The organism is Conyzicola nivalis (assembly GCF_040548875.1).
GTDB classification, from domain to species: Bacteria; Actinomycetota; Actinomycetes; order Actinomycetales; family Microbacteriaceae; genus Conyzicola; species Conyzicola nivalis_A.
Genome location: NZ_JBEPSJ010000003.1, coordinates 1 through 57,671 on the forward strand (window position 1 = coordinate 1; position 57,671 = coordinate 57,671).

General features: G+C 68.0%; 49 protein-coding genes (1 of these 49 running past the window's edge). 12 read left to right on the plus strand and 37 right to left on the minus strand.

The annotated features are described in order from the left end of the window. Positions 1-132: 132 nt before the first annotated feature. Positions 133-1,446, minus strand: a complete 1,314-nt coding sequence (locus tag ABIE21_RS12510) for an ABC transporter substrate-binding protein (RefSeq protein ID WP_354025170.1) — start codon at positions 1,444-1,446, stop codon at positions 133-135. A gap of 604 nt (positions 1,447-2,050) precedes the next feature. Beyond that, on the minus strand, positions 2,051-3,238 hold the full coding sequence (locus ABIE21_RS12515) for an ROK family transcriptional regulator (RefSeq protein WP_354025171.1): 1,188 nt from the start codon (positions 3,236-3,238) through the stop codon (positions 2,051-2,053). 123 nt (positions 3,239-3,361) lie between these two features. On the opposite strand from ABIE21_RS12515, the gene xylA reads away from it, so the two are divergent. Continuing rightward, on the plus strand, positions 3,362-4,552 hold the full coding sequence (gene xylA / locus ABIE21_RS12520) for a xylose isomerase (RefSeq protein WP_354025172.1): 1,191 nt from the start codon (positions 3,362-3,364) through the stop codon (positions 4,550-4,552). A gap of 111 nt (positions 4,553-4,663) precedes the next feature. After that, a complete protein-coding gene (gene xylB, locus ABIE21_RS12525) occupies positions 4,664-6,100 on the plus strand; it encodes a xylulokinase (protein WP_354025173.1) in 1,437 nt (478 codons plus the stop codon). A gap of 219 nt (positions 6,101-6,319) precedes the next feature. Here xylB and ABIE21_RS12530 read toward each other — a convergent pair whose 3' ends face one another. Next, entirely contained in the window at positions 6,320-7,345 is a 1,026-nt protein-coding gene (locus tag ABIE21_RS12530; protein ID WP_354025174.1) for a LacI family DNA-binding transcriptional regulator, read from the minus strand. Positions 7,346-7,468: 123 nt separating this feature from the next. Between ABIE21_RS12530 and ABIE21_RS12535 the strand changes: the two genes are divergently transcribed. Genes ABIE21_RS12535 through ABIE21_RS12550 form a run of 4 tightly spaced genes read left to right on the plus strand, consistent with a single transcriptional unit; the run spans position 7,469 to position 12,917 of the window. Continuing rightward, a complete protein-coding gene (locus ABIE21_RS12535) occupies positions 7,469-8,749 on the plus strand; it encodes an ABC transporter substrate-binding protein (protein WP_354025175.1) in 1,281 nt (426 codons plus the stop codon). 2 nt (positions 8,750-8,751) lie between these two features. Continuing rightward, complete coding sequence (locus ABIE21_RS12540) at positions 8,752-9,732, plus strand: carbohydrate ABC transporter permease (protein ID WP_354025176.1); 981 nt, start codon at positions 8,752-8,754, stop codon at positions 9,730-9,732. Beyond that, complete coding sequence (locus ABIE21_RS12545) at positions 9,733-10,602, plus strand: carbohydrate ABC transporter permease (protein WP_354025177.1); 870 nt, start codon at positions 9,733-9,735, stop codon at positions 10,600-10,602. Beyond that, complete coding sequence (locus tag ABIE21_RS12550; RefSeq protein WP_354025178.1) at positions 10,599-12,917, plus strand: beta-glucosidase family protein; 2,319 nt, start codon at positions 10,599-10,601, stop codon at positions 12,915-12,917. Before ABIE21_RS12545 ends, ABIE21_RS12550 begins: the two co-directional genes overlap by 4 nt. Positions 12,918-12,996: 79 nt before the next feature. Here the strand turns inward: ABIE21_RS12550 and ABIE21_RS12555 are convergent, their stop codons facing one another. The 5 genes from ABIE21_RS12555 to ABIE21_RS12575 all read right to left on the minus strand — a co-directional run bounded on the left by ABIE21_RS12555 (position 12,997) and on the right by ABIE21_RS12575 (position 18,688). Further along, entirely contained in the window at positions 12,997-14,034 is a 1,038-nt protein-coding gene (locus tag ABIE21_RS12555; protein ID WP_354025179.1) for a LacI family DNA-binding transcriptional regulator, read from the minus strand. A 22-nt stretch (positions 14,035-14,056) separates the two neighbouring features. Then, the gene (gene yjfF / locus ABIE21_RS12560) at positions 14,057-15,049 is read right to left on the minus strand and encodes a galactofuranose ABC transporter, permease protein YjfF (RefSeq protein WP_354025180.1); all 993 of its coding nucleotides are present in this window, start codon (positions 15,047-15,049) and stop codon (positions 14,057-14,059) included. Further along, entirely contained in the window at positions 15,046-16,074 is a 1,029-nt protein-coding gene (locus ABIE21_RS12565) for an ABC transporter permease (RefSeq protein ID WP_354025181.1), read from the minus strand. Before ABIE21_RS12565 ends, yjfF begins: the two co-directional genes overlap by 4 nt. Beyond that, complete coding sequence (locus tag ABIE21_RS12570) at positions 16,071-17,639, minus strand: sugar ABC transporter ATP-binding protein (RefSeq protein ID WP_354025182.1); 1,569 nt, start codon at positions 17,637-17,639, stop codon at positions 16,071-16,073. Before ABIE21_RS12570 ends, ABIE21_RS12565 begins: the two co-directional genes overlap by 4 nt. A gap of 77 nt (positions 17,640-17,716) precedes the next feature. Next, the gene (locus ABIE21_RS12575) at positions 17,717-18,688 is read right to left on the minus strand and encodes an ABC transporter substrate-binding protein (protein ID WP_354025183.1); all 972 of its coding nucleotides are present in this window, start codon (positions 18,686-18,688) and stop codon (positions 17,717-17,719) included. A 436-nt stretch (positions 18,689-19,124) separates the two neighbouring features. Here ABIE21_RS12575 and ABIE21_RS12580 point away from each other — a divergent pair, with 436 nt between their 5' ends. Beyond that, on the plus strand, positions 19,125-20,660 hold the full coding sequence (locus ABIE21_RS12580) for a M28 family metallopeptidase (protein ID WP_354025184.1): 1,536 nt from the start codon (positions 19,125-19,127) through the stop codon (positions 20,658-20,660). A gap of 402 nt (positions 20,661-21,062) precedes the next feature. Here ABIE21_RS12580 and mmsB (ABIE21_RS12585) read toward each other — a convergent pair whose 3' ends face one another. The 15 genes from mmsB (ABIE21_RS12585) to ABIE21_RS12655 all read right to left on the minus strand — a co-directional run bounded on the left by mmsB (ABIE21_RS12585) (position 21,063) and on the right by ABIE21_RS12655 (position 40,873). Continuing rightward, positions 21,063-22,241 carry a multiple monosaccharide ABC transporter permease gene (gene mmsB, locus ABIE21_RS12585; RefSeq protein ID WP_436232346.1) on the minus strand — a complete coding sequence of 393 codons (1,179 nt, stop codon included), beginning with the start codon at positions 22,239-22,241 and terminating at the stop codon, positions 21,063-21,065. Between the two features lie 63 nt (positions 22,242-22,304). Continuing rightward, complete coding sequence (gene mmsA / locus ABIE21_RS12590; RefSeq protein ID WP_354025186.1) at positions 22,305-23,834, minus strand: multiple monosaccharide ABC transporter ATP-binding protein; 1,530 nt, start codon at positions 23,832-23,834, stop codon at positions 22,305-22,307. Positions 23,835-23,928: 94 nt separating this feature from the next. After that, entirely contained in the window at positions 23,929-25,005 is a 1,077-nt protein-coding gene (chvE, locus tag ABIE21_RS12595; protein WP_436232347.1) for a multiple monosaccharide ABC transporter substrate-binding protein, read from the minus strand. A gap of 154 nt (positions 25,006-25,159) precedes the next feature. After that, on the minus strand, positions 25,160-26,668 hold the full coding sequence (araA, locus tag ABIE21_RS12600; RefSeq protein WP_354025532.1) for an L-arabinose isomerase: 1,509 nt from the start codon (positions 26,666-26,668) through the stop codon (positions 25,160-25,162). 8 nt (positions 26,669-26,676) lie between these two features. Continuing rightward, positions 26,677-27,387 carry an L-ribulose-5-phosphate 4-epimerase gene (locus tag ABIE21_RS12605; protein WP_354025188.1) on the minus strand — a complete coding sequence of 237 codons (711 nt, stop codon included), beginning with the start codon at positions 27,385-27,387 and terminating at the stop codon, positions 26,677-26,679. Further along, the gene (locus tag ABIE21_RS12610; RefSeq protein ID WP_354025533.1) at positions 27,384-28,961 is read right to left on the minus strand and encodes a xylulokinase; all 1,578 of its coding nucleotides are present in this window, start codon (positions 28,959-28,961) and stop codon (positions 27,384-27,386) included. The genes ABIE21_RS12605 and ABIE21_RS12610 overlap by 4 nt, the downstream gene beginning before the upstream one ends. A gap of 435 nt (positions 28,962-29,396) precedes the next feature. Next, complete coding sequence (locus ABIE21_RS12615; RefSeq protein ID WP_354025189.1) at positions 29,397-30,410, minus strand: LacI family DNA-binding transcriptional regulator; 1,014 nt, start codon at positions 30,408-30,410, stop codon at positions 29,397-29,399. 177 nt (positions 30,411-30,587) lie between these two features. After that, positions 30,588-31,691, minus strand: a complete 1,104-nt coding sequence (locus tag ABIE21_RS12620) for a sugar-binding protein (RefSeq protein WP_354025190.1) — start codon at positions 31,689-31,691, stop codon at positions 30,588-30,590. Between the two features lie 68 nt (positions 31,692-31,759). Beyond that, complete coding sequence (gene mmsB / locus ABIE21_RS12625) at positions 31,760-33,064, minus strand: multiple monosaccharide ABC transporter permease (protein WP_354025534.1); 1,305 nt, start codon at positions 33,062-33,064, stop codon at positions 31,760-31,762. Between the two features lie 38 nt (positions 33,065-33,102). Further along, positions 33,103-34,623, minus strand: a complete 1,521-nt coding sequence (mmsA, locus tag ABIE21_RS12630) for a multiple monosaccharide ABC transporter ATP-binding protein (RefSeq protein ID WP_354025191.1) — start codon at positions 34,621-34,623, stop codon at positions 33,103-33,105. 174 nt (positions 34,624-34,797) lie between these two features. Then, on the minus strand, positions 34,798-35,997 hold the full coding sequence (locus tag ABIE21_RS12635) for an ROK family transcriptional regulator (protein WP_354025192.1): 1,200 nt from the start codon (positions 35,995-35,997) through the stop codon (positions 34,798-34,800). Between the two features lie 41 nt (positions 35,998-36,038). Beyond that, positions 36,039-36,959 carry a cyclase family protein gene (locus ABIE21_RS12640; RefSeq protein WP_354025193.1) on the minus strand — a complete coding sequence of 307 codons (921 nt, stop codon included), beginning with the start codon at positions 36,957-36,959 and terminating at the stop codon, positions 36,039-36,041. Further along, a complete protein-coding gene (locus tag ABIE21_RS12645; RefSeq protein ID WP_354025194.1) occupies positions 36,934-38,232 on the minus strand; it encodes an APC family permease in 1,299 nt (432 codons plus the stop codon). The genes ABIE21_RS12640 and ABIE21_RS12645 overlap by 26 nt, the downstream gene beginning before the upstream one ends. A 78-nt stretch (positions 38,233-38,310) precedes the next feature. Further along, the gene (locus ABIE21_RS12650; RefSeq protein WP_354025535.1) at positions 38,311-39,489 is read right to left on the minus strand and encodes a cystathionine gamma-synthase; all 1,179 of its coding nucleotides are present in this window, start codon (positions 39,487-39,489) and stop codon (positions 38,311-38,313) included. A 19-nt stretch (positions 39,490-39,508) separates the two neighbouring features. Then, on the minus strand, positions 39,509-40,873 hold the full coding sequence (locus ABIE21_RS12655; protein WP_354025195.1) for a cystathionine beta-synthase: 1,365 nt from the start codon (positions 40,871-40,873) through the stop codon (positions 39,509-39,511). 136 nt (positions 40,874-41,009) lie between these two features. On the opposite strand from ABIE21_RS12655, the gene ABIE21_RS12660 reads away from it, so the two are divergent. After that, the gene (locus ABIE21_RS12660) at positions 41,010-41,687 is read left to right on the plus strand and encodes a DUF3105 domain-containing protein (protein WP_354025196.1); all 678 of its coding nucleotides are present in this window, start codon (positions 41,010-41,012) and stop codon (positions 41,685-41,687) included. Further along, positions 41,665-42,348 (plus strand): DUF305 domain-containing protein, encoded by a 684-nt coding sequence (locus tag ABIE21_RS12665; protein WP_354025197.1) that lies wholly within the window; start codon positions 41,665-41,667, stop codon positions 42,346-42,348. The genes ABIE21_RS12660 and ABIE21_RS12665 overlap by 23 nt, the downstream gene beginning before the upstream one ends. 27 nt (positions 42,349-42,375) lie before the next feature. On the opposite strand, the gene ABIE21_RS12670 is transcribed toward ABIE21_RS12665, so the two are convergent. From ABIE21_RS12670 to ABIE21_RS12710, 9 genes are all read right to left on the minus strand, one after another. Beyond that, positions 42,376-44,211, minus strand: coding sequence for an ABC transporter ATP-binding protein (locus tag ABIE21_RS12670; protein WP_354025536.1), 1,836 nt, complete (start codon positions 44,209-44,211; stop codon positions 42,376-42,378). Positions 44,212-44,322: 111 nt separating this feature from the next. After that, positions 44,323-45,312 carry a carbohydrate ABC transporter permease gene (locus tag ABIE21_RS12675; RefSeq protein ID WP_354025198.1) on the minus strand — a complete coding sequence of 330 codons (990 nt, stop codon included), beginning with the start codon at positions 45,310-45,312 and terminating at the stop codon, positions 44,323-44,325. Further along, positions 45,309-46,280, minus strand: coding sequence for a carbohydrate ABC transporter permease (locus ABIE21_RS12680; protein ID WP_354025199.1), 972 nt, complete (start codon positions 46,278-46,280; stop codon positions 45,309-45,311). Before ABIE21_RS12680 ends, ABIE21_RS12675 begins: the two co-directional genes overlap by 4 nt. Before the next feature lie 108 nt (positions 46,281-46,388). Next, positions 46,389-47,714 carry an ABC transporter substrate-binding protein gene (locus tag ABIE21_RS12685; RefSeq protein ID WP_354025200.1) on the minus strand — a complete coding sequence of 442 codons (1,326 nt, stop codon included), beginning with the start codon at positions 47,712-47,714 and terminating at the stop codon, positions 46,389-46,391. Positions 47,715-47,995: 281 nt separating this feature from the next. Then, on the minus strand, positions 47,996-48,379 hold the full coding sequence (gene rplL / locus ABIE21_RS12690; protein ID WP_354025201.1) for a 50S ribosomal protein L7/L12: 384 nt from the start codon (positions 48,377-48,379) through the stop codon (positions 47,996-47,998). A gap of 52 nt (positions 48,380-48,431) precedes the next feature. Next, on the minus strand, positions 48,432-48,947 hold the full coding sequence (gene rplJ, locus ABIE21_RS12695; protein WP_354025202.1) for a 50S ribosomal protein L10: 516 nt from the start codon (positions 48,945-48,947) through the stop codon (positions 48,432-48,434). Positions 48,948-49,217: 270 nt separating this feature from the next. Then, positions 49,218-50,057, minus strand: a complete 840-nt coding sequence (locus ABIE21_RS12700; protein WP_354025203.1) for an NAD-dependent epimerase/dehydratase family protein — start codon at positions 50,055-50,057, stop codon at positions 49,218-49,220. A 4-nt stretch (positions 50,058-50,061) separates the two neighbouring features. Beyond that, complete coding sequence (locus ABIE21_RS12705; protein WP_354025204.1) at positions 50,062-51,513, minus strand: sensor histidine kinase; 1,452 nt, start codon at positions 51,511-51,513, stop codon at positions 50,062-50,064. Further along, positions 51,513-52,271, minus strand: coding sequence for a response regulator transcription factor (locus ABIE21_RS12710; RefSeq protein WP_354025205.1), 759 nt, complete (start codon positions 52,269-52,271; stop codon positions 51,513-51,515). Before ABIE21_RS12710 ends, ABIE21_RS12705 begins: the two co-directional genes overlap by 1 nt. Before the next feature lie 84 nt (positions 52,272-52,355). Between ABIE21_RS12710 and ABIE21_RS12715 the strand changes: the two genes are divergently transcribed. Next, on the plus strand, positions 52,356-52,964 hold the full coding sequence (locus ABIE21_RS12715) for a YqaJ viral recombinase family protein (RefSeq protein ID WP_354025206.1): 609 nt from the start codon (positions 52,356-52,358) through the stop codon (positions 52,962-52,964). A 2-nt stretch (positions 52,965-52,966) separates the two neighbouring features. Beyond that, on the plus strand, positions 52,967-53,710 hold the full coding sequence (locus ABIE21_RS12720) for an alpha/beta fold hydrolase (RefSeq protein ID WP_354025207.1): 744 nt from the start codon (positions 52,967-52,969) through the stop codon (positions 53,708-53,710). Positions 53,711-53,795: 85 nt separating this feature from the next. On the opposite strand, the gene ABIE21_RS12725 is transcribed toward ABIE21_RS12720, so the two are convergent. Together ABIE21_RS12725 and ABIE21_RS12730 are read right to left on the minus strand one after the other, a co-directional pair. Then, positions 53,796-54,287, minus strand: coding sequence for a GNAT family N-acetyltransferase (locus tag ABIE21_RS12725; protein ID WP_354025208.1), 492 nt, complete (start codon positions 54,285-54,287; stop codon positions 53,796-53,798). A 64-nt stretch (positions 54,288-54,351) separates the two neighbouring features. Then, complete coding sequence (locus ABIE21_RS12730; RefSeq protein ID WP_354025209.1) at positions 54,352-54,966, minus strand: NUDIX domain-containing protein; 615 nt, start codon at positions 54,964-54,966, stop codon at positions 54,352-54,354. Between the two features lie 112 nt (positions 54,967-55,078). Here ABIE21_RS12730 and ABIE21_RS12735 point away from each other — a divergent pair, with 112 nt between their 5' ends. Continuing rightward, entirely contained in the window at positions 55,079-56,044 is a 966-nt protein-coding gene (locus ABIE21_RS12735) for an NADP-dependent oxidoreductase (RefSeq protein WP_436232339.1), read from the plus strand. Here ABIE21_RS12735 and ABIE21_RS12740 read toward each other — a convergent pair. The 3 genes from ABIE21_RS12740 to rplK all read right to left on the minus strand — a co-directional run. Beyond that, positions 56,031-56,570, minus strand: coding sequence for a GNAT family N-acetyltransferase (locus ABIE21_RS12740; protein ID WP_354025210.1), 540 nt, complete (start codon positions 56,568-56,570; stop codon positions 56,031-56,033). The two genes, ABIE21_RS12735 and ABIE21_RS12740, sit on opposite strands and share 14 nt — an antisense overlap. Positions 56,571-56,639: 69 nt before the next feature. After that, positions 56,640-57,329 carry a 50S ribosomal protein L1 gene (rplA, locus tag ABIE21_RS12745; RefSeq protein ID WP_354025211.1) on the minus strand — a complete coding sequence of 230 codons (690 nt, stop codon included), beginning with the start codon at positions 57,327-57,329 and terminating at the stop codon, positions 56,640-56,642. After that, positions 57,329-57,671, minus strand: the 3' portion of a protein-coding gene (gene rplK / locus ABIE21_RS12750) for a 50S ribosomal protein L11 (RefSeq protein WP_354025212.1). The gene runs 89 nt beyond the window's last position; the window shows 343 of its 432 coding nt (coding positions 90-432); its start codon lies off the right edge, out of view; its stop codon occupies positions 57,329-57,331. The genes rplA and rplK overlap by 1 nt, the downstream gene beginning before the upstream one ends.

Sequence of the window (57,671 nt, forward strand, 5' to 3'; positions counted from 1 at the left end):
TCCGGGCTCTGTGTGGTGCCGGCGTGGGGTGGTCGTGCGGGGGGGGGGGGGGGGGGGGGGGGGGGGGGGGCGGGGCGGGGGGGGGGGGGGGGCGGGGGGCCCCCCCCCCCCCCCCCCCCGGCCGGAGAGGGGCTACTTGATGTCGTCGACGCCGGACTGGTAGTCCTCACCCAGCTGGGTGAGAACGTCCTCGGGCGACTTGGTGCCGTTCACGAGCTCCTGCAGGCCGGCGTTCAGCTGGTCGTAGAAGGTCGGGGTGGGCCAGTCCGGGTAGAAGGCGAGGCCGTCTTGCTCGGTGAGGGTGTTGAAGTTGGCGATCAGCTCCTGGCTCTTCGGGTCGGTGATGTCGGCCGCGTCGGCCGCCACGGGGATGCCGCCGTTGTTGCCGATGAGCGCCTGGATCTCGGGGCTCATCGTGATGTCGATGAACTTGTAGGCGAGGTCCTTCTGCTTCGAGTTCTCCGGGACCACCCACAGGTTTCCGCTGGAGCCGGGGGACATCTTCGCCTCGGGGAACAGGAACGTTCCCCAGTCGAAGGTCGTGACATCCGTCACCATGCGTCCGTACCACCAGCTACCCGAGTAGAAGATCGGGTTGGTGCCGTTGATGAAGCTCGTGCCGGCGTCTTCGGCCTTGAGCCCTGTCGAGTCCTTGGAGATGTAGCCCTTGTCGACCCAGTCCTTGATGGTCTCGGCCGCGAAGGTGAAGTTCTCGTCCTGGAAGTCGACGGTGCCGGTGTACAGCTGGTAGTCGTTCACCCACTCGCGCGTGGCGTCGCTCAGCGCGAGCTGGTAGAACAGCTGTCCGAGCGGGTACTCGGCCGCCGACTCGGCGAGCGGGGTGACGCCGTTCTCCTTGAACGTCGCGAGCGCGGCCTCGAACTCGTCGAACGTGGTCGGAACGGCGATGCCGTACTCGGCGAAGGCGTCTTTGTTGTAGTACACCTCGACGAACTCGCCGTAGTTCGGGATGCCGTAGTACGCGCCGTTGCCCATCACGCCGTCTTCGTCGTAACGGGCGGTGGTCTGCAGCGACTCGGCGAGCTTGTCGTCCCAGCCGTAGGCCTCGACGGCGGGGTCGAGGTCGGTGAGCAGTCCTTGGCTCGCGAGCAGGCCGGCGGTCGCGTTGCCCTTGTTGTACTCGAGGATGTCGGGGCTGGCGTCGGAGTTGAGCACCTGGCTCGCGGTGGAGCGGATCTGCTCGAAGCTCTTCGCCTCGAACTCGACCTTCGCGCCGGTCTCCTCCTCGAACTTCTCGATGGCGGCGTTCCAGGCGATGCCCATCGCGCTCGTGTCGCTCTCGTAGTGCCAGAGGGTGAGCGTCTTGCCCGCTCCGTCCGGGTCGACGCTGACGGGTGCGTCCTCGGTCGCGCCGCCGGCGCAGCCCGCGAGCAGCATGGCCGCGGTCGCGAGAATGGCCCCTGTCGCAAAGTATTTCTTGCGCATCTCATACCTCCTTGTAGAAGGAGCGCCGCCCAGTGCAGGCTGGCAGCCACTCCGATGCCAAATGTTGTAGTGGACAACATACACAGAGCTTTACCGGTAAAGCTAGCGATTCGAAGAAAATGGTTGAGCGGTAAAACACTCATATTCCGGATGGCACGAAGGTGGCGGCCGGGCGGCGCGGTACGGCGTTCCGGCCGGGCGAGCGGTTCGGCTTCCCGGCCGGCCGCGCGGTTGCGGGGCCGTGCGCGCGGTTCGGGCCGGGCGCGCGGTTCGGGCCGGGCGCGCGGTTGCGGCGCCGTGCGCTACAGCCGCATGCGAGTGCGCGTGTCTGACTGGCCATTTCGGCACAGTTACCGGAGCAACTGGCCGTCACAAGTGGCCACCCGTCGCCTGTCGACGCTCGGGCCTGTCACGGGCGCCCCCGGAAGTGCACTTGTGACCCCTTTTTGGCGCCGGTTTTGGCACACAAGTGCACTCTCGTGGGCGGACCATGGACGCGGCTGGACGGCGCGCAGGCGCGGCCGGGGCGGCGCGCAGGCGCGGCAGGCGCGGCGCGGCAGGCGCGGCGCGCAGGCGCGGCGCGCAGGCGGCGCGCGGCCGCCCGCTAGAACGCGGCGGGGTCGGCGAGCACGGCCGAGAATGCGAGCTCGGCGGCGCCGATCATCAACAGGTTCAAGCCGAGGGCGGCCCGCCCGATCGTGACCCCCTCGCGCGACGCCCGCAGCGGCTGGTGCGCGACGAGCGCGTCGAGATGCCCGGGCGCGACGGCGTAGAGCGAGCCGAGAAACCCGCCGAGCAGGATCTTCTGCGGGTTGAGCGTGTTGATCGCATTGCGCAGGGCGACCGCGAGGAAGTCGAGCTGGCGGTGCACCTCGGCGAGCACCTCGGCCGACTCCGAGGCGAGCAGCGCGTTCTCGAGCTCGTCGCTGTCGGCGTCGGCGAGCCCGACGAGGGCGAGCAGCGGCGCACGTCTGACTTCGGTCTCGAGACATCCGACACCGCCGCAGTGGCAGACGATTCCGCGGGAGTTGACCAGGGTGTGGCCGAGCTCGCCCGCATAGCCGGCGGCGCCCGTGAGCGGCTGGCCCCCGGCGATGACTCCCCCGCCGATTCCGCTCGCGCCGCCGTTGAGGTAGATGAAGTCGGTGAGGTCGCGCCCCGCCCCGAAGGTGCTCTCGGCGAGCGTGCCGAGGCGGGCGTCGTTGCCCGCTACGACCGGATAGCCCGTGGCCTCCGACAGCATGCCGGCGAGCGGCTCGTCGACCCAGCCGAGGTGCGGCGCGAGCCGGACGACGCCGTCGAGCTCGCGCACGAGACCGGGCACGGCGACACCGATGCCGACGACGCGGTAGTTCGCGTCGAGCTCGTCGCGGAGCCCGTCGATGACCGTGGCGCAGATCTGCACTGCCTCGCGCGCCTCCGGCTCGTGGTCTGTGGCGTGACGGACGCGCTTGATCACCTGGCCGCCGAGCCCGACGACGGCGATGGTGATGGCGTCGATCTCCGGGTTGACGGCGAGCGCGACGGCGAGAGGCGCGGGCTTCACGATGGGGCTCGGGCGGCCGACCTGGCCCTGCACGTCGGCGTCGACCTCAACGACGAGCCGGCGTTCCACGAGCTCGCCGACGAGGGCGGCGACCGTCGACCGGTTGAGGCCGGTCTGCCGTGTGAGCAGCGAGCGGGAGACGCCCTGCGACCGGTGCACGAGACCCAGCACGACGGCGAGGTTGTGCCGGCGCACATGGTCGGCGCTGTTTCCGCGCCCCGTCTGCTGCGATTCGACCAGACTCACTGTCCCCACCATTCCATCGTGCTGAAACCATAACCCTGCTGCAGGTTAGCGGTTGTATCGACGACTTGTGGCTGATATGTTGTGCCAGTCAACAAATCACCGACGACGCTGAAGGACACTTCCATGAGCACCCTCCCCACCCGCGACGACAAGTTCTCATTCGGTCTCTGGACCATCGGATACAACGGCGCCGACCCCTTCGGCGGACCCACCCGTGCTCCCCTCGACGTCGTGCACGGCGTGGAGAAGCTCGCCGAGATCGGCGCATACGGCCTGACTTTCCACGACGACGACCTGTTCGCCTTCGGCTCGACCGACACCGAGCGCCAGACGCAGATCGACCGCCTCAAGCAGGCACTCTCCGACACCGGCATCATCGTGCCGATGGTCACCACCAACCTGTTCAGCGCCCCGGTCTTCAAGGACGGCGGCTTCACGTCGAACGACCGCGACGTGCGCCGTTTCGCGCTGCGCAAGGTGCTGCGCAACGTCGACCTCGCTGCCGAGCTCGGCGCGAAGACCTTCGTGATGTGGGGCGGCCGCGAGGGCGCAGAGTACGACGCGGCGAAGGACATCCGCGGCGCGCTCGAGCGCTACCGCGAGGCCGTCAACCTGCTCGGCGACTACGTCACCGACAAGGGATACGACATCAAGTTCGCGATCGAGCCCAAGCCCAACGAGCCGCGCGGCGACATCCTGCTGCCCACCCTCGGCCACGCCCTCGCCTTCATCGAGACCCTCGAACGCCCCGAGCTCGTCGGCGTCAACCCCGAGGTCGGCCACGAGCAGATGGCCGGGCTCAACTTCACCGCCGGCATCGCGCAGGCGCTGTACCAGGGCAAGCTGTTCCACATCGACCTCAACGGCCAGCGCGGCATCAAGTACGACCAGGACCTGGTCTTCGGCCACGGCGACCTGCAGAACGCCTTCTCGCTCGTCGACCTGCTCGAGAACGGCGGCCCGAACGGCGGACCCTCGTACGACGGCCCCCGCCACTTCGACTACAAGCCCTCGCGCACCGAGGACGAGACCGGAGTCTGGGAGTCGGCCAAGGCCAACATGCGCATGTACCTGCTGCTCAAGGAGCGCGCCGCGGCCTTCCGCGCCGACCCCGAGGTGCAGGAGGCGCTGCTCGCCTCGCGCGTCGAGCAGATTAACGAGCCGACGCTCGGTGCCGGCGAGAGCTACGACGACCTGCTCGCCGACCGCTCGGCCTACGAGGAGTTCGACGCAGACGCCTACTTCAACGGCAAGGGCTTCGGCTTCGTGCGCCTGCAGCAGCTCGCCGTCGAGCACCTCGTCGGCGCGCGCTAACCCCTCCCCACCCCGGTCGGGCGCCAGTTCGGGCGTCGGGCTGCAGCGCGCGCTGCGGCCCGACGCCCGAACTGCAGCCCGACGCAATCGCCGAACCCGAAAGGCCCCCGCATGACACTCGTCGCCGGAGTCGACTCATCGACCCAGAGCTGCAAGGTGGTCGTGCGCGACCTCGAGACGGGCGCGATCGTGCGCTCGGGCCGCGCCGCCCACCCCGAGGGCACCGAGGTCGACCCGGCCTTCTGGTGGTCGGCCCTCATCAAGGCGATCGGCGACGCGGGCGGCCTCGACGGCGTCTCGGCGATCTCGATCTCCGCGCAGCAGCACGGCTGTGTCGTGCTCGACGACTCGGGACGCGTCATCCGCCCCGCCCTGCTCTGGAACGACACCCGGTCGGCGGATGCCGCGGCAGAACTCATCCGCGAGTTCGGCGCCGAGCGTCTCGCCGAGCGAACCGGCTCGGTGCCCGTCGCATCGTTCACGCTCACCAAGCTGCGCTGGCTGCAGACGCACGAGCCGCGGAACGCCGCGCGCATCGCGGCGGTCGCGCTCCCCCACGACTGGCTCACCTGGCGGCTGCGCGGCTACGGTCCCGAGGGCGAGAGTCCGCTCGGCCCGGTGCTCGGCGAGCTCACGACCGACCGCTCCGACGCGAGCGGCACCTCTTACTGGAACCCGTCGACGGGCGAGTACGACCGCGAGCTGCTCGACGCCGCCCTCGGAAATTCAGGAGTAGGCCACACCGTCGTGCTGCCGACCGTGATTCCGCCGGGGGGCCGTGCCGGCACCGTGGGCGCTACTCCTGAGTTTCCGAACGGCGGCGGCATCGTCGTCGGGACGGGCACCGGCGACAACGCGGGCGCCGCGCTCGGGCTGGGGGCCGCCACCGGAGACGTCGTCGTCTCGATCGGCACGAGCGGCACGGTCTTCGCCGTGACGGAGGCGCCCACCGCCGACGCGACGGGCACCGTCGCCGGATTCGCGGACGCGACAGGCAACTTCCTGCCGCTCGTCGCGACACTCAACGCGGCCCGCATCCTCGATGCCGTCGCCGGCCTGCTCGGCGTCGGCCACGACGAGCTCGGCACCCTCGCGCTCGAGGCGCCGGCCGGCGCGGGCGGCCTCGTGCTGCAGCCCTATTTCGAGGGCGAGCGCACGCCGAATCTTCCGGATGCCACGGCCACCCTTTTCGGCATGACCCTGGCCAACACGACCCGCGCGGGTCTCGCGCGCGCCGCCGTCGAGGGCATGCTCAGCGCGCTCGCCGACGGTCTCGCGGCCGTCGCCGGGGAGGGGGTGGCGGCGACACGCATCCTGCTCATCGGCGGAGCGGCGCAGAATCCCGCTGTGCAGCAGATCGCCGCGCAGGTCTTCGACGTGCCGGTCGAGGTTCCGCTTCCGGGCGAGTACGTGGCGAGCGGCGCCGCGCGCCAGGCCGGCTGGGCCCTCACCGGCGAGCTGCCCGCGTGGTCGACCGAGATCGCGGCGAGCTTCGCACCCGCGCGAGCGGGCGTCATCGGCGAGCAGTACGCGGCCCGCCGGGCCTGAGCCCGGCGCGGCCCCGTCTGCGCACCCGGTTGCGTCTGCGCCTGCGCCTGCGCCTGCGCAATCATGGGACGACCGCGCACGCGCGCCGTGCCGCAGTCGTCCCGGGACCGCGCAGAAGCCGGAGCGGATGCTTCGGCTGCAGTTCGGGCGAAGGGCGCCAGCGCGCGCTGTAGCCCTCCGCCCAGGGTGTAGCCCAACCGCGCCCGGCCAGCAGCGCAGCTACCGGCCGCCCGGCGCCGCGGTGCTGTCGCGCACCACGAGCCGGGTCGCGAGGTCGACGCGCGGGATCGACTCGAGCTGCTCCTCGCTCATGCGCACGACGAGCCGCGCCGCCTCCTCCGCCATGCGCGTGAGCGGCTGGTGCACCGTCGTGAGCGCGGGGCTCGACCACTGGGCCAGCTGCAGGTCGTCGTAGCCCACGACCGACAGGTCCTCCGGCACGCGGATGCCGAGCGACCGCGCGGCGTCGAAAACCCCGAGCGCCTGCAGGTCGCTGCCGGCGAAGATCGCGGTCGGCCGGTTCTCCCCGGCGAGCATACGGCGCGCGTTCTCGCGCCCGCCGTCGACGTGGAAGTCTCCGAAGGCGACGAGCGACTCGTCGACGGTGAGCCCGGCGGTGTTCATCGCAGAGCGGAAGCCGTCGAGCCGCGCGTGCGAGCACATCATGTCGTCCGGTCCGGTGATCGCGGCGATGCGCGAGTGTCCCAGCTCGATGAGGTGGCGCGTGGCCATGAGGCCGCCCGACCAGTTCGCCGAGCCGACAGAGGGCACGTCGGGCGACGGATCGCCCGCCGGGTCGACGATCACGAACGGGATGGCGCGCGAGCGCAGCTGCGCCTTGTAGCCGTCTGCGAGGTCGGAGAACACGAGCACCACGCCGACGGGCCGCCGGCGCAGCACGCCGGTGATCCAGTCGGGCGCTGGGGCGTGGCGAGTGCCGGTCTCGGAGATCACGACACTGAGGCCGTGCTCCTTCGCGACGTTCTCGACGCCCCGGATGAGCTCCATCGCCCACACCGTGTCGAGGTCGGGGAAGACGAGCTCGATGAGCGTGTTGCGGTTCGGCAGGCCCATGCGCCGCTGATACCCGTGGGCGTCGAGTATGCCTTCGACGCGCGTGCGGGTGGCCGCAGCGACATCCGACCGCCCATTGAGCACCTTCGAGACCGTCGACAGGGAAACCCCGGCCTCATCGGCAAGTTCGTTAAGTTTCACTCGCCCGATCGACGTCGTGGATTCGCTCATGGCCCCTCGGTTCTCGAATTTGTTGCCTCAAACAACTTGTGCGCGATACATGCTTCTGCTTAGACTCCAGCCATCCTAATCATTTTCGACGTAGTTGTCGAAACTTTCGAGAGGCGTTCAACGATGAACACACGCAGCACAAGAAAATACGTGGCGGCGGGGGCGGTCGCGCTGATGTCGCTCGGCGCCCTGTCGGGCTGCAGCGGGGGCGACGGCGACTCCGCCGACGGCACCACGACGCTCACCTTCTGGCACAACGGAACCACCGAGCCGATCCAGTCGATCTGGCAGGACGCGGTCGACGAGTACGAGAAGGCCAACCCCGACATCACGATCGACGTCGTACCGATCCAGAACGAGGACATCGACACGAAGATCCCGCTGGCGCTGTCATCGGACAGCCCGCCCGACATCTACTTCAGCCGGGGCGGCGGACAGCTCGCCACGCAGGCGCAGTCGGGTCAGATCGCCGACATCACCGAGTACACGAGCGACTGGATCGGCGACCTCGGGAAGGCAGCCGACAACTGGGCGGTCGACGGCGTGCAGCACGGCGTGCCGTACGCCTCGCAGGTCGTCGGCTTCTGGTACCGCACCGACCTGTTCGCCCAGGCGGGCATCACGAGCACCCCGACGACGCTCGACGAACTGAACGACACGGTCGACAAGCTCAAGGCGGCCGGTATCGCGCCCATCGCCGTGGGCGGAAAAGACCGCTGGCCCGACGCGTTCTACTACAACTCCTTCGCGGTGCGCGAGTGTGGCGAGGACGTGCTGAAGAAGGGCCTCGCAGAGGGTGACCTCTCCGACGAGTGCTTCACCAAGGCAGGCCAGGACGTGATCGACTTCATCGCGACCGAGCCGTTCCAGGAGGGCTTCAACGGCACGCCCGCCCAGCAGGGCGCCGGCAGCTCGGCCGGCCTCGTCGCCAACGGCGGAGCCGCCATGGAGCTGCAGGGCACCTGGCACAAGTCGGTCATGCAGGGTCTCACCGACACCGACCTCGACCCGCTCGTCGGCTGGTTCCCGTTCCCCGAGGTCGACGGCGGCGAGGGCGACCCGAGCGCGACGCTCGGCGGCGGCGACGGTTTCGCCTGCACGCAGAAGCACGCCGAGGAGTGCGCCGACTTCCTGGAGTTCCTGTCCAACGACGACATCCAGAGCGAGCTCGTCGAGAGCCAGGTCGTGGCGATCCCGGTCAAGGAGGCCGCCGCCGCGACCATCACCGACCCGGTGATGAAGTCGGTGTACGACTTCAACACCGAGGCCGCCTACATCGCCACGTACTTCGACGTGGCGCTCCCCACCGCCGCGGGCTCGGCCCTGAACGACGCCGTGGCCAACCTGTTCGCCGGCAAAGGCACGGCAGAGTCGGTCGCCGAGGCAGTCAAGGCGGCCGAGTAGAGATGAGCACCATCACCGCCGTCGTGACTCGAGACGTCACGACGGCGGCGGGCTCGCCTTCACCGCAAGGCGCCCCCCGCCGCCGCTCCCACCTGCGCAAGAGGCTAGAACTGGCCCTGCTGCTCGGCCCCGCCACCCTCCTCTTCGTGACCTTCGTCTTCCTGCCGCTCGTCGCGGCCGCCTACTACAGCCTCTTCGACTGGAACGGCTTCGGTCCCCTCGTCGACTTCGTCGGCCTCGACAACTACACGAAGGCGCTCGGCGACCCGCTCTTCCAGGGCGCCATCAGCCACAACCTGTTCATCGTGATCGCCTCGCTCGTGGTGCAGCTGCCGCTCAGCATCGCGCTCGCCCTGCTGCTCAACGGCAAGATCAAGGGCCGCACCGCGCTGCGCCTGCTGGTCTTCGCCCCCTACGTGCTCTCCGAGGCGGTCACCGCCGTCATCTGGCTCTCGCTGCTGCAGCCGAACGGCGTGGTCGACGGCCTGCTCGAGGGCGCGGGACTCGGCGGGCTGGTGCAGCTCTGGCTCGCCGACCAGAACATCGTGATGCTCACGCTCTTCGCCGTGATCACGTGGAAGTACATCGGCTTCGGAATCATCCTGTTCCTCGCCGGCCTGCAGGGCGTACCGGAGGAGCTGCGCGAGGCCGCGCAGATCGACGGTGCGACGGGCTGGCAGACCACGCGGCTCATCGTGCTGCCGCTGCTCGGCCCGACGATCCGCATCTGGGTCTTCCTCTCCATCATCGGCTCGCTGCAGCTGTTCGACCTGGTCTGGATCATGACGCTCGGCGGACCGGCCGGCGCCTCGACGACCATGGCGAGCTACCTCATCGACCGCGGCTTCCGGCGCTACGAGTTCGGATTCGGCAGTGCCGTCGCCATCATCCTGTTCGCGATCTGCTTCGTGTTCGCGCTGTTCTACCAGCGCTTCGCCCTGCGCCGCGACACCCAGGGTGCGATCACCGGAAGGGTCGAGTAGATGACCGCCACCACCATCGCCCCCGCTCCGGCCCCCGCCAGGAGCAAGGCGTCCTTCGGCGTCATGACGCCCGTGCGCTACCTGTTCGCACTGCTCATCGTCGGCGTCACCGTGGCCCCGCTGTTCTTCGTCATCCTCGGCGGGTTCCGCTCGAACGCGCAGATCAACAGCGACCCGGCCGGCCTGCCCTCGCCGTGGGTGTTCTCCAACTACGCGGCGATCCTCGTCTCGGAGTCGTTCTGGCGGTTCCTCGCCAACAGCACGCTCATCTCGGTCGCCGCGACCGTGCTCGCGGTGGGACTCGGCTCGATGGCGGCGTTCGCGCTGTCGCGCTACCGGTTCCGGGGTCGCGAGGCGCTGTACTCCATGTTCACGGTCGGACTGCTCTTCCCGCTCGGGGTGGCGATCCTGCCGGTGTACCTGCTGCTGCGCCAGCTGCACCTGCTCGAGTCGTGGATCGGGGTGGCGCTGCCGCAGGCCGCATTCGCCCTGCCCGTGACGATCATCATCCTGCGTCCGTTTATGGCCGCGATTCCGACGGAGATCGAAGACGCGGCCGTGATGGATGGCGCGACGCGGCTCGGTTTCTTCTGGCGGATCCTGCTCCCCCTCTCGAGACCTGCGCTCGTGACGGTGTCGGTGCTGGCCTTCATCACGAGCTGGAACGGCTACCTGCTGCCCCTGCTCGTGTTCAACGACCCGGCGAACTTCACGGTGCCGCTCGGGGTCGCGACCTTCCAGTCGCAGTACGCGCAAGACACGGCGTCGATCCTCGCGTTCACCGCGCTGTCGATCGTTCCGGCGCTGGTCTTCTTCATCTTCGCCGAGCGACACATCGTCGGCGGCCTCACGGGATCGGTAAAGGGATGATCACGGGACTCTGGAACGACAGCACGGCACCGACCGGCGACCGCGTCGAGGCGCTCGTCGCCGCGATGACGCTCGAGGAGAAGATCGCACAGCTCTACGGCGTGTGGGTCGGCGCCTCGAGCGACGGCGGCGAGGTCGCCCCGCACCAGCACGACATGGACGACGCGATCGACCTCGACGCGCTGCTCCCGCGCGGGCTCGGACAGCTCACCCGGCCGTTCGGCAGCGCGCCGGTCGAACCGGCGATGGGCGCGGCCTCGCTGCAGCGCACACAGGAGCGCATCGTCGCCGGAAGCCGGTTCGGCATCCCCGCGATCGCGCACGAGGAGTGCCTCGCCGGCTTCGCCGCGTGGGGCGCCACCGCCTACCCGGTGCCGCTCGCCTGGGGCGCCACCTTCAACCCCGCGCTCGTCACCACGATGGCGGCGCGGATCGGCGCCGACATGCGCTCCGTCGGCGTGCACCAGGGCCTCGCCCCGGTGCTCGACGTGGTGCGCGACGCCCGCTGGGGCCGGGTCGAGGAGACCATCGGCGAGGATCCCTACCTCGTGGCGACGATCGGCACCGCCTACGTGCGCGGCCTCGAGAGCGCGGGGCTGGTCGCGACGCTCAAGCACTTCGTCGGCTACTCGGCGTCGAAGGCGGGCCGCAACCTCGCGCCCGTGTCGATGGGGCGCCGCGAGGTCAACGACGTGCTCATCCCGCCGTTCGAGATGGCGGTCCGCGACGGCGGAGCGCGCTCGGTCATGCACTCCTACTCCGACGTCGACGGAATCCCCTCGGCCGCCGACACGGCCCTGCTGACCGGGCTGCTGCGCGAGACGTGGGGCTTCACCGGCACCGTCGTCGCCGACTACTTCGGCGTCGCGTTCCTGCACCTGCTGCACGGTGTCGCCGGCAGCTGGGGCGAGGCCGCGGCACTCGCGCTCGGCGCGGGCGTCGACGTGGAGCTGCCCACCGTGAAGACCTTCGGCGAGCCGCTCGTGGCCGCCGTCACGTCCGGCGCGCTCGACGAGGCGCTCGTCGACCGCGCGCTGCGCCGGGTGCTCGCCCAGAAGGTGCAGCTCGGCATGCTCGACCCCGGCTACTCCCCCGCTCCCGCGCGGTCGGGCTTCGACCTCGACCCCGCCGAGAACCGCGAGCTCGCCCTCCGGATCGCCGAGCAGTCGGTCGTGCTGCTGTCGAACGACGGGACCCTGCCGCTCGACCGCCCGGCGCGCATCGCCGTGGTCGGCCCCAATGCGGACGACCCCTTCGCCGTGCTGGGCTGCTACTCCTTTCCGTCCCACGTCGGCACGCAGCATCCCGAGTGGGAGATCGGCATCGACCTGCCGACCGTGCTCGACGCCGTTCGTGCCGAGTTCGGCTCGAGCATCGTCGAGTACGCAGCGGGAACGAGCGTCGACGGCGGCGAGACCGACTTCCGGGCCGCGCTCGAGCTCGCCGCGGCATCCGACGTCGTCGTGCTCGCCCTCGGCGACCGGGCGGGCCTCTTCGGCCGGGGCACCAGCGGCGAGGGCTGCGACGCCGAGTCGCTCGTGCTGCCGGGCGCGCAGCAGCAGCTCGTCGACGCCCTGCTCGAGGGAAGCACCCCCGTGATCGTCACCCTGCTCGCCGGCCGGCCGTACGCGCTCGGCCGAGCGGTGACCGAGGCGGCCGCGATCGTGCAGTCGTTCTTCCCCGGCGAGGAGGGCGCGACGGCGATCGCCCGGGTCCTCAGCGGCGCGGTCGCCCCGTCGGGCCGGCTGCCGGTGAGCGTGCCCGCCCTGGCCGGCACCCAGCCGACCACCTATCTCGCATCGCCGTTGGCCCGGGCGAGCGACGTGTCGAACATCGACCCGACCGCCGCGTTCCCGTTCGGCCACGGGCTCGGCTACACCTCGTTCGAGTGGGACGACGTCGAACAGGCCGCGGACGAGGTGGCGACGGATGCCTCGATGGCTGCGAGTCTCACGGTGCGCAACGCCGGCGACCGCGCGGGGGTCGAGGTCGTGCAGGTCTACCTGCACGACCCGGTGGCCTCTGTCGTGCGACCGGTGCAGCGGCTCGTCGGCTACGCGCGGGTGCCGCTCGAACCGGGCGAGAGCGCGCGGGTCCGCTTCGACGTTCCCGCCGACCTCGCCCAGTTCACCGGCCGCGACGGCGAGCGCATCGTCGAACCGGGCGCTCTCGAGCTGAGGTTCGCCCGCTCGTCGGCGAGCGCGGTGTTCACCGTCGGGTTCACCCTCACCGGCCCGGTGCGCACCGTCGACCACACCCGAGCACTGCGCTCGGAGGTCGAGGTCACGCGAACGCCGACGCTCGCGGCGCTGTAGCCCGGGGTCCCGTCGGTAGGGCTACAGCTTGGGCGTCGGGCTCCAGCGCGCGCTGTAGCCCGACGCCCGAACTGTAGCCCTACGTGGCCGGGGTCGGGCCGGGGGCCGGCGCCGTCGACTCGCGCACGACGAGATGCGGCACGGGGTGCTTCGCCTCCTCGAGCGTTCCGTCGAGGATGAGCTCGAGCAGGGTCGACATCACCGTCGCCCCGAGCTCGGAGAAGTCCTGACGGATCGTCGTCAGCGGCGGCGTGAGGTGCTCGGCCTCGGGGATGTCGTCGAAGCCGATCACGCTGACGTCCTGCGGGATGCGGATGCCGGCCTGGCTGAACGCGTGCATCGCGCCGAGCGCCATCTGGTCGTTGGCGACGAACAGGGCGGTGAAGCTGCGCGCCGGGTCGGCGGCGTACAGCTGGCCGAGCCGGTAGCCGCTGCCGGGCGACCAGTCGCCGACGAGCGGCTCGAGCGCGACGAGACCGTGCTCCGAGAGGGCCGCGCGCCAGCCGCGCACACGCTCCGTGGCATCCATCGAGTCCTCGGGGCCGGCGAGGTGCAGGATGCTGCGGTGCCCGAGCCCGATCAGGTGCTCTGTCGCGTCGTACGCGCCGCGGAACTGGTCGATCGACACGCTGTGGAAGCCGACACGTCCGCTCGACTCGACGGCGATGAGCGGCACGCCGAGGTCGATGCCCTGGATGGCCTCCAGCGCACCGCGGTGCGCCGCGATCAGCACGATCGCCTCGACGTTCTGGCTGAGCAGCAGCTCCACCGCGGCCCGCATCGACGCGACATCCGTCTCCAGCATGCTCGAGATGCTCACGAGGTAGCGGGCGTTGCGGGCCGCCTCGGTGAAGCCGAGCAGGATGCTGGATGGCCCGTAGTCGGGGTTTCCGGTCGTGATGAGCCCGATCGTGCGGGAACGGCGGGTGACGAGCGACCTGGCCGCGGTCGACGGCCGGTAGCGCAGCTGCTTGATCGCGTCCTCGACCCGGGTGCGGGTGGCCGGCCGCACGTTGGGCAGGTCGTTGAGCACGCGCGACACCGTCTGATGCGACACCCCGGCCAGTCTCGCGACATCGAAGATGTTCGCGACGCGGGCCTTGTCTTCGGTACTCACTTGCCCATTATGGAGCGGATCGTCACCGGCGCCTCGCCGTCAGCAGCCGCTGCAGCACGATGAAGACGAGCAGGAGCGAGCCGACCACGATCTTCGTCCACCAGGAGCTGAGGTTGCCCTCGAAGCTGATGATGGTCTGGATGACTCCGAGGAGGAGCACCCCGAGAACGGAGCCGAGCACGAATCCGTACCCGCCGGTGAGCAGTGTGCCGCCGATGACGACCGCGGCGATGGCGTCGAGCTCCATGCCGACCGCCGTCAGGCTGTAGCCCGACAGCGTGTAGAAGGTGAAGAGCACTCCGGCGACGCCGGAGCAGAACCCGCTGATCACGTAGACGAGCACCTTGGTGCGCGGCACGCGGAGGCCCATCAGCATCGCCGAGTTCTCGCCGCCGCCGATGGCGTAGACGGTGCGGCCGAGGCGCGTGTAGTGCAGCACGACGAACGCGACCACCACGACGATCGCGGCGACGATCACACTCGGCGAGATGGTGAAGCCGGGCAGGATCGGGATGCGGGTCTGCGCCATGGCGGTGAACCACGGGTCGGTGATCGAGATCGAGTTGAGGCTGATCACGTAGCAGAGGCCGCGGGCCAGGAACATGGCCGCGAGCGTCGCGATGAACGGCTGGATCTGGAAATAGTGGATGACTATTCCGACGAGCAGCCCGAGGGTCGACGTGGTCACGAGCACGACGAGGATCACCGCGAGAGGCGGCCACCCGTCGCGGGCGAGGGTCGCGGCGATCATCGTCGACAGCGCGACGACCGACCCGACCGACAGGTCGATGCCGCCGGTGAGGATCACGAACGTCATGCCGACGGCGAGCACGATGAGGAACGCGTTGTCGACGAACAGGTTCGCGATCACCTGGCCGGAGGCGAAGCCGCGGTAGCGGGTCGATCCGACGATGAAGACGACGACGAGCAGCACCAGCGTGACGAGCACGGGGGCGAAGCGAGAGCCGAGCAGGTCGCGGCCGCGGCGGGCGGAGGTCGAGACGATCGTGGTCATGCGAGGGCTCCCGCCTTGGTCGTTGAACGGCGTTGACGCAGCTTCTCCTGCAGCACGGGCGACTGCAGCAGACACACGGCGATCACCACGAGCGCCTTGAAGACGAGGGTGATCGACGGCGCGATGCCCACGGTGTACACGGTGGTGGTGAGGGTCTGGATGATGAAGGCGCCTATGAGGGTGCCGGTGAGCGAGTAGCGGCCGCCGGCGAGGCTGGTGCCGCCGATCACGACGGCCAGGATGGCGTCCATCTCTATGTAGAGCCCGGCGCTGTTGGCGTCGGCCGCGGTGACGTTCGACGCGATCATCAGGCCGGCGATCCCGGCGCACAGGGCGCTGAAGACGTAGACCACCCAGATGATGCCCCGCGACCGCACGCCGGCGAGCCGGGAGGCGACCGGGTTGATGCCGACCGACTCGATCAGCAGGCCGAGCGCGGTCTTGCGGGTCAGCAGTGCGGCGAGCGCGAACATCCCGCCCGCGATCACGATAGAGGCCGGAAGCCCGAACCAGTGCCCGGCGCCGATCACCTTGAACGGCGCGCTCGTGATCGTGATGATCTGACCCTCGGTGATGAGCATCGCGATGCCCCGGCCGGCGGTCATCAGGATGAGTGTGGCGATGATGGGTTGGATGCCGAACACCGCGACCAGCAGCCCGTTCCACGCGCCGAGCACCAGCGAGAAGAGCAGGGCGACGGAGACGGCGGCGAGCACGGTGCCGACGCTGCCGGGGTCGGGCGAGTCGGCGATGATCGTGCAGGCCAGCGCTCCGGAGATCGCCACGACCGCGCCGACGGAGAGGTCGATGCCGCGGGTGGCGATCACGAGGGTCATACCGAGGGCGACGAGCAGCGTCGGCGCTCCGTTGCGGAGGATGTCGATCAGGCTGCCGAAGAGGTGGCCGTTCTGCACCCGGATCGCGAAGAACCCGGGGGCCACAGCCGCGTTGAGCAGCAGCAGCGCGACGAGGGTGACGATGGGCCAGAAGAGGCGGGCCTTGGGCAGGTCGGTCAGGCGGTTCATGCTTCTGCTCCACTCGCGATGAGGCCCATGATCTCGCCCACGGTGACGTCTTCGTTGGGAAGGTCGGCGACCTTGCGCCGGTCCCGCATCACGGCGATGCGGTGGCTGAGGCGCAGAACCTCCTCGAGCTCCGCCGAGATGAACACCACCGCCATCCCCTCGTCGGCGAGGCTCGAGACCAGCTTCTGGATCTCGGCCTTCGCCCCGACGTCGATGCCGCGGGTGGGCTCGTCGAGCACGAGCAGCCGCGGTGCGACGGCGAGCCAGCGGGCGAGCAGCACCTTCTGCTGGTTGCCGCCGCTCAGGTTGCGCACGAGCGCGTCGGGGTTCGCCGGGCGGATGCCGAGGGCCGAGATGTAGCTGTTCGCGAGCTCGTCCTGCCGGCGCTTCGAGATGCGGCGGAACCAGCCGCGGTCGGCCTGCAGGGCGAGCACGATGTTGTCGCGCACGCTGAGCTCCTCGACGATGCCCTCGCGCTTGCGGTCTTCGGACGAGTAGGCGATGCGGTCGCGCAGCGCGACGCGGGGTGTGCGCAGGCGCTTCCTCGTGCCGCGCACGAAGAGCTCGCCGCTGTCGGCACGGTCGGCTCCGGTGATGAGGCGGGCGATCTCGGTGCGGCCCGAGCCGAGCAGGCCGGCGAGGCCGACGACCTCGCCCTCATGGATCACAAGGTCGGTCGGCTCGACCGAGCCCTTGCGCCCGAGTCCCACCGCCTTCAGGTACGGCACCTCCTCGGTCTCGCCCTCCACGGCGGCCGCGCGGGTCTTGTTCTCGAGACTCTCGAGAGTCGCGAGCTCTTTGCCGATCATCTTGTGCACCAGCTCGATACGCAGGATCTCCCGGGTGAGGTACTCCCCGACGAGCGCCCCGTTGCGCAGCACCGTGAGGCGGTCGGAGATCTCGTAGACCTGGTCGAGAAAATGGGAGACGAAGAGGATGGCCACGCCGTCGTCCTTGAGCCCGCGGATGACCCGGAAGAGCTCTGATACCTCGTCGGCGTCGAGGCTCGAGGTCGGTTCATCCAGAATCAGCACCTTCGCGTCGATGTCCGTCGCCCGGGCGATGGCCACGAGCTGCTGGACGGCGAGCGAGTGCGAGCTGAGCTGGGAGCCGGGGTCGATGTCGAGGTGCAGCCGGGCGAGCAGCTCGCCGGCGCGGTCGCGCATGGTGCGCCAGTCGATGGCGCCGAGTCGGCGGGGCTCTCGGCCGAGCATGATGTTCTCGGCGACCGACAGGTTGGGCAGCAGGTTCACCTCCTGGTAGACCGTGCTGATGCCGGCGGCCTGCGCCTGCGCCGGCCCGGAGATGACGAGCGGTTCTCCGCCGAGCGACATCGTGCCGCTGTCGATCGAGTAGACGCCGGTGAGCGCCTTGATGAGCGTCGACTTGCCCGCCCCGTTCTCGCCCATGAGCGAGTGGACCTCGCCGGGGAACATCCGGAAGCTGACCGAGTCGAGGGCCTTCACCCCCGGGAAGCTGATGGAGATGTCCTCCATCTCGATGATGGGCCTGCCGGTCGGCGCCGGGGCGTCCGTCGCCCGGCTGGTGCTGGGGGTGATCGTCATTCTCTCAGCTGTCCTCTTCGTTGAGTACGTGGGATGGCCGGGCCCGGCGGTGTGCCGGGCCCGACCGATCGTGGTGCCTAGTACTGGCGGTCGGGCAGAGCCTCGATCGCCTGCTCCTGCGTGAAGGTAGTCTCCTCGGTCACGATCCGCTTCTCCACCGACTCGCCCGCGGCGACCTTCTCCGCGATCTCGACGAGCTGCGGTCCGAGCAGCGGCGAGCACTCCACGATGAAGTTGATCTTGCCCTCGGAGAGCGCCGTCATGCCGTCTTTCACGGCGTCGACCGTGACGATCTTGATGTCCTCACCGGGAACGAGCCCGGCGGCCTCGATGGCCTCGATCGCTCCGAGCCCCATGTCGTCGTTGTGCGCGTAGACGAGATCGATGTCGGGGTTCGCCTGCAGGAAGGCCTCCATGACCTGCTTGCCGCCGGCACGGGTGAAGTCGCCGGTCTGGGTCGCGATGATCTCGAACTTCGGGTCGGTCACCTTGTTGCGGAAGCCCTCGGCCCGGTCGTTCGCCGGAGCGGCGCCCGTCGTGCCCTGCAGCTCGACGATGTTGACCTTGTCGGCGTCGGCGAACTCGGTGTTGACCCAGTCGCCGGCCTTCTCGCCCTCGAGGATGAAGTCGGATCCGAGGAACGACTCGTACAGCGACTCGTCTTCGGAGTCGACCGAGCGGTCGGTGAGCACGACGGGGATGCCGGCGTCTTTCGCTTCCTTCAGCACGGTGTCCCACCCCGACTCGACGACGGGCGAGAAGGCGATCACGTCGACCTGCTGCTGGATGAACGAGCGGATGGCCTTGATCTGGTTCTCCTGCTTGCCCTGGGCGTCGGAGAATTTCAGTTCGATACCGGCGTCTTCGAACGCACCCTGGATCGACTTGGTGTTCGCGGTGCGCCAGCCGCTCTCGGCGCCGACCTGCGAGAAGCCGACGATGAGGTCTTCGCTGCCGCCGGCACCGCCGCCGCCATCGTCACCTCCCGCGCATCCCGTGAGAGCTACGAGCATCGCGCCGACCGCCGCGATTCCAATGAGTTTCTTCATCGAACTAAACCTCCTTGTTCAGTGTTCCGAGCCGCGTGGTCACTGCCACACGCGGGATGCACCCGGCAAACCAGTCCGTTCTGGTTGGTTGAGATGTTAGCGTTCACAATTGGCGCTCGACAACGGCGCAGGGTAACGGTTGGGTAACGAGAAGGGGCTTCTCGCCCGTCATGGCGGGGTTCCACCACGCCGGGGTCGGGTGGGCGGATGCCTCGGCTCGGGTCATCCGCCCGTGAATGTGAGGGTTCTCAACGGGCACCCACCCGGCCGGTCCGCGCGCGGGGCCACCGAGTGCGGAAGAGTCGCGGCCCGCAACCCCCCGCCATTTCGGTAACGATTGCGTAACGTTCATGGCCGTTCGGTGGGCCATGCGGAAGCCTCGCTTGGGTAGAGGGTGTGCCCTATTCGGGGGGCCTGCCCGGAATAGGGAGACATCGTGCGAGGAAAAGCAACGCTGCTTGCCGGCCTGGTTGTCGCGGCGGTAGCAATTCCGTCGACCGCCGCTCTGGCGATCGACGACATCAATACGAACAAGCTCGAGAAGGCCGTGACGGTCAACGGCATCCTGCAACACGAGAGGGTGTTCCAACGCATCGCCAACAACAACGGCGGAACGCGCGCCTCCGGAACGCCGGGCTACGACGCCTCGGCGGCCTATGTGATGCAGAAGCTCACGGCAGCCGGCTACGAGGTGTCGACGCAGGAATTCGAGTTCCCGTTCTACCAGGAGCTCGGCGAGTCAGTGCTGACTCAGGTCTCCCCCGTCGCCGGCGACATCGAATCGGCGACGCTCGAGTACTCGGGCAGCGGCGACGTGACCGGCGTGATCGTGCCGGCCGGGGGCATCGTGATCCCCGCGACCCCGACGCCCAGTTCGGCCTCGGGCTGCGCGCCGGGCGACTTCGTGCCGGCGTCGGCGACAGACCCCCAGGTGGCGCTGATCCAGCGCGGCACGTGCGACTTCGCCGTCAAGGTGGCGAACGCCGTGGCCGCGGGCTACGACGCCGCGGTGATCTTCAACGAGGGCAACCCGGGTCGCACCGAACTGCTCACAGGGGTGACGCTGGGCGGACCGGTTGCGGTGCCGGTGGTCGGCATCAGCTACGCCGACGGAGTGGCCCTCTACGAGGCCGCACAGACCGAGCCCGTCACTGTGAGCGTGAGCACCGACACCCTGTCGGAGACCCGCACCACGGTGAACGTCCTGGCGGACTCCCCCAAGGGCGACCCGAACAGGGTCGTCGTGGTCGGGGCACACCTCGACTCCGTGCTCGAGGGACCGGGCATCAACGACAACGGCAGCGGGTCGGCGACGATCCTGGAGACCGCCATCCAGCTCGCCAAGGAGGGCAAGAAGCAGCAACAGCAGGTGCGCTTCGCCTTCTGGGGCGCCGAGGAGAACGGTCTGCTCGGGTCGGAGTACTACGTCGCGAACCTGAGCGACGACGAGCTGGCGACCATCTACGCGAACCTCAACTTCGACATGCTCGGTTCTCCGAACTACGTGCGGTTCGTCTACGACGGCGACGGATCCGACGACCCCGACGGCCTCTCGGGCCCTCCCGGATCGGCGCAGATCGAGTCGATCTTCACGAACTACTTCGCGGGCAAGGGACTCGAGACCGAGCCGACGGCCTTCGACGGACGGTCTGACTACGGACCGTTCATCGCGGCGGGCATCCCCGCCGGCGGCCTGTTCAGCGGAGCCGAGGGGATCAAGACCGAGGAGGAGGCCGCGATCTACGGCGGCACCGCGGGAGAACCGTACGACCCGTGCTACCACCAGGCCTGCGACGACATCACCAACCTCAACACCGCCGCGCTGAACGAGCTCGGCGATGCGGTGGCGCACTCCGTGGGAACCCTCGCTCGCACCAAGACCGGGTTCTTCGAGGACGGCAGCCGCATGGCCGTCGGACCCACGCTGACCGCCGAGAGCTTCGACTACGTCGGAAGCCACCTGCGGCGCTAGCAGCACGCACAGCACACGAGGCCCCGCCCGTCGTCACGACGGGCGGGGCTCCGTGTGTTTCCGGTGTTGCGGGCGCGGCGGCCTCCGTGGCTTCTGCGGGGTTCGGGGACGAATGCCGGTGGGCGCGCAGGCGCAGTCGTCCCGAGATAGCGCGGAAGCCGCGGTCGTCACCGCGGCCGGCGTTGCCTGCGGGCCGCGCCGGGCGCATCCGCTCGCTCCGGAGCCCGTGCGCCGGCTGACCCGCACCTTCCGCGCCATCGCGGTACGCGCGCTACGTCTCGAGCTGTGGCGCTCGTACCGGACTGGCGCGCACACCGCCCCGCGCGGCCTCGCGCCCTCCCCAACGCAGAAGCCCCGCCCGTCGGACGTCGACGGGCGGGGCTTCTCGTTCTGACTGGCTGCCTAGCGGCCGCCGGAGCGGCGCTTGTTGAACACGTCGAAGGCGACGGCGAGGAGCAGCACGAGACCCTTCACGGTCTGCTGCCACTCGATGCCGATGCCGAGGATCGACATACCGTTGTTCAGCACACCGATGATCAGACCACCGATGATCGCTCCGCCGATGGTGCCGACGCCGCCCTGGACCGCGGCGCCACCGATGAACGCGGCTGAGATGGCCTCGAGCTCGAAACCGTCACCCGCCTTCGGCCCGGCGAGGTTGAGTCGTGCGGTGAACACGAGGCCCGCGAGGGCCGCGAGGAAGCCCATGTTGACGAAGATGAAGAAGTCGACCTTCTTCGTCTTGACACCGGAGAGCTCCGCTGCGTGGCGGTTGCCGCCGATCGCGTAGATGTGGCGGCCGAAGACGCTGCGGTTCGTGACGATGCCGTAGACCAGCACGAGCACGGCCAGGATGATCAGCGTGACCGGGATGCCCTTGAAGCTGGCGAGCGCCCACGAGATCGCGAAGATCGCGACCGAGACGAGTGCGAGCTTGCCGACGAACCAGCCGAGCGGCTCCACTTCCTGCGCGTAGCTCTTGCGTCCGGAGCGGGTGCGCAGCTGCTGGATGACGAAGGCGATGATCGCGATGACGCCGATGCCGAGCGTGAACGGGTCGACCTCGAACTCGCCGAAAAGGTCGGTGAGGAATCCGTTGCCCAGCGCTCGGTAGCCCTCGGGGAACGAGCCGATGTTCGTGTTGCCGAGCACCACGAGCGCGAGCCCGCGGAAGATCAGCATGCCCGCGAGCGTCACGATGAACGCCGGTATGCCCACGTAGGCGATCCAGTACCCCTGCCAGGCTCCCACGGCCGCGCCGATGATCAGCGAGAGCACGATGGCGACCCACCACTCGAAGCCCGCGTCGCGGATCAGCACGCCGGAGACGGCGCCGATGAACGCGGCGACCGAGCCGACCGACAGGTCGATGTGGCCGGCGACGATCACCATCACCATTCCGATCGCGAGGATCAGGATGTACCCGTTCTGCACGATCAGGTTCGAGATGTTCTGCGGCCGCAGCAGGATGCCGTCGGTGAGGATCTGGAACAGCACGACCACGGCGATGAGCGCGAGGAAGATGCCGTTCTTGCCGAGGTCGGTGGCGATGTGGCTCAGCGACGAACCGAGCTTGCTCACCGGCCGGGTAAGCGTTGTGTTCTTGTCAGTCATTGGGATCTCTCCTTGAACAACTAGCCGCGGCTAGCTGGGCTTTTCCATGGTCATGAGCTTGATGAGGGACTCGGGGTTGGCCTCCGCGATGGGAAGCTCGCCCGTGATGGTGCCCTCGGAGAGGGCGTAGATGCGGTCGCAGATGCCGAGCAGCTCCGGCAGCTCCGAGGAGATGACGATGATGCCCTTGCCGGCCGCGGCCAGCCGGTTGATGATCGTGTAGATCTCGTACTTCGCACCCACGTCGATGCCGCGGGTGGGCTCGTCGAGGATGAGCACGTCGGGATCCGAGTAGATCCACTTGCTCAGCACGACCTTCTGCTGGTTTCCGCCCGAGAGCTTGCCGGTCTTGGCGAGCACCGTCGGCGCCTTGATGTTCATGCTGGTGCGGTATTCGTTCGCGACCTTGAACTCTTCGTTGTCGTCGACCAGGCCGCCGCGGACGAGCTTGCCGAGCGATGCCATCGAGATGTTGCGCTTGATGTCCTCGATGAGGTTCAGCCCGAAGGTCTTGCGGTCCTCCGTGGCGTAGGCGAGACCGTTCTCGATCGCCTCCGACACCGTGCGGGTCTTGATCTCCGTGCCGTTCTTGAACACCTTGCCCGAGATACGCGAGCCGTAGCTGCGCCCGAACAGGCTCATCGCGAACTCGGTGCGACCGGCGCCCATGAGCCCGGCGATACCGACGATCTCACCGCGGCGAACGTTGATGTTGACGTTGTCGACGATGACACGGGTCGGGTCCTGCGGATGATGCGCCGTCCAGTTCTCGACGCGGAGGATCTCGTCGCCGATGTGCGGCGTGTGGTCGGGATACCGGTGCTCGAGGTCGCGGCCGACCATGTCCTTGATGATGCGCTCTTCGGTCACATCCGCCTTGGCGATCGTCTCGATCGTCTTGCCGTCGCGGATGACCGTCACCGTGTCGGAGATCTTCTTGATCTCGTTCAGCTTGTGGGAAATGATGATCGACGTGATGCCCTGTTCCTTGAGGTGCATCATCAGGTCGAGCAGGTGGGCGGAGTCCTCGTCGTTCAGGGCAGCGGTGGGCTCGTCGAGGATGAGCAGCTTGACCTCCTTCGAGAGCGCCTTGGCAATCTCGACGAGCTGCTGCTTGCCCACTCCGATGTCCATGACCTTGGTCGTGGGGTTCTCGCGCAGGCCGACCCGGGCGAGCAGCTTGGCCGCCTCCTGGTTCGACTTGTTCCAGTCGATGAGGCCGAGCGGGCCCTTGACCTCGTTGTTGAGGAAGATGTTCTCGGCGATCGACAGGTAGGGGCTCAGGGCGAGCTCCTGGTGGATGATGACGATGCCCTTGGCTTCGCTGTCACGGATGTCGCGGAATTCGACTGTCTCGTTCTCGAAGACGATGTCGCCCTCGTAAGTACCGTGCGGGTATACGCCGGACAGCACCTTCATAAGCGTGGATTTTCCCGCGCCGTTCTCGCCGCAGATTGCGTGGATCTCGCCTCGAGCCACCTCGAGGGTGACGTCCTGCAGGGCTTTCACGCCGGGAAAGGTCTTGGTTATCGACCGCATTTCCAGGATATTCGTGGTCACTGTGTGTGCCGGCTTCCTTGAGCTCGTGTGAAGAAATGGGGTGCCGGTGCCGGGGAGCACGCTCCCCGGCACCGGCAGTGCTTAGATCAGCGGATTAACCGTTGACCTCGGCGTCGGTCCAGTAGCCGGAGTCGACCAGTTCCGTCTGGATGTTGTCCTTGACCACGATGACGGGCTCGAGGAGGTAGGACGGAACGTCCTTGACGTTGTTGTTGTAGGTGCTGTCGTCGTTCGTCTCGACGGTGTCGTCGTTCAGAGCCGCGATGGCCATGCCCGCCGCCTTCTTGGCCAGCTCGCGCGTGTCCTTGAAGATGGTGGCGTACTGCTCGCCCTTGTTGATGGCCTTGACCGAGTCGATCTCGGCGTCCTGGCCGGAGATCGTGGGCCAAGCGTCGCCCACGGTGTAGCCGGCGTCGGTGAGGGCGCCGATGATTCCGCGGGAGATGCCGTCGTAGGGCGAGAGAACGGCGTTGACCGCGCTGCCGTCGGAGTAGTTGGCCGTGAGGAGGTCCTCCATACGGCTCTGTGCCGTCTCACCGTCCCAGCGAAGCGTCGCCGCCTGCTCGATGGTGGTCTGGCCGCTCTTGACCACGAGCGTTCCGTCGTCGATCAGCGGCTGGAGGATGTCCATGGCGCCGTTGAAGAAGAAGAACGCGTTGTTGTCGTCGAGCGAGCCGGCGAACAGCTCGATGTTGAACGGGCCGGCGGGGGCGCCCTCGATGGGTGTTCCGTCGAGCTCGGTCAGGCCGAGGCCGTTGAGCAGCGACCAGGCCTGCTGGTTGCCGACGAGCTCGTTGTCGAAGGTGGCGTAGTAGTCGACGTCTTCGGTGTCCATGAGCAGACGGTCGTAGGCGATGACCGGGATCTCCGCGTCCTTGGCGTCAGCCAGGATGTTGGTGAGCGTGGTGCCGTCGATCGACGCGATGATCAGGGCCTCTGCACCCTTGGTGATCATGTTCTCGATCTGGCTGACCTGGGTGGGGATGTCGTCTTCTGCGTACTGCAGGTCGACCTTGTAGCCCTGGTCTTCGAGCGCCTTCTTGACGGCTGCGCCGTCGGCGATCCAGCGCTCGGAGGACTTGGTGGGCATCGCGACACCGATGAGTGCGCCGCCGCCTTCACCGGAGCCGGAGTCGCCCGAACCGGAGCAAGCCGCGAGGCTCGCAACCATGGCACCGGCGGCGATGAGCGAGAATACTGCTCTCTTTTTCACTGTGTGTTCCTTTCAATGATGGACATCTTTGTCTGGTGCAACAAACCCGATTTGTCCATGTAAACCGGGTCCCGCCGGGGCCGAAAGGGCCGTCCCTGGCAAGTCTGTTCGGCTAGATTCCCTGCGCGAGTCGGTAGTACGCGGAGTTCCACTTGACCTCGTGGGCGAACCCGCGCTTCGTGGTGTTCTCGTCGATGATCAGCAGTTCGGTACGCGCGATCTCGGCGAAGTCCTCCCACGCCTCGACGCCGATGGCGGTCGAGAGCACGGTGTGGTGGGCGGCGCCGGCGGTGAGCCACGCCGTGGCGCTGGTCGCGAGGTCGGGGGCGGGCTTCCACACGGCACGCGCCACGGGGAGGTGCGGCAGCGGCGCGGGCAGGTCGACGACCTCGACCACGTTGGCGACGAGGCGGAAGCGGTCGCGCATGTCGGAGAGGGCGACGACGACGCCGGCTCCCGCGTCGGTGTCGAAGACGAGGCGCACGGGGTCTTCGCGTCCGCCGATGCCGAGCGGGTGGATCTCGAGGCTGGGCTTCTTCGTCGTGAGCGTGGGGCAGATCTCGAGCATGTGGGCGCCGAGGATCGACTCTTCGCCGGGGACGAGGTTGTAGGTGTAGTCCTCCATGAGGGATGCGCCCCCGGGCAGCCCGGCACCCATCACCTTCGCGGCGCGGATGAGCACCGCGGTCTTCCAGTCGCCCTCGCCGCCGAAGCCGTAGCCGTCGGCCATAAGACGCTGCACGGCGAGGCCGGGCAGCTGGCGCAGTCCGCCGAGGTCTTCGAAGCTCGTGGTGAAGGCGGTGAAGCCGCCCTCCTCGAGGAAGGAGCGCAGGCCGAGCTCGATGCGGGCGCCGTAGCGCAGCGACTCGTGGCGGTCGCCGTCGGGGCGCAGCTCGGGCACGACGTCGTACGACTCGAGGTAGACGGCGATCAGAGCGTCGACGTCTGCCTCGGTCGCGGCATCCACCCGCTCCACCAGCTCGTTGACGCCCCACGTGTTGACGCTGACGCCGAAGCGGATCTCGGCCTCGGTCTTGTCGCCCTCGGTGACGGCGACGTTGCGCATGTTGTCGCCGAAGCGGGCGAGCTTCATGCCCTGGGTGGCGACCCAGCCGGATGCGGCGCGGGTCCAGGTTCCGACCTGAGCGGTGACTGCGGGGTTGGATGCGTGGCCGACGACGGTCTTGCGGGGCACGGCCATGCGGGTGGCTATGTAGCCGAACTCGCGGTCGCCGTGCGCGGCCTGGTTGAGGTTCATGAAGTCGAAGTCGATCTCGGCCCACGGCAGCTCGACGTTCGCCTGCGTGTGCAGGTGGAGGAAGGGCTTGCGCAGCGCGTCGAGTCCGTGGATCCACATCTTGGCCGGGCTGAACGTGTGCATCCACGCGATGACGCCGACGACCGAGTCATCCGTCGTCGCATCGAGCATCGCCCGACGGATCGCGTCGGAGCTCTTGAGCACCGGCTTCCAGACGATGGTGACCGGGATGTCGCTCGAGTCGTTGAGCAGGCGCACGACCTCCTGCGACTGCTCGGCGACCTGGCGCAGGGTGTCGTCGCCGTAGAGGTCCTGGCTGCCGGTGAGGAACCAGACCTCGTTCTTCTTCAGGTCGGGGACGATCGAGTTGGTCACTTGAGTGCTCCTGTGGGGTCTTGGCCGTAGACGTTCTGGTACCGGTCGTACAGCGAGTCGATCGCCGTCTGGGGAATGGGGAGTGGCGCGCCCAGCTGGCGCGAGATGTGCACGGTCTTCGCGACGTCCTCGGCCATGACGGCCGCCTTGACGGCGTCCTTGGCGTTCTTGCCGATCGTGAACACGCCGTGGTTCTGCATCAGCACGGCGCGCGAGCGGTGGCCGGTGAGCGTCTCGACGATGCCGTGGCCGATCGAGTCGTCGCCGATGATGGCGAACGGCCCCACCGGGATCTCGCCGCCGAACTCGTCGGCCATCGCGGTGATGACGCACGGGATGGCCTCGCCGCGGGCGGCCCAGGCGGTGGCGTAGGTGGAGTGCGTGTGCACGACCCCGCCGACCTCGGGCATGTTGCGGTAGACGTAGGCGTGCGCGGCGGTGTCGCTCGACGGGCTGCGCTCCCAGCCGGGGGTGCCCTCGATGACGTTGCCGTCGAGGTCGCAGAGGATCTGGTTCTCGGGGCTGAGGTCGTCGTAGGAGACGCCGGACGGCTTGATCACGAACAGGTCGGCGCCGGGCACGCGGCCGGAGACGTTGCCGCCGGTCCAGACGACGAGCTCGTAGCGCACCAGCTCGGCGTGCAGCCGGGCGACGTCGTCGCGGGTGCGCGCGATGGCGACCTGGATCTCGGGGGTGAAGGCGGTCATCGGGTGGTTCCTAACAACGAGATGGATTCGACGGCGGCCTGCTCGGCGGCGAGGCCGTCGCGGTAGCGGTCGAGGTAGGTGGCGAAGCCCGCGACGTCGGCGGCCTCCGGGGCGACGGTGGTGAAGCTCGCCTCGTCGAAGACGCGGTCGCGGAGGTAGCCGTCGAGGGTGCGTCCTTCGCCGGATGCGACGTAGGACGCGAGCACGGCCATGCCCCACGCGCCGCCCTCCGAGGCGGTCTCGGCGACGGACACGGGTGCGCCGAGTGCGCCGGCGAGGAACCGCTGCGCGACGCCCGCGGTGCGGAACATGCCGCCGTGGGCGAACATCCGGTCGAGCTCGACCTTCTCGCCGTCGAGCACGCGCATGCCGAGCGCGAGGGTGCCGAAGACGCCGTAGAGCTGGGCGCGCATGAAGTTGGCGAGCGTGAGCCGGCTGTCGGGCGTGCGCACGACGAGCGGGCGGCCCTCGGCGAGGCCGGCGATGGGCTCTCCGGCGAGGTGGTTGTAGGCGAGCACTCCGCCGGCGTCGGCCTCGCCCTCGAGAGCCTCGCGGAACAGGGTCTCGAACACGGTGTCGGAGGAGACGGGGCTGCCGGCGGCGGTGGAGAACCGGCCGAACATGCCCGCCCAGGCGGCGAGCTCGCTCGCGCCGTTGTTGCAGTGCACCATGGCGACGGGGTCGCCGGCCGGGGTGGTGACGAGGTCGATCTCGTGGTGCAGGTTCGCAAGCGGGCGCTCGAGCACGACCATCGCGAAGATGCTGGTGCCCGCGCTCACGTTGCCGGTGCGCGGGGCGACCGACTGCGTGGCGACCATGCCGGTTCCGGCGTCGCCCTCGGGCGGTGCCGTCACCGCGCCGGGCTTGAGAGCGCCGGTCGGGTCGAGGAGGGCCGCGCCCTGCTCCGTGAGCTCGCCCGCGGGCTGGCCGGCGACGAGCACCTCGGGGAGCAGGGCTTCGAGGTCGAGTGCGGGCACGAGCGCCGCGTACTTCGCCATCAGCTCGGCGTCGTAGGTGCGCGTCTGTGCGTCGATGGGGAACATGCCCGACGCGTCGCCGACCCCGAGCACCTTGCGGCCGGTGAGCTGCCAGTGCACGTAGCCGGCGAGGGTCGTGACGAAGTCGAGGTCTGCGACGTGCGGCTCGGCGTCGACCACGGCCTGGTGGAGGTGGGCGATCGACCAGCGCAGCGGGATGTTCACGCCGAAGAGCTCGGTCAGCTCGTCTGCCGCGACGCCAGTGGTCGTGTTGCGCCAGGTGCGGAACGGCACCAGCTGCTCGTCGGCGGCGCCGAACGCGAGGTAGCCGTGCATCATCGCCGAGACGCCGATCGCGCCGAAGGTCTCGGGGCGCACGCCGTAGCGGCGCTCGATGTCGGCGACCAGGTCGGCGTACGCCGCCTGCACCCCCGACCACACGTCGGCGAGCGAGTAGGTCCACACGCGGTCGACGAACGAGTTCTCCCACTCGTCGCTGCCGACGGCGAGCACGACCGACGCGTCGTCTCCGATCAGGCAGGCCTTGATGCGGGTCGATCCGAGCTCGATACCGAGCGAGGTGCGCCCGCCGAGGATAGCGCTGCGGACGTCGTCGAGCGGTACGTCGACGGTGTTCTTCTCGTCGCCTGCTGGCTCGGTGGCTGCGCTCACTCTGCGGACCTCATTGTCGGGTAGCTCGTGTCTCGGCGTTTAGGGCAAACACCGGATGTGACCGTTCACATCAATTCCGCAATGTTACATGCGAAACGGTCACACGTGTCAAGTCTCGAAGGTCACGGCTGGGTAACCCCGTGGCGGGGGCGCAGCGGTCGGGGTGGTGGGCGGAAGTCGCGGGCACGAGCCACATCGATGGCCGGCATTTTCGCGAGCTGCATTCGGACCCGTGACTCCGCCGCGGCGGGCGCATCCGACCGGATCCGGCTCGCGAAGATCGCGACTCCTCGCGGCGGGCGCATCCGTCCGAAAACGGCTCGCGACGCGGGAGGCACCCGCGGCGTGGGCCCGCGGCCGCTACCAGGCGGGCGGTGCAGTGGTGGCGCGCACGACGAGCTCCGGACGGATCTGGTCGTGGTTCTGCCCGGCTCCCCCGCTGAGCTCCGAGAGCAGGAGCTCGACGGCGCGGCGCCCGATCTCGGCGAAGTTCTGGCGCACCGTCGTGAGCGGCGGCGAGAAGTGGGCGGCCTCCGGGATGTCGTCGAAGCCGACGACGCTGATGTCTCCGGGAACGTCGAGCCCCGACTCGCGGCAGGCGTGCATGAACCCGAGGGCCATCTGGTCGTTGCCGGCGAAGACGGCGGTGAAGTCGCGGAACCGCAGCAGCTCGAGCCCGGCGTAGTAGCCGAAGTGCGCGCTCCAGTCGCCGAGGATGGGCGCGCGCGTACGCAGTTCGGCGTCGTTGATCTCGTGGAGGAAGCCCTGCATCCTGGCGTCTGCCTCTATCCAGTCCTGCGGCCCCGAGATGTGGGTGATCTCGGTGTGCCCGAGATCGATGAGGTGCTTGGTTGCCAGCCGGGCGCCGGCGACCTGGTCGACCGAGAGGCTGTGGCCGCTGTCACGACCGGTCGACTCGAGGGTCACGTACGGCACGTTGATCGACAGGTCGGCGAGGGCGTCGAAGACGCGCACCTGCGGGGCGATCACGACGAGCGCCTCGACGGCCTGGCTCAGCAGGTAGTCGATCGCCGACTTGATCGAGGCGTAGTCGCCCGACGAGATGCTCGTGATGCTCAGCCGGTAGCCGGCCTCGCGGGCCGCCTGCTCGATCGCGTTGACGCTCGTGGTGGGGCCGTAGTGTGCGGTCTGCGACGACAGGACGCCGATGGTTCGCGAGCGGCTCGTCACCAGCGCGCGCGCCGCCTGGTTGGGCCGGTAGCCCACTTCGGCGATGACGTCGAGCACCCGCTGCCGGGTCGACGGCTTGATGCTGGGGCTGTCGTTGAGCACCCGGGAGACGGTCTGGTAGGAGACTCCGGCCAGCGCGGCGACGTCGCGGATGTTCGGCGCGCGAACCTTTTCCGGCTCCATGGTCAATCGTGGTACCCGACTTCATTGGCGATGTGTACGTTCACATTCAAGAATCACTCCCCATTATGCATGGAAGTGCGAGGCGCTCGGTGTGCGCCGCCTGAGGCAGGCCGGCGCTCCCCGACGCGAGAAGGCCGGCCGCCCCGAGGGAGCGACCGGCCTTCTATTCAGCGGGTGTTACTTGGTGAGTGCGAGCAGCTCGGGGTTGTTCGCGTACGCCTCGGCTGCGTTCTCCTTGGTGACGATGACCGGCTCCAGGTAGAGCGTGGGGACCTCGACGTTGCCGTTGTCGGTCTCGGTGGTCGTCGCGGGCTCGTCGCCCTTCTGCAGGTCCTGAGCCATCTCGATCGCGGTCGCAACGAGCTCACGCGTGTCCTTGTAGATGGTGGAGTACTGCTGGCCCGACATGATCAGCGGGATGGAGGCGGCTTCGGAGTCCTGGCCGGTGACGATCGGCAGGTCGGCCTGTCCGGCATCCGTCACCGAGGTGATGATCGCGCGGGCCAGGGTGTCGTTGGGCGAGAGGACGCCGTCGACGGTCGTGCCCTGGTAGGAGCCCTGCATGATGGTGTCCATGCGCTTCTGGGCGTTCTCCGGCTTCCAGCCGTCGGTCGCCGTCTGCTTGATGTCGGTCTGGCCGGAGACGACGACGAGCGTGCCGTCATCGATCTTCGGCTGGAGGATGTCCATGGCGCCCTCGAAGAAGACCGGAGCGTTGGCGTCGTCGGACGAGCCGGAGAACAGCTCGACGTTGTACGACGTCTTGTCCGGGAACTTGGCGGCGAGGCCGTCGAGCAGCGCCTGGCCCTGCAGCTGGCCGACCTTGAAGTTGTCGAAGGCTACGTAGTAGTCGACGGCGTCGGAGTTCAGGATGAGGCGGTCGTAGGCGATCACGACGGCGCCTGCATCACGGGCCTCGGCGACCTGGGTGCCGAGCTGTGCGCCGTCCTTCGCGCCGATGATGATGACCTTGGCACCGTTGGTGACCATGGTCGAGATCTGCTGCTGCTGGTCGGCGACAGCGTTGCTGGCTCCCGCGTACTGCACGTCGCCCTCGAAGCCGGCTTCTGCGAGGCCGTCTTCGAAGAGCCCGCCGGCGAGAACCCAGTTCTCACTGGTCTTGTCGGGCAGTGCGACGCCGATGAGCGAGTCTGCAGCGAAGCCGGAGGCGCTCTCGCCGCCGGTCTCTCCGCCACGGCCTCCGCCGTCGGATGCGCAGCCGGTGAGGCCGAGCGCGGCCACTGCCATGACGGCTGTGGTTGCAAGAAGGATTTTCTTCATTGGATATCTTTCTCTCTATCTGTGATTGGTGCGTTGGGTGAAGCGTGGTGGATCGGTCGGATAAGTCGTTATTTCCTGAGGTCGCCGGGCACGACGGTGTCGGGCGTGCCGCCGCCGGGGGTGACCTCGTTCGACGTCGAGTCGTTGGTGGGCGCGGCGCCGCTCTTGTTGCGGTTCGTCATGAGGCCGATGATCGACGGGCGGCCCTGCGTCTTGTTGTAGACGTCGACGCCGACGGCGATCAGGAGCACGAGGCCCTTGATGATCTGCACGAGGTCGCTCTGGATGCCCTTGAGCGCGAGTCCGTTGGAGAGCACGGCCATAACGAGTCCACCGATGATGGACCCGGCTACGGTACCGATACCGCCGGAGACCGCGGCGCCGCCGATGAACACGGCCGCGATCGCGTCGAGCTCCCAGCCGACACCGTCGAACGGGCCAGAGGCCTGCGACCGCGCCACGAAGATCATGCCGGCGAGCGCTGCCAGAACCGACATGTTCATCATCACGAAGAAGTTGACGCGCTTCGAGTTGACGCCCGACAGCTCGGCGGCGTGCTTGTTGCCGCCCACCGCGTAGATGTGGCGGCCGATGATCGTGTTGTTGGTGAGGAACGAATAGCCGATGACGAGCGCGGCGAGGATGATGCCCGACACCGGGAAGCTGGTGCCGACGCGGCCGGTGGCGAACAGGTACGCGGCCACGAGCACCACGCCGCCGAGGATGACGACTCGCAGAACGCTGAGCCACACCGGGTCGGCTGCCGCTCCCATGACCTTACGGGTGCGACGACCGCGCACCTCGAGGCCGATGAGCACGAGCACGACCAGGAAGCCGAGCAGCATGGTGAGGTTGTTGACGCCGAAGTTCGGGCCGACCTCGGGCAGGTAGCCCTTTCCGATGACCTGGAACCCGGCCTCGACCGGCACGGTCGCCGAGTCGCCGATGAGCTGGTTGCCGCCGCGCCAGATGAGCATGCCGGCCAGTGTCACGATGAAGGCTGGCACGCCTATATAGGCCACCCAGAATCCGTGCCACGTGCCGATGAGCGCTCCGACGACGAGACCGAGGATGATCGCCGCCCACCAGGGGAAGTTCCAGTCCTTCATGGCCAGCGCCACGATGATGCCGGTGAACGCGGCCACGGAACCGACCGAGAGGTCGATGTGGCCCGCGATGATCACCATCACCATGCCGATCGCGAGGATCAGGATGTAGGAGTACTGCTGCACGATGTTGATGATGTTTCCGGGCTGCAGCGTCTTGCCTCCCGTCCAGATCTGGAAGATGAGGATGATCACGACGAGGGCGCCGAGAATACCGAACTGCTTGAGCGAACCGCCGCCGCCGAAGAGGTTCTTGAGGTCGCGGATGTCGAATCCGCTCTTCTTCTCAGTAACTGGAGCGCTCATTACGCGACTACTTTCTGTGAGGACGAGGTCATGCTGCGCATGAGGGTTTCGGGATCGGCCTGGGCGACCGGGAGTTCGTTGGTTATCTGGCCTTCGAAGATCGTGTAGATGCGGTCGGAGACGCCGAGGAGTTCGGGCAGTTCGGAGGAGATCATGATGATGCCCTTGCCCTGTGCGGCGAGGTCGCGGATGATTCCGTAGATCTCCGCCTTGGCGCCGACGTCGATGCCGCGGGTGGGCTCGTCGAGGATCAGCAGGTCGGGGTCGGTGAACATCCACTTCGCCAGCACGACCTTCTGCTGGTTTCCGCCGGACAGCTTGTTGACGCCCTCTTCAACCGTCGGGGTCTTGATCCGCAGGCTCTTGCGGTACTCCTCGGAGATCTGGGCCTCCTGGATCTCGTTCACCACGTCGCCGCGCGAGATCTTGCGCAGCTTCGCCGAGACGATCGACCGCTTGATGGTGTCGAGCAGGTTGAGACCGAGCGCCTTGCGGTCTTCGCTCACGTAGGCGATTCCGTGGCCGATGGCCTCGGAGACGGTGCGGAGCTTGATCTCCTTGCCGTCTTTGAACACCCGGCCGCCGAGGAACTTGCCGTACGAGCGGCCGAAGATGCTCATCGCCAGCTCCGTGCGACCGGCGCCCATGAGCCCGGCGAAACCGACGACCTCGCCGCGGCGCACGGTGAAGCTGGAGTTCTTGACCACGAGCCGCTCGGCGGTGAGCGGGTGCTGCACCGTCCAGTCGCGCACCTCGAAGAACACCTCGCCGATCTCGGCGGTGTGCTCGGGGAACCTGTTGCCGAGTGTGCGGCCGACCATGCCGCGGATGATGCGGTCTTCGTCGACTCCGTCGGCCTTGACGTTCAGCGTCTCGATCGACTTGCCGTCGCGGATGATCGTGATCTCGTCGGCGATCTGCTCGATCTCGTTGAGCTTGTGCGAGATCATGATCGACGAGATGCCCTTGCTCTTCAGACCGAGGATCAGGTCGAGCAGGTGCTGCGAGTCGTTCTCGTTGAGCGCCGCGGTGGGCTCGTCGAGGATGAGGAGCTTCACGTTCTTGTTCAGGGCCTTGGCGATCTCGACGAGCTGCTGCTTGCCGACGCCGATGTTCTTGATCTGCGTGTCGGGGTCGTCGTCGAGTCCGACGCGGGCGAGCAGCTGCGTCGCCTCCTTCTGCGCCTCGACCCAGTCGATGACGCCGCCGCGGCCGGGCTCGTTGCCGAGGAAGATGTTCTCGGTGATCGACAGCTCGGGGATGAGCGCGAGCTCCTGGTGGATGATGACGATGCCGGCGGCCTCGCTCGACTTGATGTCCTTGAAGCGCACGACCTTGCCCTCGTAGACGATGTCGCCCTCGTAGGTGCCGTAGGGGTAGACGCCGGAGAGAACCTTCATCAGCGTCGACTTGCCCGCGCCGTTCTCGCCGCAGATGGCGTGGATCTCATTCGCCTTGACCGTCAGCGAGACCCTGTCGAGGGCCTTGACGCCCGGGAATTCCTTGGTGATGGACTGCATCTCCAGGATTGTCGGCTCAGTGTTCAGGCCCTGTTCCACGGCGCGACCTCCTCGTCATGGACACCCGCGTGTTTGGTGCCCTTGTAGAAACTAAGCCCTGCAAGCGTTGTCGTCAACCTGTGAACGCATCAGCTTGACAACGATACGGAAACGGATGGCTCGGAGCCGTCGGTCTTATCCGATGGGCGTGTGCAGTCCCGCGTGCCGCAGCACCAGCGCGACGGCGCCGAGCGCCTCGGCCTCCTCGCCGAGCGACGACATCACGAGCTCGGTGTTCTCGCTGAGCATCGGCACCGCGTAGACCGCGAGTCCGCGACGGATCGGGTCGAGCAGGAGCTCGCCGAGCCCGGCCAGGGGGCCGCCGATGACCACCGTCTCGGGGTTCACGAGGTTGACGATGGAGGCGACCGACCGCCCGACGGCGAGGCCGGCGTCGTCGATGATGCGCAGCGTCGCGTGGTCGCCGGCGAGAGCGGCCCGCACGATGTCGCTCGTCGCGATCGTGGTCGGGCTCGTGCGGCCGAGGAGTTCGAGCATCACCGTCGTCGAGGCGACGGTCTCGAGGCACCCGCGGTTGCCGCAGCGGCAGAGGAGGCCGTGGTCGTGCACGGGGGTGTGCCCGATCTCTCCGGTGACCCCCATGTTGCCCCCGAAGGGCAGGCCGCCCAGGATGAGCCCGGCGCCGATGCCGCTGCCGATCTTCACGAAGACGAGGTTCTCGGTGCCGTTGTGCGGGCCCCAGGTCACCTCGGCCAGGGCGCCGAGGTTGGCGTCGTTGTCGATGTAGACCGGGAAGTTGAGACGCGCCTCGATCGCCGAGTGCGTGATGCCGACCCACTCGGGAAGGATCGCGCCCTCGATCACGGTCTGGGTGCGCCGGTCGATGGGGCCCGGGATGCCGACTCCGATACCGAGCACGAGGGTGGGGCTCACACGGTTCGACTCCAGCACCTCGTCGAGCAGCACGGCGGCGGCCTCGAGTGCGACGCGCGCGCTGTGCCCGAGCGGCAGCGACACCGACTCGGAGGCGATCACCTGGTAGTCGAGCCCCGAGAGCACGATGCGCACGTGCCTGCGCCCGAAGTCGATGCCGACGGCCACGGCGCCGTTCTCCCCGGAGAGGCTGACCGAGAGGGCGCGGCGGCCGGAGCTCGTGGTGGGCGCGGTGCTGACGATCCCCCGCTCGGCGAGGGCCTTGACGATGTTCGAGACCGTGGCGTTCGAGAGCCCGGTGTTTCGCGAGATCTCGGCCTGGGTGGACGGGCCGCCGGAGACGAGGCTGGAGATGATGCGCTGCTGGTTGGACTGGCGCAGCGCCGTCTGCGATCCCGGGTTGCGGGATCTATGCCTCGTTGTCATATATGTAGCGTGCAACAACAAAGCCTTGCCGTCAAGAAATTAACGCAACAACTGCGTCACATTACGCGCGCGTAGGCCCGCACCGGGAAGGTGCCGAAACCGACGACGCGCGGTGGCACCGCGGTGAACAGCGCGCCGCTGGGCGGCAGCGCGTCGAGGCCGGTGAGGTGCTCGACCACGTGGATGCCCGCGTCGAGCAGCAGGGAGTGGGCGGGCCGCGTGCCGCCCGACTCGGTGTCGTCGATGTTGAGCGAGTCGATGCCGACGAGCGTCACGCCCTGCTCGACGAGGTACGCGGCGCCGTCTTCGGTGAGGAACGGCGCCCCGTGCGCGTAGGCGGGGGCGCCGAAGTGGCGGTCCCACCCGGTATGCAGCAGCACCGCACGTCCGGCGACGTCGCGATCGAGGAACACAGACGCGCGGATGCCTCGGGCCGAGGCATCCGTCAGATGGAAGACCTCCGCCCGCTGGTCGACCAGCGTCTCCAGCGTCAGGCCGGCCAGGTCGGTGCCGCCCTCGTAGCGATGGAACGGGCTGTCGAGGTAGGTGCCGGTGTTGCCGAGCATCGTGATCGTGTCGAGGGCGAACTCGGTGCCCGGCGCGTAGCGCGACCTCGAGTCGGCGCGGCTGAGGTGCGGTGTGATTGTCGGCTCGGGCAGCCCGGGGTAGGTGACGAGGCCGTCGCGGATCGTGTGGCCGAGGTCGACGAGTCGACCGCGCTGGTCGGCTGCTGGTGCGGCAGGCTCGATGCCGCGCGAGCCCCGATGCCGTTCTTCGACGATCGCCAGATTGGAGACGTCGATCGAGTCGACGAGCGCGAGGCCCAGGTGACGCACGAGCAGCCGGCCGACGACGCTCTCGTCGGCGCTCTCGGGTGGGAGGTCGCCGGGAAGGTCGAGGCGGAATCCCTCGGCGACGAGCGACCCGCCGTTGACGAACTCGATACGGGCGTCACAGTGCGCGCGGTACTGGGGCATTCCTTCTCCTCTGGATCACGGTGACCACGACGGCGGCCAGGGCCAGCGCAGCGGGGATGAACAGCGTGGCGCCGGCGAGCACGACCAGACCGGCGACGAGCACGACGCTCACCACGGCCAGCCACCAGCCGATGCTCCAGCGCCGCAGGATGCGCACCGCGGCGACCATCCCGAGCGCGTAGACCACGACCATGCAGGTGGTGTGGATGAGGATGAACGGCGTGAGGTCGAGTCCCGAGACGACGAGCGCGGTGAGGTACGTGGCCGCGAGGGCGCCGACGACGAGCAGGCTGCGGCGCGGCACGCCGCCGGCCTCCGCGCCGCGCGCGAGCCAGTGCGGCAGGTCGCCGTCGCGGCCGAGCGAGGCGCCCAGCTTCGCGAACGCGCCGAGGTAGGCGTTGAGCACGCCGAGCGCGACGACGGCGGCGACGGCAGCGACCACGGCGGGGCCGACGCCCGGTGCGGCGGTCGCGACCAGGGTCAGCAGGGGCACTGCGGTGTCGCCCGCGGCCTCGCCCAGCACGCCGACGGTGACGAGCTGCAGCGCCAGGTACGCGGCGCCGACGGCGACGATCGCGATGGCCGTCGCGATCGGGATCGTGCGCCGCGGGTTAGCGAACTCGCCCGCGATGTGGGTGACCGCCTCCCAGCCGGCGAAGGCCCAGACGAACAGACTGATCGCGGCACCGACTCCGGCCCAGCCGTGGGGCATGAACGGTGTGAAGTTCGTCGCCTGGGCCGCGGGCGAGGCGAGCGCCACCACGAAGACGACGATGGCGACCAGGGCGCCGGTGAGCACCAGCTGCACCCGGCCCGAGACGCGCAGCCCCCACGCGTTCGACAGGAAGGGCGGAACGAACAACGCGACGGCCACGATCACGACGGCCCACGGCTCCCCGCCGAAGATCGCGACGACGTAGGAGGCGCCGAGCACGGCGACGACCGGGGTGCCGGCGCTCACCCCGAAGTAGAACAGGTAGCCGGCCACGCGCGCCGCGGTCGGGCCGAGCGCCATCCGCACGTAGGTGGCCACTCCCCCGGAGTCCGGATGCCGCGCCGCGAGCGCCGCGAAGGTTCCCGCGAGCGGGATCGAGAGCAGCAGGACCGCGACCACCGAGAGGATGGACGCGGGCCCCGCGACCGTCGCGGCGAGGGCGGGCAGCGCGAGGATGCCGGTGCCGAGCACCGCCGCGATGTAGAGCGCCGAGGCCTGCACGAGGCCGATGGAACCGCCTTGACCGGTTACGGCTGGCGGGGCGGCTGTCGTCGTCATAGTGCCACTCTGTCAGTGGCAGTAATGCGCTGTCCCGCGACTTTCGGACATCGTGTGGCGACAACCTGCCACGGGCGACTACCGGGAGGCGGCGGTGACCCTGTCGAGGGCGGTGAGCAGGTCGGCGGTCAGGTCTGCGACGTCTTCGATGCCGACCGAGAGGCGCACGATGTTGGGCGCCACCTCCAGCTCGGTGCCGCGCACCGACGCGTGCGTCATCTCCGACGGATAGCCGATGAGCGACTCGACGCCGCCGAGCGACTCGGCCAGCTGGAACAGCTCGGTCGACTCCGCGAGCTTTCGGGCCGCCACCTCGCCGCCGGCGAGACCCAGGGAGATCATGCCGCCGAAGGCCTTCATCTGCCGTGACGCGAGGTCGTGGCCGGGGTGCGTCGGCAGCCCCGGGTAGTACACGGTCTCGATGGCCGGGTGACCCGTGAGCGACTCCGCGATGGACTGGGCATTCGACGAGTGACGGTCGAGGCGCACCGCGAGGGTCTTGATCCCTCGGATGGTGAGCCAGGCATCCAGAGGCCCCGAGACGGCGCCGACACCGAACTGCAGGAAGCCGACCTTGGCCGCGAGCTCCTCGTCGTTCACGACGACGGCGCCGCCGACCACGTCGGAGTGGCCGCCGAGGTACTTGGTGGTCGAGTGGATGACGGCGTCGGCGCCGAGGGCGATCGGCTGCTGCAGGTAGGGCGAGGCGAAAGTGTTGTCGACCACCACGAGCACCCCGAACTCGTGGCCGAGCTCGGCGAGGGCGGCGATGTCGTTGATCTTCATCAGCGGATTCGTGGGCGTCTCGATCCAGAGCACCTTGGTGGATCCCGGACGGATCGCGGCACGCACCCGGTCGAGGTCGGTGAGCTCGACAACGTCGAGGTCGATCCCCCACGGCACGAACACCCGGTTCACCAGCCGGTGGGTTCCGCCGTAGACGTCGTTGCCCATCACGATGTGGTCGCCGGGGGTGAGCACCGCGCGCAGCAGCGCGTCCTCCGCGGCGAGCCCGGAGGCGAAACTGAACGCCTTGACCCCGCCCTCGAGTGAGGCGAGCTGCTCCTGCAGCGAGTCCCGCGTGGGGTTGCCGCCCCGCGCGTACTCGTAGCCGCCGCGGAACCCGCCGATGCCGTCCTGAACGAACGTCGAGGTCAGGTACACGGGGGGCACGACGGCGCCCGTCGTCGGATCGAAGTGCTGGCCCGCCGTGATGGCGCGCGTGCTGAAGCCGTACTGCTCTTCTGACAAGGGGATCTCTTCTGTTCTGGGAGGGTTACGCGGTGAGGAAGGTGAGCAGGTCCTGGCGGGTCAGCACGCCGACGGGCTTGCCGTCGCTCACCACCATGAGGGCGTCGGCCCCGGCGAGCGCCGCCCGGGCGGCCGACACCGACTCGTGCTTGCCGATCAGCCCGAGCGGTTCTCCGACGAACTTCGCGATGGAGTCGGTCATCTTCGCGGTGCCGGTGAAGATGTCCTCGAGCAGGGCACGCTCGTCGATGGCTCCCGCGACCTCGCCCATCACGACGGGCGGCTCGGCGGTGAGCACGGGCAGCTGCGAAATGTCGTACTCGGCCATGATCTTCACGGCGTCGCGCACGGTGTCGACGGGGTGCACGTGCACCAGGTCGGGGATGTCGCCGGTCTTGCGGCTGAGCACGTCGGCCACGGTCTTCTCCTCGGAGACCTGGGTGAAGCCGTACGACTGCATCCACTTCTCGTTGAAGATCTTGCCGAGATAGCCGCGGCCGCCGTCGGGTAGCAGGATGACGACGACGGCGTCGGCCGGCAGGTCCTTGGCTGCTTTGAGAGCGGATGCCACGGCGAGACCGCTCGACCCACCGACGAGCAGCCCCTCCTCGCGCGCCAGCCGTCGGGTGAGCTCGAACGACTCGGCGTCCGACGACGCGATGATCTCGTCGACGACGGTGGGGTCGTAGGCGGTGGGCCAGAAGTCCTCGCCGACTCCTTCCACGAGGTAGGGACGGCCGGTACCGCCTGAGTAGACCGAACCCTCGGGGTCGGCGCCGATGATCTGCACCGCGCCGTTCGAGACCTCTTTGAGGTACTTTCCTACCCCGCTGATGGTGCCGCCGGTGCCGACGCCCGCCACGAAGTGCGTCACCTCGCCCTCGGTGTCGCGCCAGATCTCGGGGCCGGTGGTCTCGTAGTGACTGAGCGGGCCGTTGGGGTTGGAGTATTGGTTCGGCTTGAACGCGCCGGGGATCTCGCGCACCAGACGGTCGGACACGCTGTAGTACGACTCGGGGCTCTCGGGCGCGACCGCGGTCGGGGTCACGACGATCTCCGCGCCGTAGGCGAGCAGCACGTTGCGCTTGTCCTCGCCGACCTTGTCGGGCAGGACGAAGACGCAGCGGTAGCCGCGCTGCTGCGCGACGAGCGCCAGGCCGATCCCGGTGTTGCCGCTCGTCGGTTCGACGATGGTTCCGCCCGGCTTGAGGAGACCGTCGCGCTCGGCGGCGTCGATGATGCGGGTCGCGATGCGGTCCTTGGATGAACCGCCCGGGTTCAGGTACTCGATCTTGGCCAGCACGGTCGCGGCGATGCCGGTCGTGACGCTGTTGAGCCGCACGAGCGGGGTGTTTCCGACGAGGTCGAGCACTGAGTTGGCGTACTTCATGGTTCCGCCAATCTACCAGCGGGGCCCGAGGCAGGCCTTTATCGGGATTCCCAGCTTGCGCAAGGCATAATCATTGAAGCAACAAGCTTTCGAGTTGCCCTTTTCCACTGCCGCTAACGAACGACAGGTGTCCTCCATGGCCAGCAACAATCCCGCCACTCCGTCGGTCAAAGAGCAGCGCGAAGCCAAGCGCGCCGCCAAGGTCGCCGTGCTCAAGAAGCAGCAGGCCAAGGAGAAGCGCAACCGCATCATCGGCTTCAGCGTCGGCGGCCTGCTCGTGGCGGGCGCCATCGCCCTCGTCATCACGTTCGTCGTCTCGAGCGCCGTGCCCAAGGTCAACCCCGACGACATCGCGATCGAGGGCCTCGACACGTTCGACGGCCTCACCGCCGTGCACATCGACCCCAACCCGGTCGACTACGAGGCCGAGTACGGCATGAACCCGCCCGCCGGCGGAGACCATTTCGGCGCGTGGCTGAACTGCGGCGTGTACACCGAGCCGCAGCAGAACGAGAACGCCGTGCACGCCCTCGAGCACGGCGCCGTGTGGGTGACCTACGACCCCGACGTGCTGGGAGAGGCCGAGATCGAGACGCTGCGCGAGTCGATCCCGAAGACCTACATGGTGCTCTCGCCGTACCCCGGCCTGCCCGCCCCCGTCGTCGCCTCGGCGTGGGCCAACCAGGTGCAGCTCGACGGTGTCGACGACCCGCGCCTCGCCGACTTCATCGAGAAGTTCCGCCAGTCGCCCGACGCCCCGGAGCCCGGCGCAGCGTGCACCGGAGCGGTCAATGGACCAGGCCGAATCTCCTGACTCGGGGCGGCGCGTCCGGCTGATCGTCGCCGCCGTCGTCGCAGTCGCGTTGCTCGTCGCCGCCGCCTTCGCCGCGGGCAGTCTCTCCGCCCCCGTCGCGACCGCGCCGTCGACGACGAGCGCCGAGGCCGGCTTCGCGCGCGACATGCAGACCCACCACGCGCAGGCCGTCGAGATGTCGTTGATCGTGCGGGATCTGACGGATGACCCGGACGTGCGACTTCTCGCCTACGACATCGCGACCTCGCAGTCGCAGCAGGCCGGACAGATGAACGGCTGGCTCACCGTGTGGAACCTGCCGCAGACCTCGCCGGAGCCCGCCATGACGTGGATGTCCCGGCCGGCTCTCACCGGCGTCAGCCACGAGGGCATGAGCGAGATGGGAACCGGCGAGAGCGACCACGAGCCCGGCGGGGACATGCCCGGCATGGCGACTGCCGAGCAGCTCGCCGAGCTCGAGGCGGCCACCGGCGACGAGGCGGAGCGTATCTTCCTGCAGCTCATGATCGCGCACCACGAGGGCGGCGTGGAGATGGCCGACGCCGTGCTCGTGCGCAGCAACGAGCGCGTCGTGCGCTCGCTCGCGGCGAGCATCGTCAAGGCGCAGTCGAGCGAGATCGGCTACATGCAGGACCTGCTCGACGCGCTGCCCGCCGCGTAGCCCGACCACGCGTTCGACGCGACGGCGTCAGGCGTTCTGGTCGAAGTACAGCTCCCAGTACGTGCCGCGCGCGGCCAGCAGCTCGGCGTGGGTGCCGCTCTCGGCGATCTGGCCAGCCACCACCACGTAGATGACGTCGGCGTCGACGATGGTCGAGAGGCGGTGGGCGATCGCGATGGTGGTGCGTCCGCGCGAGGCGGTATCCAGCGCGTCCTGCACGACCCGCTCCGAGATGGAGTCGAGCGCACTCGTGGCCTCGTCGAGGATGAGCACCGCCGGGTCTTTCAGCAACACCCGCGCGATCGCGATGCGCTGCTTCTCGCCGCCGCTCAGCCGGTACCCGCGTTCGCCGACGAGCGTGCTGTAGCCGTCGGGGAACGACTCGATGGTGGCGTGGATGTTCGCGGCCTTCGCCGCTCTCACGAGCTCGTCGTCGGTGGCGTCGGGTTTGGCGTAGCGCAGGTTGTCGCCGATCGAGGCGTGGAAGAGGTAGGTCTCCTGGCTGACGATGCCGATGTTCTTCACGAGCGACAGCTCGGAGAGCGCGCGCACGTCGTCGCCGGCGAACCGCACGCTGCCGCTCGACGCGTCGTGCAGGCGCGGGATAAGGTACGACACCGTGGTCTTGCCGGCACCCGACGGGCCGACGAACGCGGCGAACTGCCCGGGCTCGATGCGGAACGAGACGCCGTCGAGGGTGGCCCTGGTGTCGCTGGCCGCGTCCGGGTAGCGGAACACGACGTCGTCGAATTCGACGAGCCCGAGTTTCGCCGGGTCGACCTCCTTCGCATCCGGGGCGTCCTTAATGGCCGGCTTCAGATCGAGGTACTCGAAGATGCGGGAGAACAGTGCGGAGGAGGTCTGCAGGTCGAGGGCGACGCGCATCAGGCCGAGCAGCGGGAAGGTGAGCCGGGCCTGCACCGTGGTGAAGGCGACGATCGTTCCGGCCGTGACGGGCACGTCGCGCAGGATCAGCCAGGCCGCCACGAGGTACACCACCGCGGGGATCACCGAGAGGAAGATGCCGACCATGGCGAAGAACCACTGGCCGCTCATCGCCTGCCGCACCTGCAGGCCGATCTGGTTGTCGTTCTCGAGCGCGTAGCGGTCGGTCTCCGACTTCTGCTGGTTGAAGCTCTTCGCGAGCAGGATGCCCGAGACGCTCAGCGTCTCCTGCGTGATCGCGGTCATGTCGCTCAGCGACTCCTGCGTCTTGGTCGCGATCCGGGCACGAACCTGGCCGACCTTGCGCTGGGCGAGCACGAGCACCGGCAGCAGGATGACCGCGACGATGGTGAGCTGCCAGCTCAGAATGAGCATGCTGACGAAAGCGGCGATCACCGTGACGGTGTTGCCGATGACGCTCGAGATCGTGTTGCTGAGCACGCCGGCCACACCGCCCACGTCGTTCTGCAGCCTCGACTGGATGATGCCCGTCTTGGTGCGGGTGAAGAACGCGAGCTCCATCGCCTGCAGGTGCTCGAACAGCCGCACGCGCAGCGAGCCCATCACCTTGTTGCCGACGGTGGCGGTGAGCCAGGTCTGCCAGACGCCGAGGGCGGATGACGCGATCCAGATCAGCACCATGATGCCGACGAGCTCGAGCAGCACGGGCATGTTCGGCCCTCCCGTCGGGAAGAGGCCGAGGTCGAACGCCTGCTTCGTCAGCAGAGGCGGCGCGACGCTGAGCGCCGCGCTCACGAGTACCAGCACGATGGTGACGGTGAGCTGCGACCTGTACGGGGCGAACAGGTCGCCGATGCGCTTCAGGAGGTCGGGGATGCGCGGAGCCTCCGCGTTCTGGGCCTTCTGCGCCGCCGCGTCTCCGCTGCTGACTCGTCCGGGATGACCCCCACCGCGCATTCCACTCACGGGTCGAGCCTACGCTTCGTTCTCGAACGGCGATCGAGCCTGTCGAGATCCCACCGACGCTGACGGACGGGAGATGTCGACAGGCTCGATCTACGGCCTCGATCAGCCCTTCGTCGACCCGGCGAGCAGGCCGCGCACGAAGTACCGCTGGAGTCCGAAGAACACGATCAGCGGCACTATGAGCGACACGAACGCGGCGGCGGTGAGGCGCTGCCAGTCCTGACCGCGCGTGCCCGTCAGCTCGGCCAGCCTCTGTGTGAGCGGTGCGGCATCCTGCGTTCCGCCGGAGAAGATCAGGGCCACCAGCAGGTCGTTCCACACCCAGAGGAACTGGAAGATGGCGAACGATGCGATAGCCGGCAGCGCGAGCGGGAGCACGATCCGGATGAACACCTGCATGTGGCTCGCACCGTCGACACGGGCCGCCTCGATGACCTCGCCCGGGATCTCGGTGATGAAGTTGTGCAGCAGGAAGATCGCCAGCGGCAGCGCGAAGATCGTGTGCGCTATCCAGATCGGCAGGTAATTCTGCTCGGGTATCGACGGGATGATGTCGTGCAGGAACTCCTGACCGGGGCGCAGGATCGTGCCGAAGACCTGCAGCAGCGGGATGAGCGCCATCTGCAGCGGGACGATCTGCAACGCGAAGACGACGATGAAGATCCAGCCGCTGCCTCGGAACTTGATCCACGCGAAGGCGTAGGCCGCCATCGACGCGATCACGAGCGGGAAGATCGTCGCGGGTATCGCGATGGCCAGGGAGTTCATGAAGTAGGCGCCGAGCTGCGGCGACGACTGCGACGACGAGAGGAGCACGTCCTGGTAGTTGTCGAGCGTCAGCGCCGGGTTGGAGAAGAAGGTCCACCAGCCGGTCTCGCGGATCGCCTCGGCCGGACGGAACGAGGAGACGAGCAGGCCGAAGGTCGGCGTCGTCCACAGCACCGCGATAATCAACGCGGCGAAGGTGGCCCGGCGCGAGGTGAGACGGCGCTTGACCCTGCCGGCCTTCGACAGGCCCTGGTCGGCCAATTCGATCGAGCCCTTGAGCTTGCCGTCTTTCGGGATGGGCAGGTCGACTGGAGATACGCTCATCGGATTTCCTTCTGGCTACGGAGAACGCGGACGTTGTAGATGACGATGGGGAGCACGAGGATGAACAGGATCACCGCGAGCGCGGCCCCCCTGCCCGGTTCGTTCGCTCGAAACGCCTGCGTGTACATCTCGTTGGCGACGACGCTGGTGTCGAAGTTTCCGGCAGTCATCGTGCGGACTATGTCGAACACCTTGAGTGTGGCGATCGAGATCGTGGTCACAACCACTACGAGGGAGCCGCGGATGCCCGGGATGGTCACGTTGCGGAACCGCTGCCAGGCATTGGTGCCGTCGAGCTGGGCGGCCTCGATCTGCTCGGTCGGCACGCCCTTGATGGCTGCGGAGAGCACGACCATGGCGAATCCGGTCTGGATCCACACCATGACGGCGATCAGCAGGAAGGTGTTGAGCGGGCCGGTCTGCAGCCACTGCACGGGATCGCCGCCGAAGGCGACGACCACGGCGTTCAGCAGACCGATCTGGTCACGGCCCTGCGACTTGTAGTCGTAGACGAACTTCCAGATGATGCCGGCGCCGACGAAGGAGATCGCCATCGGCATGAAGACAAGGGCCTTGAAGAACTTCTCACCCCGCGACTTGTCGATGAACACCGCGTAGGCGAGGCCGATCGCGGTGGAGACGGTGGGCACGAGCACGACCCAGATGACGGTGTTGACGAGGGTGCGCACCGCGTCGGGCTGGGTGAACGCCCAGATGAAGTTCTCGAACCCGACCGGGTCTCCGGTGCGGTTGAAGAACGCCAGCGAGGTGGTGCGAATCGCCGGGTAGATGAGACCGCCGACGAGCAGGATGAGTGCCGGTCCGATGAAGGCGGCGAGTTGGAAGTAGTCGCGAGAGCGCTTGGGCGCCTTGTCGACGATGAACAGGATCAGCCCGATGACGGCGGCGAAAATCGCGAGTCCGCCGGCGACCTGGACGATTTTACCGATGAGATCCGCAGTGGTCATGGGATTCCTCTAAGTTTTCTTTCGGCTCTGAAATGGTGGGAAGTCGGCGTAGTGAATGGGGCGGAGCCGACGTCGGCCCCGCCCCTCACTGTGTCCGCGACTGCGGTACTACTGAGGCCAGCTGGCCTCGATGGTGTCCACCGTCTGCTGGGTGCTGTCGCCGCTGAGCCAGCCGACGATTCCCTTCCAGAAGGAGTTCGCGCCGACGGCGCCCGGCATCAGGTCGGAGCCGTCGTAGCGGAAGGTCGCCTCGGGGTCCTGAAGGATCTCGATGGTGTCCTCGAGCAGCGGGCTCGATGCGAGCGACGGGTCGACCCCGTTGTTGGCGCTGACCGTTCCGCCCTGCTCGACGCGCAGGTTGGCGAACGTGTCGCTCGACATGTGGGTGAGCACGGCCGTGATGGCGTCGCTCTCCTCGAATGCCACGACGGTCTCGCCGCCGCCGGTGACGGCGAGCGGGTCATCCGCGTTGACGGGCGGCATCAGGAAGGCGTAGACGTCTCCGTCGGGCGATACGTCGACGCCGTCGCCCCAGTTGACCTCGTAGAAGGAGGCCTGGTGGTGCAGCGAGCACGCTCCGTCGAGGATCGGGAGTCCACCCTCCTGGAACGGGGTCGAGATCAGCGACTCGGTGTCGATGTACTCGGGGTTCTTCAGGATCTCGCCTGCCGCGTCGAACGCGGAGACGATGGCGGGGTCGTTGAACGGGATCTGGTGGGTGACCCACTGGTCGTAGACGTCGGGGCCGGACTGGCGGAGCACGAAGTCTTCGATCCAGTCGGTTCCCGGCCAGCCGGTGGCGTCGCCCGACTCCATGCCGGCGCACCAGGGGAGGTGGTCGCCCTCGTCTGCGATGGTCTGGGTGAGTTCCGTCAGTTCTTCGAGCGACTTCGGGATCTCGTAGCCCTTGTCTTCGAACTCCGCGGGCGAGTACCAGATGTAGCCCTTGACGCTCGCGAGCATCGGGGCTCCGTAGAAGACGTCGTCGAAGGTGCTGTAGGCCTTCCAGTCTTCCGACCAGAACTCGTCGGTGTTCGCTTCGACCTCGGCGGGTGCCGGCTTCAGGAATCCGTTCTCGGCGAGCAGCGAGACGAGTCCGGGCTGCGGCACGATTCCGATGTCGGGGGCGTTGCCACCCTCGGCGAGCTGGGCGATGTTGCCTTCGAAGTCGCGGCTGCCCTGGTAGTCGATGGTGATGTCGGTGCAGGTGGCGAAGTCGGCCCACGATGCGATGAGGCGGTCGGCCTCGGTCTCGACGATGGTGCCGGAGATGGTGACCTCGTCACCGTCGAACGTTCCGTAGGACTCGTACTCGCTGCAGTCGGTGTCTTCCTTCGACTGCTGCGTGTCACCGGTACAGCCGGTGAGCGCGAGGCCGATGACGCCTGCTGCGGCGATCGGCACGAGTAGGCGGCGTTTAAACGCTGAACTCATAGTTCCTCCTCATTGAGATGTGCCCGTCCGCGCCTAGCGCGGGGACGAACGAATGTGTTGCAAGGGTGGTTGTGCGGTGTGGTAGCGCTCCCACGCCCGCTGCTTCGCGGGTTTGAGAATTCGTACAAGACTCAAGCTATGGCACGCGCTCAGAGAGAGCAAGCGCTTGTGGTCAAGAAACGATTACTTTGCGTCAGGCCTGACAATGTGTCGTCTAACGAACGAAGGCACCGCTCCCCGAGGGGAGCGATGCCTTCGTGAATCCCCTAGCGGGGACGGGACTACTTGAGCGTGACGGTGGCGCCAGCTTCTTCGAGCTGAGCCTTTGCCTTCTCGGCGGTCTCCTTGTTGACACCCTCGAGGACTGCGCCGGGGGCGCCGTCTACGACAGCCTTGGCCTCGCCGAGTCCGAGGCTGGTGAGCGCGCGAACCTCCTTGATGACCTGGATCTTCTTCTCGCCGGCCGACTCGAGGATGACGTCGAAGGAATCCTTCTCCTCAACCTCTTCGACAGCGGCAGCAGCGCCACCGGCAGCGGCAACCGCGACGGGAGCGGCGGCGGTTACTTCGAAGACCTCTTCGAACTTCTTGACGAAGTCGCTGAGCTCAATGAGGGTCAGTTCCTTGAAGGCTTCGATGAGCTCTTCGCTTGACAGCTTTGCCATGATTTTCTCCTTGTGTGTTTCTTACTTCTACAAACCGCGGGTCAGGCAATGCCTAGTTCGCGGACTCCTGCTTCTCACGCAGCGCCTCGACCGTGCGAACGGCCTTCGAGAGCGGAGCGTTGAAGAGATATGCCGCACCGAACAGCGAAGCCTTGATTGCGCCGGCCATCTTGGCAAGCAGCACTTCACGGGAATCGAGGTCGGCGAGCTTCGCTACGTCTTCCGCGGTGAGGGCGTTACCGTCGAGGTAACCGCTCTTCACAACGAGCAGCGGGTTTGCCTTGGCAAAGTCGCGCAGAATCTTCGCAACGGCGACGGTGTCGCCGTGTACGAAAGCGATTGCGGACGGGCCGGTCAGTTCGTCGTCAAACGAAGTGATACCTGCCGCGTTGGCCGAAATCTTGGTCAGCGTGTTCTTCACCACGGCGTACGTTGCGTCTGCACTGAGTGACTTGCGCAGCGTCTTCAGCTGAGCAACAGTGAGACCGCGGTACTCGGTGAGCAGTACGGCGTTCGAGTTACGGAACTTGTCCGTAAGCTCGGCAACCGATGCTTCCTTGTTCGCCATGGCTCTCCTTAATTGATGATTGTCATTAGCCAAGGAGACGCGGGTATAAAACTAAAAAAGCCCCACGCAGTTGCGCGGAGCTTTGAACCCTTTCGGGGAAACTTCGAACACCTGCGCTGGATTTATGGAATCGCACCCGTGAGGGCGCAAGACAACCTGCGGTCTTTGGCTTCGTACACAGTAGCACAGGGTTCGGGGGCCTCGCCGTCCGCTGAGCCTGTCGAAGCGTCTACCGCCTACAGCCCTTCGACAGGCTCAGGGATCGCACGGTCAGTCGCGCCAGCTGTGCCGCGGCTCGTAGCCGAGCACCCGGCGCGCCTTCTCGATCGAGAGCAGGGTCTCGGTGCCCGACAGCTCGCGCGTCACCTCGACGTCGGGAAAGCCTGTGGCCGCGAGCTCGGCGCTCGGCGTGCGCATGACCGAGTCGGCCGCCGCGATGATGAACCGGTCGAAACCGGGAGCCGAGAGTTCGACGGCCTTGAGCACGGCCTGTGCTCCGTCTCTCGAGTCGATGTAGCCCCAGGCGTTCCAGCGGCGAACCGCCGGGTCATCTTGAAACCCTTCGAATCCCTCGTAGTCGACCTCGTTCATGACGTTCGAGAAGCGCAGCGCCGTGATGCTGAGCCGGGGGTCCCAGCGCACGAGCTTCTGGGCGAGCTCCTCTTCGAGGTGCTTCACGACCGCGTACATCGACTCCGGTCGCGACGGGTACTCCTCGTCGATCGGCAGGTAGGGCGGGTCGATGTCGAACGGGATGCCGAGCAGTGTCTCGCTCGAGGCGTAGACGACCGTGCGGATGCCGGCGCGACGAGCCGCCTGGAACACGTTGAACGTCGAGTTCATGTTGTTGTGGAAGGTGGCGGAGTCGGCCTGGATGCCGCCGGCGGGAATCGCGGCGAGGTGCACTATGGCGTCGGCGCCGTCGATGCGGTCGTTCACGCCGAACACGGCGTCGATGACCTGGCCGTAGTCGGTGAGGTCGACGCGGGTGAATCCCGGTCCGCGCTCGCCCACCGCGTCGAGGTTGAGCACCGTGTGCCCCGCCTCATTCAGTGCGGTGACGACCGCAGTGCCGAGCTTGCCTGAACCGCCGGTGACGAGAATGCGCATGGTCTCAGTCTTGCACTGCAACGGGCAGGGCCACCTCGAAAACCGTGTCGCCCGTATCGCTGCGCACCGCGACGGTGCCGCCGTGCGCCTCCACGATGGCGGCGACGATGGCGAGACCGAGGCCGGTGCTGCCCGCCGCCCGCGACCGGGAGCTGTCTCCGCGCGCGAACCGCTCGAAAACCGAGTCGCGCACGCGCTCGTCGATTCCGGGGCCGTTGTCGGCGACCCGCACCATGGCGTGCTCGCCGTCGACGGCGACGGATGTCACGACCCTGGTGCCCGCCGGCGTGTGCACCCGCGCGTTGGCGAGCAGGTTCGCGACCACCTGGTGCAGCCGTGCGCCGTCTCCGTCGACCAGCACCGGCTCGTCGGGCAGCTCGAGCTGCCACTCGTGGTCGGGGGCCGCGGCATAGGCGTCGCTCACCGCGTCGGTGAGCAGCAGGCACAGGTCGACCGGCGCGCTCTCGAGACTGCGGCCGTCGTCGAGCCGCGCGAGCAGCAGCAGGTCTTCGACGAGCGAGGTCATGCGGATCGACTCCGACTCGACCCTCGCGAGGGCGTGCACGACGTCGGGCGGCAGCTCGTGCCCGCCGCGGCGGGTCAGTTCGGCGTACCCGCGGATCGACGCGAGGGGTGTGCGCAGCTCGTGGCTGGCGTCCGCGACGAACGAGCGCACCTTCTTCTCGCTGGCCTCTCGGGCGGCGAGGGCGGATGCGATGTGCCCGAGCATGTGGTTGATCGCCGCGCCGACCTGGCCGACCTCGGTGCGGGGGTCGGCGTCGGCGTCGGGCACACGCACCGCGAGCGCGACCTCGCCCCGCTCGAGGGGCAGCTCGGCGACGTGCGACGCGGTGGCGGCGACCCGGTCGAGCGGCCGCAGCGCGACCCGCACGATGGCGGTGCCGGCGAGAAAGGCGGCGGCCAGCCCGGCGATCGTGACGATGAGGATCACCAGCATCAGCTGCGCCACGGTGCCGCTCACAGGGCTCAGCGGCTGCCCGATCACGACGTACTGCCCGGTCGACGTCTGGGTCACGATCACCCGGTACTGTCCGAGGTCACCGCCGAGGTCGATGGTCGTGGGGCGCGTGTCGGTCGTGAGCTCGAGCAGCGCCTCGTTCTGCGCGTCGGTCACCGGGGTGAAGCCGAGCCGTTCGTTGAGCACCGCTCCGTCGAGCGAGTCGTTGCTCACGAACGCCACGAGGGTGCCCGGCGTGAGGCCGGCGCGAAGCAGCACGTCGTCGGGGCGCGGGCCGCCGTTGCCGGTCTGACCGGGAGGCGTCACCCCCTGCACGCGGGAGCTCGCGGTCGTCAGCTGGCTGTCGAGCTGGCGCACGAGAGAGGTCTGCAGCGCGACGACGCTCACGGTGCCGACGATGAGGCTGATCGCCGCCAGCAGGGCGACGATGCCGACGACGAGGCGGCGGCGGAGTGTCCACGCGCGCGGGCCGGCCATCAGTTCGCGGCTTTCAGCACGTAGCCGACGCCGCGCACCGTGTGGATCATCGGTTCGCCGAGCGAGTCGACCTTCTTGCGCAGGTAGGAGATGTACAACTCGACGACGCTCGACTTGCCGCCGAAGTCGTAGCTCCACACCCGGTCGAGGATCTGGGTCTTGCTGAGCACCCGGCGTGGGTTGCGCATCAGGTAGCGCAGCAGCTCGAACTCGGTCGCGGTGAGCTCGATGACGGTGCCGGCGCGCTGCACCTCGTACGAGTCCTCGTCGAGGGTGAGGTCGCCGACCGCGAGAAACGAGTCGTCGCTGTCGCTGACGACGAGCGTCGACCGGCGGATGAGCCCGCGCAACCGAGCGACGAGTTCTTCGAGGCTGAACGGCTTGGTGACGTAGTCGTCGCCGCCGACGGTGAGACCGACGATGCGGTCGTCGAGCGAGTCCTTCGCCGTGAGGAACAGGACGGGGGTGTTGATGCCGTCGGCGCGCAGCCTGGTCAGCACCTGCAGGCCGTCCACGTCGGGGAGCATGATGTCGAGCACGATGACGTCGGGGCGGAACTCCCGCGTGATCGCCATGGCCTTCTGCCCGTCGGAGGCGATGCGCACGTCCCATCCCTCGTAGCGCAGAGCCATCGACAGCAGGTCGGTGAGCGAGTCCTCGTCGTCGACGACGACCGCCCTGATCGGCGATCCGTCGGCGCGCGTGATGCGGGGAGGCTGTGCTGCGGCTGTGTGGCGGGAGGTCGGCACATTGCTCATCCTCTCTATTATTGGGAGTTTTCTATGCGTCTCCTGTGAGTGATCAATCCCGTCGATCCGGTCGAGGCAGGGCACAATGGGGAGGTGACTTTCGTGCAGCCGACCCTCTCCCTCTGGGACGAGCCGGCCCCCGACCACCGCAGCCGCGTGCTCGCCGACTCGACCGACCGGGTCGCCTGGCTGCGCGCCCGCAGCTCCGGGGTCACGGCGACCGACGTCGCCCGGCTGTCGAGCGAGAGATCACTGCCCTCCGTCGCGTTCGACAAGATCAACGGGTCGTCATTCGGCGGAAATGCGTACACCGACCACGGCAACACCCGCGAGCCGGAGATTGCCCGGTGGGTGCGGGCGAAGCACGGCATCCACCCCAGCTCGCAGCTGTTCCACGCGCACGGCGAACGTTCCCACCTGGCCACACCCGACGGTGTCGCGGTGATCGACGGTGTCGTCGTGCTCGCCGAGATCAAGACCACGTCGTCGCTGTGGAAGAGCGTCCCCCGGTCGTACCTGCGGCAGATCTGGTGGCAGCAGTACGTGCTCGGCGCCGAGCGCACGCTGCTCGTCTGGGAGCAGCACCTCGACTTCGTGCCCGTGAACCCCGAGCCGACGTCGCGCTGGATCGAACGCGACGACAACGAGATCCACGTGCTCGTGGGGCTCGCCAACAAACTGCTCGGCATGATGCGGCGCTAGCGATGGGGATCCTCCTGCTGCACGGGCTCGGCGGCGATCGCCGACAGCCGCTCGCGCTGCTGAGGCCCGTGCTGCCCGAGACGGCGACCGTTGTGGCTCCCGACGTGCGGGCCCACGGCACGTCGACGGTCGTGGGCACCCGCGCCGACTTCGCCCTCGACGCGCTCGCCGCCGAGATCGCGGCAGACCTCCCCGACGAGCCCCTCACCATCATCGGCATCTCGATGGGCGCCGCGATCGGGCTGCGCCTCGCGCTGCTGGTCGAGGTGGAGAAGCTCGTCTTCATCCGCCCGGCGTTCACCGACCGCGCTCTGCCCGACAACCTCGCCGCGTACCCGGCGATGGGCGAGCTGCTCGAGACCTTCGGCGCGAAGCACGCCGAGAAGCTCTTCCGCGAGACCGACTTCTTCCACGACCTCGAGACCGTGTCGCCGCTGGCGGCGGAGGGTGCGATCGAGCAGTTCAGAAAGCCGGATGCCGCGGCACGCGCCATCCGCCTCATCGAGATTCCGAAGAACGCGGCCTTCGAGTCGGCGTCCGACCTGGCGGCGGTGACTGCCCCGGCATCGATCGTGGCTGCGCCGCGGGATCCCGTCCACCCGGTCGACGTGGCGGAGCTGTGGGCCTCGTCGCTGCCGAACGCGAGCCTCAGCCTGGTGCCCGCTCGCGACGAGAGCGTCGAGGTGTACACGACCGCTATCCGCGCAGCCGTCACGCGGGCGCTCGACCACGACGTGCCGGCCTAGCGCCATCCGGACGTGGGTGGCCAGCTGTGGCCGGTTCTCTCGTCGTGAAACGGCCACAACTGGCCACCTGGGCCTCGCTGACGGCCTAGCGCACGAACCGCACCTCGTGGATCTCCTCGCCGAGGAAGGGCTCGGTATGCTCGGCCCCGTCGAGCACGAAGCCGTTGCGCTCGTAGAACCGGTGCGCACGCGGATTGTCGCTCGCGACCCAGAGGAAGGCCGGCCCCGGTTCGACGACGGCGTCGAACAACCTCTGCCCGAGGCCCTGCCCGTGGAACTCGTCGCGCAGGTAGATGAAGTGAAGCTCGCGCACGCCAGGCAGCTCCGGGTCGCGGCTCGGACCCGATCCGGCGAACCCGACGATCTCGCCGTCGACGAGCACGGCGACGTGCGAGTACTCGGGGCCGAGGCCCGCGTAGTGGATCCACAGCTCGGCCATGCGCTTGGGCGAGAGTCTGGTGAGGGCGGCCTGGCTCACGAGGTGGTCGTAGGTCTCGTGCCAGCACGCGGCCTGCACTCGGCCGAGCTCCTCGGCGTCGACGTCTCGGACGGGGCGAACAACTACGGTGGCGTTCATGCTCCGACGGTAGCGCCGACCGGCCACGACCGCCAATCGAACGGCCGCGGCATCCGCCCGCCTGTCAGCGGGTCGCGAACGGCCCGCGCAGCACCGCCCACTGCAGCAGCATGATGCTCTTCGCGTCGATGATGCCGCCGCTCTCGACCAGGTCGAGGGCGGCGTCGATGTCGAGCTCGACGAGGGTGATGTGCTCGCCCTCGTCGACGAGCCCGCCGCCGGCGTGCTCGCGGGTACCCGCGTCGTAGGGCGCCGCGTAGAAGTGCAGGCGCTCGGTCACCGAGCCCGGGCTCATAAACGCGTCAAAGACGTGCGTGACCTCGCCGACGCGGTGGCCGGTCTCCTCGATCGCCTCGCGGCGGATCGCGGTCTCCGGATCGTCGTCGTCGAGCAGCCCGGCCGCGGTCTCGAGCAGCATGCCGTCGGGGTGGCCGTTGACGTACGCGGGGTAGCGGAACTGCGACGTGAGCAGCACCGTGCGACGGTCGACGTCGTAGAGCAGGATCGTCGCACCGTTGCCGCGGTCGTAGGTCTCGCGCGACTGCGAGCTCCACGATCCGTCTGCGGCCTGGATGTCGAACGTCGTTGTGTGCAGCGTGTACCAGTTGTCGCTCAGCAGGCGAACGTCGGTGACTCGGATGCGCGGGTTGGTGGTCGGGGGTGTCTCTGCGGCTCTCACGCCTCCAGACTATCGAGAGCGATAGTTTGCCTCGGGGTGACGTGTCTGTAACAGCGCCGAATCATTCATCGCCTTTACTGGGTTCACCAGCACCACGGCGGGAAGGCCAACGATGACGACGATGCGAGCCATCCTGATGGGCGGCGCGGGCGGACCGGAAGTTCTCGAGTGCGGCACCGCCACGGTGCCCGTCAGCGTCAACTCCGAGTTCCTCGTGCGCGTCGTCGCCGCGGGCGTGAACCCGATCGACGCGAAGACCCGTGCGGGGCGCGGGGTCACACCGGCGATCGCGTCCTTCCCCGTCGTGCTCGGCAACGACTTCAGCGGCGTCGTCGTCGCCAGCCCCTACGAGGGCCACCCGATCAAGGTCGGCGACGAGGTCTACGGCATGACCGGGTTTCCCCGGTTCGGCGGCAGCTACGCCGAGTACGTCGCGGTGTCGAGCCTCAGCGTCGCCCGTAAGCCGAAGGCGCTCTCGCACGTCGAGGCGGCCGCGGTACCGCTCGCCGCACTCACCGCGTGGGGCATGGTCGTCGAGGTGGCGAAGGCGCACGAGGGACAGCGCATCCTGATCCACGCCGGCGCCGGCGGCGTCGGACACTTCGCCGTTCAGTTCGCCCGCTTCTTCGGCGCGTACGTGATCGCGACGGGATCGACCCGCAACCTCGGCTGGCTCTCCGAGCTCGGCGCGAACGAGACGGTGGACTACACCGCGGAGCGCTTCGACGAGGTGCTCGACACCGTCGACGTCGTGATCGACCTGGTCGGCAACGTCTACGACGACACAGGGTCGCGATCGCTGGGCGTCGTGCGCCACGGCGGGCTCATCATCAACGCCCCGACCGGCAGCTGGCCGACCTTCATCGACGACGCGACCGCGGCTGGGCTGCGCGCCACGACCTACAAGGTCGCCCCCGACGGCACCAACCTGGCGGTGATCTCGCGTCTGCTCGAGTCGGGCGACGTGCGGGTGTTCGTCGACCAGGTCTTCGAGATGGATGCCGCGGCCGACGCCCACCGCTCGCTCGAGACCGGGCACACGCGGGGCAAGATCGTGCTGAAGGTCAGCGACTACTGAGCGGCAGCTCGCGCACGAAGTCGTCTTCCCACTTGCCGCCGACGAGGAACCGTTTCGTGCCCACGTTGACGAATCCGTGCTTCTCGTAGAAACGGTTCGCGCGCGCGTTCTGCTGGTTGACGCCGAGCCAGACGGATGCCGCGGCTCGCGCCCTCGCGGCCTCGACGCTCGCCTCCATCAGCACCCCCGCCGCGCCGCCGCCGTGCGCCGTCGCCAGCATGTAGAACTTGCTGAGCTCCACGGTGGGACGGTCTGTGACCACGGCGGCCACGTCGGAGTCGGTGGGCTCCGCCGCGATCAGCATCGTGTATCCCACCGCCTCACCGTCGACCTCGACGAGCAGCAGGTCGCGTGACTCGTCGGCCAGGTAGCCGGCGAAATGGGCCTCGGAGAGGTTCGAGGCGACGAAGTCGGCCACCGCCTCCTGGGTGGTGCCGGGCGGACACGCCAGAGCGAAGGTGGCTGCGGCGATGCGGTGAAGCAGAGCCGCGTCATCCGGCCCCGCCAATCGTGTGCTGACTGTCATGGTTGCCTTTCGGGGAGCAGAAAAGGGGCCCGCGCGAACGCGGACCCCTTCACGTGATTGCGAAAACGCTTAGATCGCGTTGACGTCCAGCGGGATGCCAGGACCGAAGGTCGTCGAAACGGTGCCCTTGGTGATGTAGCGGCCCTTGGAGCTGGACGGCTTCGAACGGACGATCTCATCGAGAGCGGCCTTGATGTTCTCGGCGAGCTGCTCCTCGGTGAAGGAGGCCTTGCCAGCGACGAAGTGCACGTTGGAGTGCTTGTCGACGCGGAACTCGATCTTTCCGCCCTTGATCTCGGAGACGGCCTTGGCCGTGTCCATGGTCACGGTACCGGTCTTCGGGTTCGGCATGAGGCCACGCGGGCCGAGTACCTTTCCGAGACGACCGACCTGGCCCATGAGCTCGGGGGTCGAGACGGCGGCGTCGAATGCGACGTAGCCGGCGGCGACCTTCTCGATGAGCTCGGAGCCACCGACCTCGTCGGCGCCGGCAGCGATTGCTGCCTCAGCCGCGGGGCCCGTTGCGAACACGATGACGCGGGCGGTCTTACCGGTTCCGTGAGGAAGGATGACCGTTCCGCGGACCATCTGGTCTGCCTTGCGGGGGTCGACGCCGAGCTTGAGGGCGACCTCAACCGTGGAGTCGAACTTTGCGGAGCCCGTGACGCGAGCGACCGAGACGGCCTCGCTCGGGGAGTAGAACTTGCCTTCTTCGATCTTGTCGGCAGCGGCGCGGTAGGCCTTGGATTTCGTAGCCATTATGCATCCACCGTGATTCCCATAGAGCGAGCGGTTCCCGCGATGATCTTCTCTGCGCCTTCGATGTCGTTGGCGTTGAGGTCGGCCATCTTCTGCTCGGCGATGGCGCGAACCTGCTCGCGAGTGAGCTTGGCGACCTTGACGGTGTGCGGCGTGGGCGAACCCTTGGCAACACCGGCAGCCTTCTTGATGAGCTCGGCTGCGGGCGGGGTCTTGAGGATGAACGTGAACGAACGGTCCTCGTAGACGGTGATCTCGACGGGGATGACGTTTCCACGCTGAGATTCGGTCGCGGCGTTGTACGCCTTGCAGAACTCCATGATGTTGACGCCGTGCTGGCCC

Bases quoted from the DNA above. Each gene is read 5' to 3' on its own strand.
- ABIE21_RS12655 (WP_354025195.1), bottom strand. From the start codon at position 40,873: ATGAAGTACGCCAACTCAGTGCTCGACCTCGTCGGAAACACCCCGCTC.
- ABIE21_RS12665 (WP_354025197.1), top strand. From the start codon at position 41,665: ATGGACCAGGCCGAATCTCCTGACTCGGGGCGGCGCGTCCGGCTGATC.
- ABIE21_RS12570 (WP_354025182.1), bottom strand. From the start codon at position 17,639: ATGACGATCACCCCCAGCACCAGCCGGGCGACGGACGCCCCGGCGCCG.
- ABIE21_RS12725 (WP_354025208.1), bottom strand. From the start codon at position 54,287: ATGAACGCCACCGTAGTTGTTCGCCCCGTCCGAGACGTCGACGCCGAG.
- xylB (WP_354025173.1), top strand. From the start codon at position 4,664: ATGACACTCGTCGCCGGAGTCGACTCATCGACCCAGAGCTGCAAGGTG.
- yjfF (WP_354025180.1), bottom strand. From the start codon at position 15,049: ATGACCACGATCGTCTCGACCTCCGCCCGCCGCGGCCGCGACCTGCTC.
- rplL (WP_354025201.1), bottom strand. From the start codon at position 48,379: ATGGCAAAGCTGTCAAGCGAAGAGCTCATCGAAGCCTTCAAGGAACTG.
- ABIE21_RS12645 (WP_354025194.1), bottom strand. From the start codon at position 38,232: ATGACGACGACAGCCGCCCCGCCAGCCGTAACCGGTCAAGGCGGTTCC.
- ABIE21_RS12675 (WP_354025198.1), bottom strand. From the start codon at position 45,312: ATGAGCGTATCTCCAGTCGACCTGCCCATCCCGAAAGACGGCAAGCTC.
- ABIE21_RS12705 (WP_354025204.1), bottom strand. From the start codon at position 51,513: ATGGCCGGCCCGCGCGCGTGGACACTCCGCCGCCGCCTCGTCGTCGGC.
- ABIE21_RS12605 (WP_354025188.1), bottom strand. From the start codon at position 27,387: ATGACCGCCTTCACCCCCGAGATCCAGGTCGCCATCGCGCGCACCCGC.
- ABIE21_RS12720 (WP_354025207.1), top strand. From the start codon at position 52,967: ATGGGGATCCTCCTGCTGCACGGGCTCGGCGGCGATCGCCGACAGCCG.
- ABIE21_RS12620 (WP_354025190.1), bottom strand. From the start codon at position 31,691: ATGAAGAAAATCCTTCTTGCAACCACAGCCGTCATGGCAGTGGCCGCG.
- xylA (WP_354025172.1), top strand. From the start codon at position 3,362: ATGAGCACCCTCCCCACCCGCGACGACAAGTTCTCATTCGGTCTCTGG.
- ABIE21_RS12575 (WP_354025183.1), bottom strand. From the start codon at position 18,688: ATGAAGAAACTCATTGGAATCGCGGCGGTCGGCGCGATGCTCGTAGCT.
- ABIE21_RS12680 (WP_354025199.1), bottom strand. From the start codon at position 46,280: ATGACCACTGCGGATCTCATCGGTAAAATCGTCCAGGTCGCCGGCGGA.
- ABIE21_RS12700 (WP_354025203.1), bottom strand. From the start codon at position 50,057: ATGCGCATTCTCGTCACCGGCGGTTCAGGCAAGCTCGGCACTGCGGTC.
- ABIE21_RS12735 (WP_436232339.1), top strand. From the start codon at position 55,079: ATGACGACGATGCGAGCCATCCTGATGGGCGGCGCGGGCGGACCGGAA.
- ABIE21_RS12615 (WP_354025189.1), bottom strand. From the start codon at position 30,410: ATGGAGCCGGAAAAGGTTCGCGCGCCGAACATCCGCGACGTCGCCGCG.
- ABIE21_RS12640 (WP_354025193.1), bottom strand. From the start codon at position 36,959: ATGCCCCAGTACCGCGCGCACTGTGACGCCCGTATCGAGTTCGTCAAC.
- ABIE21_RS12535 (WP_354025175.1), top strand. From the start codon at position 7,469: ATGAACACACGCAGCACAAGAAAATACGTGGCGGCGGGGGCGGTCGCG.
- rplA (WP_354025211.1), bottom strand. From the start codon at position 57,329: ATGGCTACGAAATCCAAGGCCTACCGCGCCGCTGCCGACAAGATCGAA.
- mmsA (WP_354025191.1), bottom strand. From the start codon at position 34,623: ATGCAGTCCATCACCAAGGAATTCCCGGGCGTCAAGGCCCTCGACAGG.
- ABIE21_RS12550 (WP_354025178.1), top strand. From the start codon at position 10,599: ATGATCACGGGACTCTGGAACGACAGCACGGCACCGACCGGCGACCGC.
- ABIE21_RS12545 (WP_354025177.1), top strand. From the start codon at position 9,733: ATGACCGCCACCACCATCGCCCCCGCTCCGGCCCCCGCCAGGAGCAAG.
- ABIE21_RS12530 (WP_354025174.1), bottom strand. From the start codon at position 7,345: ATGAGCGAATCCACGACGTCGATCGGGCGAGTGAAACTTAACGAACTT.
- ABIE21_RS12710 (WP_354025205.1), bottom strand. From the start codon at position 52,271: ATGAGCAATGTGCCGACCTCCCGCCACACAGCCGCAGCACAGCCTCCC.
- ABIE21_RS12740 (WP_354025210.1), bottom strand. From the start codon at position 56,570: ATGACAGTCAGCACACGATTGGCGGGGCCGGATGACGCGGCTCTGCTT.
- chvE (WP_436232347.1), bottom strand. From the start codon at position 25,005: ATGGTTGCGAGCCTCGCGGCTTGCTCCGGTTCGGGCGACTCCGGCTCC.
- ABIE21_RS12510 (WP_354025170.1), bottom strand. From the start codon at position 1,446: ATGCGCAAGAAATACTTTGCGACAGGGGCCATTCTCGCGACCGCGGCC.
- ABIE21_RS12565 (WP_354025181.1), bottom strand. From the start codon at position 16,074: ATGAACCGCCTGACCGACCTGCCCAAGGCCCGCCTCTTCTGGCCCATC.
- ABIE21_RS12540 (WP_354025176.1), top strand. From the start codon at position 8,752: ATGAGCACCATCACCGCCGTCGTGACTCGAGACGTCACGACGGCGGCG.
- ABIE21_RS12685 (WP_354025200.1), bottom strand. From the start codon at position 47,714: ATGAGTTCAGCGTTTAAACGCCGCCTACTCGTGCCGATCGCCGCAGCA.
- rplJ (WP_354025202.1), bottom strand. From the start codon at position 48,947: ATGGCGAACAAGGAAGCATCGGTTGCCGAGCTTACGGACAAGTTCCGT.
- ABIE21_RS12670 (WP_354025536.1), bottom strand. From the start codon at position 44,211: ATGCGCGGTGGGGGTCATCCCGGACGAGTCAGCAGCGGAGACGCGGCG.
- ABIE21_RS12660 (WP_354025196.1), top strand. From the start codon at position 41,010: ATGGCCAGCAACAATCCCGCCACTCCGTCGGTCAAAGAGCAGCGCGAA.